Annotated in this window: 38 protein-coding genes, 2 tRNA genes, 7 rRNA genes and 1 pseudogene (2 of these 48 cut by a window edge); 10 read left to right on the top strand and 38 right to left on the bottom strand. The window is 61.1% G+C overall.

All coding sequences use genetic code 11. The features are described 5' to 3' along the window. Together rho and trxA are read right to left on the bottom strand one after the other, a co-directional pair. Positions 1-943: the 5' portion of a transcription termination factor Rho gene (rho, locus tag ACOKS3_RS01035; RefSeq protein WP_003253661.1), read on the bottom strand. Its footprint begins 317 nt before the window's first position; the window shows 943 of its 1,260 coding nt (coding positions 1-943); its start codon is at positions 941-943; its stop codon lies off the left edge, out of view. A 231-nt stretch (positions 944-1,174) separates the two neighbouring features. Then, on the bottom strand, positions 1,175-1,504 hold the full coding sequence (gene trxA / locus ACOKS3_RS01030) for a thioredoxin TrxA (RefSeq protein WP_016392405.1): 330 nt from the start codon (positions 1,502-1,504) through the stop codon (positions 1,175-1,177). A gap of 241 nt (positions 1,505-1,745) precedes the next feature. Here trxA and ppx point away from each other — a divergent pair, with 241 nt between their 5' ends. After that, positions 1,746-3,248 (top strand): exopolyphosphatase, encoded by a 1,503-nt coding sequence (gene ppx, locus ACOKS3_RS01025; RefSeq protein ID WP_103446193.1) that lies wholly within the window; start codon positions 1,746-1,748, stop codon positions 3,246-3,248. Here the strand turns inward: ppx and ppk1 are convergent. Continuing rightward, positions 3,235-5,466 carry a polyphosphate kinase 1 gene (ppk1, locus tag ACOKS3_RS01020; protein ID WP_103446194.1) on the bottom strand — a complete coding sequence of 744 codons (2,232 nt, stop codon included), beginning with the start codon at positions 5,464-5,466 and terminating at the stop codon, positions 3,235-3,237. The genes ppx and ppk1 overlap by 14 nt on opposite strands. A 213-nt stretch (positions 5,467-5,679) precedes the next feature. On the opposite strand from ppk1, the gene ACOKS3_RS01015 reads away from it, so the two are divergent. Beyond that, on the top strand, positions 5,680-6,324 hold the full coding sequence (locus ACOKS3_RS01015; RefSeq protein ID WP_181004444.1) for a DedA family protein: 645 nt from the start codon (positions 5,680-5,682) through the stop codon (positions 6,322-6,324). 501 nt (positions 6,325-6,825) lie between these two features. On the opposite strand, the pseudogene ACOKS3_RS01010 reads toward ACOKS3_RS01015, so the two are convergent. After that, a pseudogene (locus tag ACOKS3_RS01010) lies at positions 6,826-7,452 on the bottom strand (sterol desaturase family protein); the annotation flags it as partial. 113 nt (positions 7,453-7,565) lie between these two features. Between ACOKS3_RS01010 and elbB the strand changes: the two are divergent. Continuing rightward, positions 7,566-8,231 (top strand): isoprenoid biosynthesis glyoxalase ElbB, encoded by a 666-nt coding sequence (gene elbB / locus ACOKS3_RS01005; RefSeq protein ID WP_103446196.1) that lies wholly within the window; start codon positions 7,566-7,568, stop codon positions 8,229-8,231. On the opposite strand, the gene ACOKS3_RS01000 is transcribed toward elbB, so the two are convergent. The 8 genes from ACOKS3_RS01000 to ACOKS3_RS00965 all read right to left on the bottom strand — a co-directional run bounded on the left by ACOKS3_RS01000 (position 8,232) and on the right by ACOKS3_RS00965 (position 16,836). Then, entirely contained in the window at positions 8,232-8,684 is a 453-nt protein-coding gene (locus ACOKS3_RS01000) for a YaiI/YqxD family protein (RefSeq protein ID WP_103446197.1), read from the bottom strand. Positions 8,685-8,756: 72 nt separating this feature from the next. Beyond that, the gene (locus ACOKS3_RS00995; protein ID WP_103446198.1) at positions 8,757-10,697 is read right to left on the bottom strand and encodes a cytochrome c/FTR1 family iron permease; all 1,941 of its coding nucleotides are present in this window, start codon (positions 10,695-10,697) and stop codon (positions 8,757-8,759) included. Between the two features lie 205 nt (positions 10,698-10,902). Continuing rightward, complete coding sequence (locus ACOKS3_RS00990) at positions 10,903-12,321, bottom strand: efflux transporter outer membrane subunit (RefSeq protein WP_103446199.1); 1,419 nt, start codon at positions 12,319-12,321, stop codon at positions 10,903-10,905. After that, positions 12,318-13,193, bottom strand: a complete 876-nt coding sequence (locus ACOKS3_RS00985; RefSeq protein ID WP_103446200.1) for an efflux RND transporter periplasmic adaptor subunit — start codon at positions 13,191-13,193, stop codon at positions 12,318-12,320. The genes ACOKS3_RS00990 and ACOKS3_RS00985 overlap by 4 nt, the downstream gene beginning before the upstream one ends. Beyond that, positions 13,190-13,402, bottom strand: coding sequence for a DUF1656 domain-containing protein (locus ACOKS3_RS00980; RefSeq protein ID WP_422763378.1), 213 nt, complete (start codon positions 13,400-13,402; stop codon positions 13,190-13,192). Before ACOKS3_RS00980 ends, ACOKS3_RS00985 begins: the two co-directional genes overlap by 4 nt. After that, positions 13,399-15,486: an FUSC family protein gene (locus ACOKS3_RS00975; protein ID WP_422763377.1), complete on the bottom strand. Its 2,088-nt coding sequence runs from the start codon at positions 15,484-15,486 to the stop codon at positions 13,399-13,401. The genes ACOKS3_RS00980 and ACOKS3_RS00975 overlap by 4 nt, the downstream gene beginning before the upstream one ends. Next, positions 15,483-15,935, bottom strand: coding sequence for a MarR family winged helix-turn-helix transcriptional regulator (locus ACOKS3_RS00970; RefSeq protein WP_103446202.1), 453 nt, complete (start codon positions 15,933-15,935; stop codon positions 15,483-15,485). Before ACOKS3_RS00970 ends, ACOKS3_RS00975 begins: the two co-directional genes overlap by 4 nt. A gap of 106 nt (positions 15,936-16,041) precedes the next feature. Then, positions 16,042-16,836 (bottom strand): tetratricopeptide repeat protein, encoded by a 795-nt coding sequence (locus ACOKS3_RS00965; RefSeq protein WP_103446203.1) that lies wholly within the window; start codon positions 16,834-16,836, stop codon positions 16,042-16,044. A gap of 206 nt (positions 16,837-17,042) precedes the next feature. Between ACOKS3_RS00965 and ACOKS3_RS00960 the strand changes: the two genes are divergently transcribed. Further along, positions 17,043-17,600 carry a WYL domain-containing protein gene (locus ACOKS3_RS00960; protein ID WP_103446204.1) on the top strand — a complete coding sequence of 186 codons (558 nt, stop codon included), beginning with the start codon at positions 17,043-17,045 and terminating at the stop codon, positions 17,598-17,600. Between the two features lie 44 nt (positions 17,601-17,644). On the opposite strand, the gene ACOKS3_RS00955 is transcribed toward ACOKS3_RS00960, so the two are convergent. From ACOKS3_RS00955 to bcsE, 13 genes are all read right to left on the bottom strand, one after another. Continuing rightward, positions 17,645-18,508 (bottom strand): ABC transporter permease, encoded by an 864-nt coding sequence (locus tag ACOKS3_RS00955; RefSeq protein WP_422763376.1) that lies wholly within the window; start codon positions 18,506-18,508, stop codon positions 17,645-17,647. Between the two features lie 14 nt (positions 18,509-18,522). Next, positions 18,523-19,386 (bottom strand): ABC transporter ATP-binding protein, encoded by an 864-nt coding sequence (locus tag ACOKS3_RS00950; RefSeq protein WP_422763375.1) that lies wholly within the window; start codon positions 19,384-19,386, stop codon positions 18,523-18,525. Positions 19,387-19,392: 6 nt separating this feature from the next. After that, a complete protein-coding gene (locus tag ACOKS3_RS00945) occupies positions 19,393-20,412 on the bottom strand; it encodes an ABC transporter substrate-binding protein (protein WP_103446206.1) in 1,020 nt (339 codons plus the stop codon). Positions 20,413-20,429: 17 nt separating this feature from the next. Then, positions 20,430-21,329, bottom strand: a complete 900-nt coding sequence (locus ACOKS3_RS00940; RefSeq protein WP_103446207.1) for a TauD/TfdA dioxygenase family protein — start codon at positions 21,327-21,329, stop codon at positions 20,430-20,432. Between the two features lie 213 nt (positions 21,330-21,542). Further along, positions 21,543-25,064 (bottom strand): cellulose synthase complex outer membrane protein BcsC, encoded by a 3,522-nt coding sequence (gene bcsC / locus ACOKS3_RS00935; RefSeq protein ID WP_422763374.1) that lies wholly within the window; start codon positions 25,062-25,064, stop codon positions 21,543-21,545. Further along, on the bottom strand, positions 25,052-26,164 hold the full coding sequence (gene bcsZ, locus ACOKS3_RS00930) for a cellulose synthase complex periplasmic endoglucanase BcsZ (protein ID WP_103446209.1): 1,113 nt from the start codon (positions 26,162-26,164) through the stop codon (positions 25,052-25,054). The genes bcsC and bcsZ overlap by 13 nt, the downstream gene beginning before the upstream one ends. Before the next feature lie 2 nt (positions 26,165-26,166). Beyond that, positions 26,167-28,446, bottom strand: a complete 2,280-nt coding sequence (gene bcsB, locus ACOKS3_RS00925; protein ID WP_374755340.1) for a cellulose biosynthesis cyclic di-GMP-binding regulatory protein BcsB — start codon at positions 28,444-28,446, stop codon at positions 26,167-26,169. Further along, positions 28,446-31,055 (bottom strand): UDP-forming cellulose synthase catalytic subunit, encoded by a 2,610-nt coding sequence (gene bcsA / locus ACOKS3_RS00920; RefSeq protein ID WP_103446211.1) that lies wholly within the window; start codon positions 31,053-31,055, stop codon positions 28,446-28,448. Before bcsA ends, bcsB begins: the two co-directional genes overlap by 1 nt. After that, positions 31,052-31,768 (bottom strand): cellulose biosynthesis protein BcsQ, encoded by a 717-nt coding sequence (gene bcsQ, locus ACOKS3_RS00915; RefSeq protein WP_103446212.1) that lies wholly within the window; start codon positions 31,766-31,768, stop codon positions 31,052-31,054. The genes bcsA and bcsQ overlap by 4 nt, the downstream gene beginning before the upstream one ends. Further along, positions 31,765-31,983, bottom strand: coding sequence for a cellulose biosynthesis protein BcsR (gene bcsR / locus ACOKS3_RS00910; protein WP_103446213.1), 219 nt, complete (start codon positions 31,981-31,983; stop codon positions 31,765-31,767). Before bcsR ends, bcsQ begins: the two co-directional genes overlap by 4 nt. Further along, positions 31,980-33,608: a cellulose biosynthesis protein BcsG gene (bcsG, locus tag ACOKS3_RS00905; RefSeq protein ID WP_422763373.1), complete on the bottom strand. Its 1,629-nt coding sequence runs from the start codon at positions 33,606-33,608 to the stop codon at positions 31,980-31,982. Before bcsG ends, bcsR begins: the two co-directional genes overlap by 4 nt. Next, on the bottom strand, positions 33,608-33,787 hold the full coding sequence (gene bcsF / locus ACOKS3_RS00900; protein ID WP_103446214.1) for a cellulose biosynthesis protein BcsF: 180 nt from the start codon (positions 33,785-33,787) through the stop codon (positions 33,608-33,610). The genes bcsG and bcsF overlap by 1 nt, the downstream gene beginning before the upstream one ends. Then, positions 33,784-35,274, bottom strand: a complete 1,491-nt coding sequence (bcsE, locus tag ACOKS3_RS00895) for a cellulose biosynthesis protein BcsE (RefSeq protein ID WP_422763428.1) — start codon at positions 35,272-35,274, stop codon at positions 33,784-33,786. The genes bcsF and bcsE overlap by 4 nt, the downstream gene beginning before the upstream one ends. 323 nt (positions 35,275-35,597) lie before the next feature. Here bcsE and ACOKS3_RS00890 point away from each other — a divergent pair, with 323 nt between their 5' ends. Further along, positions 35,598-35,939, top strand: a complete 342-nt coding sequence (locus ACOKS3_RS00890; protein ID WP_103446215.1) for a tryptophan synthase subunit beta — start codon at positions 35,598-35,600, stop codon at positions 35,937-35,939. A gap of 2 nt (positions 35,940-35,941) precedes the next feature. Here the strand turns inward: ACOKS3_RS00890 and lapD are convergent, their stop codons facing one another. Together lapD and lapG are read right to left on the bottom strand one after the other, a co-directional pair. Beyond that, on the bottom strand, positions 35,942-37,885 hold the full coding sequence (gene lapD, locus ACOKS3_RS00885; RefSeq protein WP_103446216.1) for a cyclic di-GMP receptor LapD: 1,944 nt from the start codon (positions 37,883-37,885) through the stop codon (positions 35,942-35,944). Between the two features lie 10 nt (positions 37,886-37,895). Beyond that, positions 37,896-38,624, bottom strand: coding sequence for a cysteine protease LapG (lapG, locus tag ACOKS3_RS00880; RefSeq protein WP_422763427.1), 729 nt, complete (start codon positions 38,622-38,624; stop codon positions 37,896-37,898). Positions 38,625-38,860: 236 nt separating this feature from the next. Here lapG and ACOKS3_RS00875 point away from each other — a divergent pair, with 236 nt between their 5' ends. After that, entirely contained in the window at positions 38,861-39,550 is a 690-nt protein-coding gene (locus tag ACOKS3_RS00875) for a GntR family transcriptional regulator (protein WP_103446218.1), read from the top strand. 77 nt (positions 39,551-39,627) lie between these two features. Here ACOKS3_RS00875 and rrf (ACOKS3_RS00870) read toward each other — a convergent pair. The 11 genes from rrf (ACOKS3_RS00870) to ACOKS3_RS00820 form a co-directional block, all read right to left on the bottom strand. After that, a 5S ribosomal RNA gene (rrf, locus tag ACOKS3_RS00870) occupies positions 39,628-39,743 on the bottom strand. 109 nt (positions 39,744-39,852) lie between these two features. After that, positions 39,853-39,968: ribosomal RNA gene (gene rrf, locus ACOKS3_RS00865) — 5S ribosomal RNA — on the bottom strand. A gap of 130 nt (positions 39,969-40,098) precedes the next feature. Then, positions 40,099-42,990, bottom strand: a 23S ribosomal RNA gene (locus ACOKS3_RS00860). 236 nt (positions 42,991-43,226) lie between these two features. Next, positions 43,227-43,302 (bottom strand) — tRNA-Ala (locus tag ACOKS3_RS00855). A gap of 21 nt (positions 43,303-43,323) precedes the next feature. Next, positions 43,324-43,400: transfer RNA gene (locus ACOKS3_RS00850), tRNA-Ile, on the bottom strand. Between the two features lie 85 nt (positions 43,401-43,485). Continuing rightward, positions 43,486-45,022, bottom strand: a 16S ribosomal RNA gene (locus ACOKS3_RS00845). Positions 45,023-45,469: 447 nt separating this feature from the next. Next, positions 45,470-45,585: ribosomal RNA gene (gene rrf / locus ACOKS3_RS00840) — 5S ribosomal RNA — on the bottom strand. 130 nt (positions 45,586-45,715) lie between these two features. Further along, positions 45,716-48,607, bottom strand: a 23S ribosomal RNA gene (locus tag ACOKS3_RS00835). Positions 48,608-48,887: 280 nt separating this feature from the next. Then, positions 48,888-50,424: ribosomal RNA gene (locus tag ACOKS3_RS00830) — 16S ribosomal RNA — on the bottom strand. Together the 16S, 23S and 5S rRNA genes with 2 tRNA genes alongside form the textbook arrangement of a ribosomal RNA operon. Before the next feature lie 568 nt (positions 50,425-50,992). Beyond that, positions 50,993-52,213 (bottom strand): CaiB/BaiF CoA transferase family protein, encoded by a 1,221-nt coding sequence (locus ACOKS3_RS00825; RefSeq protein ID WP_103448292.1) that lies wholly within the window; start codon positions 52,211-52,213, stop codon positions 50,993-50,995. Positions 52,214-52,227: 14 nt separating this feature from the next. Beyond that, positions 52,228-53,409, bottom strand: a complete 1,182-nt coding sequence (locus tag ACOKS3_RS00820; RefSeq protein ID WP_103448293.1) for an acyl-CoA dehydrogenase — start codon at positions 53,407-53,409, stop codon at positions 52,228-52,230. Positions 53,410-53,571: 162 nt separating this feature from the next. Between ACOKS3_RS00820 and ACOKS3_RS00815 the strand changes: the two genes are divergently transcribed. The 4 genes from ACOKS3_RS00815 to ACOKS3_RS00800 all read left to right on the top strand — a co-directional run. Next, positions 53,572-54,486 (top strand): LysR family transcriptional regulator, encoded by a 915-nt coding sequence (locus ACOKS3_RS00815; RefSeq protein ID WP_103448294.1) that lies wholly within the window; start codon positions 53,572-53,574, stop codon positions 54,484-54,486. A gap of 422 nt (positions 54,487-54,908) precedes the next feature. Then, positions 54,909-56,030: a Re/Si-specific NAD(P)(+) transhydrogenase subunit alpha gene (locus tag ACOKS3_RS00810; RefSeq protein WP_422764306.1), complete on the top strand. Its 1,122-nt coding sequence runs from the start codon at positions 54,909-54,911 to the stop codon at positions 56,028-56,030. Between the two features lie 11 nt (positions 56,031-56,041). Next, positions 56,042-56,356 (top strand): NAD(P) transhydrogenase subunit alpha part 2, encoded by a 315-nt coding sequence (locus tag ACOKS3_RS00805; protein ID WP_003256966.1) that lies wholly within the window; start codon positions 56,042-56,044, stop codon positions 56,354-56,356. A gap of 2 nt (positions 56,357-56,358) precedes the next feature. Then, positions 56,359-57,671, top strand: the 5' portion of a protein-coding gene (locus tag ACOKS3_RS00800; protein WP_422764307.1) for an NAD(P)(+) transhydrogenase (Re/Si-specific) subunit beta. Its footprint extends 124 nt past the window's final position; 1,313 of the gene's 1,437 nt are visible here — the first part of the coding sequence; its start codon is at positions 56,359-56,361; its stop codon lies off the right edge, out of view.

Genomic DNA, 57,671 nt, shown 5'->3' with positions numbered 1-57,671 from the left:
TGGTCAGCGAGCCGCCTTCCTCGATGTTACGCGCGGCACCGAAGAAGCGCTTCGGCTTCTCCAGGGCGTGGGCATCGACACCACCGGTCAGCACCTTGCCGGAGCTCGGGATCACGGTGTTGTAGGCACGCGCCAGACGGGTGATGGAGTCCAGCAGGATGACCACGTCCTTCTTGTGCTCGACCAGGCGCTTGGCCTTCTCGATGACCATTTCGGCAACCTGCACGTGGCGGGTTGGCGGCTCGTCGAAGGTCGAGGCGACCACTTCGCCGCGCACAGTGCGCTGCATTTCGGTCACTTCTTCCGGGCGCTCGTCGATCAGCAGGACGATCAGGTGGCACTCGGGGTTGTTACGAGTGATGTTCGCCGCGATGTTCTGCAGCATGATGGTCTTACCGGCTTTCGGCGGAGCGACGATCAGGCCACGCTGACCTTTGCCGATCGGGGCGCACAGGTCGATGACGCGACCGGTGAGGTCTTCGGTGGAGCCGTTACCGGCTTCCATCTTCAGGCGCTTGTTCGGGAACAGCGGCGTCAGGTTCTCGAACAGGATCTTGTTCTTCGCGTTTTCCGGACGGTCGAAGTTGATGGTGTCGACCTTCAGCAGGGCGAAGTAACGCTCCCCTTCCTTCGGTGGGCGGATCTTGCCGACGATGGTGTCGCCGGTACGCAGGTTGAAACGGCGGATCTGGCTTGGCGAGACGTAGATGTCGTCGGGGCCGGCCAAGTAGGACGCATCAGCCGAACGCAGGAAACCGAAACCATCCTGGAGAATCTCCAGCACGCCGTCACCCGAGATCTCTTCGCCGCTTTTCGCGTGCTTCTTCAGCAGGGCGAAAATCACGTCCTGTTTGCGCGAACGGGCCATGTTTTCGATGCCCATCTGTTCGGCCATTTCCAAAAGATCGGTAATCGGCTTTTGCTTGAGTTCAGTCAGGTTCATAAGGGGAGTGACGTAATCATGTAAGAAGGGAGAATTAAGCTTTGGCTTAATGAGGCCGCGCCGCTAGATGGCGACAGGATCGCGTACTGATTCGAATTAGGGATGCTTCGGCGACGGCGTGCAGAGGGCACTGGAGAAGCAGTGCGAGGCCGAATGTAACACTTGCTTTTTTCTGCGTCTAGTGCTCTGAAAAAGAAAAAACCCCGCATTTGCGGGGTTTTTTGCTTCACATCACAGGTGGGCGTCGAGGAACGCGGCCAGCTGCGATTTGGACAGGGCGCCGACCTTGGTGGCTTCGACGTTGCCGTTCTTGAACAGCATCAGGGTCGGGATGCCGCGCACGCCGTGCTTGGCCGGGGTTTCCTGGTTGTCGTCGATGTTCAGCTTGGCGACGGTCAGTTTGCCCTCGTAGGTAGCGGCGATGTCGTCCAGAACCGGAGCGATCATCTTGCATGGACCGCACCATTCAGCCCAGTAGTCGACCAGCACCGGGCCTTGAGCCTGCAGGACTTCGGCTTCGAAGGTGGCGTCGGTGACGTGTTTGATCAGATCGCTGCTCATGGATATCTCCAGGGTCGTAAGCAAAAAACGTGGCCCATGATAGCGGCACCCAGGCCCTACAGGAAGTCACGGACGATTGAGTGTAACTATAGTTGTGCAAGACGCCGCGAATCGAAACTGTCACACAAGTGTCATAGCATGGAATGGCACATTGCCTTGCATCAAGGCCCGGTGCGGTGCGCGTTGGCGTCAGCCAAGGATCGTGGCACGATTGCCGGGTTACCGACCGAGAACACACAGAATGCCGCATACCTCCGCGAAGAACCTGTCCCTGATCGCCGCCATCGACCTGGGCTCCAACAGCTTCCACATGGTCGTGGCCAAGGCGCACCACACCGAAATCCGCATTCTCGAGCGGCTCGGCGAGAAGGTTCAGTTGGCCGCCGGCATCGACGAAGAGCGGATGCTCAGCGAAGAAGCCATGGAGCGAGGCCTGGAATGCCTCAAGCGTTTTGCCCAACTGATCAACGGCATGCCCGCAGGCTCCGTGCGCATCGTCGGCACCAACGCCCTGCGCGAAGCGCGCAACCGCAACGAATTCATCCAGCGTGCCGAAGCCATCCTCGGCCACCCGGTGGAGGTCATCTCCGGCCGGGAAGAGGCGCGCCTGATCTACCTCGGTGTATCGCACACCCTGGCCGACACCCCCGGCAAACGCCTGGTCGCCGATATCGGCGGCGGCAGTACCGAGTTCATCATCGGCCAGCGCTTCGAACCGCTGCTGCGCGAAAGCCTGCAGATGGGCTGCGTGAGTTTCACCCAGCGCTATTTCCGCGATGGCAAGATCACCCCGGCGCGCTACGCCCAGGCCTACACGGCCGCACGCCTTGAGCTGATGAGCATCGAAAACGCCCTGCATCGCCTGACCTGGGACGAGGCCATCGGCTCGTCCGGCACCATCCGCGCCATCGGCGCCGCGATCAAGGCCGGGGGCCTGGGCAATGGCGAGGTCAATGCCGAGGGCCTGGCCTGGGTCAAGCGCAAGCTGTTCAAGCTGGGCGAGGTCGACAAGATCGACTTCGAAGGCATCAAGCCTGACCGGCGCGCCATCTTCCCCGCTGGCCTGGCGATTCTCGAGGCCATCTTCGATGCCCTTGAGCTGCAGCGCATGGACCACTGCGACGGCGCCCTGCGCGAAGGCGTGCTATTTGATCTGCTTGGCCGCCATCACCACGAGGATGTACGCGAGCGCACCCTGAACTCGCTGATGGAGCGTTATCACGTCGACCAGGGCCAGGCAGCACGCGTCGAGCGCAAGGCGCTGCACGCTTTCGACCAGGTGGCCAAGGCATGGAAGCTTGAAGATGGAAATTGGCGCGATCTGCTGGGTTGGGCGGCGAAAATCCACGAAATCGGGTTGGATATCGCCCACTACCACTACCACAAGCATGGCGCCTACCTGATCGAGCACTCCGACCTGGCCGGTTTTTCTCGCGACGAGCAGCAGATGATGGCCCTGCTGGTTCGTGGCCACCGTCGCAACATTCCCAAGGACAAGTTCTCGGAGTTCGGCGACGAGGCCGTGCAACTGATTCGCCTCTGCGTGCTGCTGCGCTTCGCCATCCTGTTCCACCACATCCGTGGCAACCAGCAGATGCCCAAGGTAGAGCTGCAGGCAGGCGAGGACAGTCTCGAAGTGGTGTTTCCGGCAGGCTGGCTGGAACAGAACCAGCTGACCCAGGCCGACTTCGCCAACGAGGCGGAGTGGCTGGCCCGGGTCGGCTTCGTCCTCAGCGTACGTTGAGGAGCGGGTTGCTCAGGCGCTCCAGCAGGGTCGCCTGGGCACTGCGCGGGTTCTGGTTGCCGGTCGGGCTGCTGCGTACGTAGCGCCCGTCAGGCTGCAAGGTCCAGGCGTGAGTGTTGTCGGTCAGGTAGCCTTCCAACTCCTTCTTCACCCGCAGCAGCAGCTTCTTGCCCTCTACCGGGAAGCAGGTCTCGACGCGCTTGTCGAGGTTGCGCTCCATCCAGTCGGCGCTGGACAGGTAGATCTGCTCTTCGCCGCCATTGAGGAAGTAGAACACGCGCGTGTGCTCAAGGAAGCGGCCGATGATCGAGCGCACCTGGATGTTGTGCGAAACCCCCGGAATGCCTGGGCGCAGGCAGCACATGCCGCGTACCACCAGGTCGATCTTCACGCCCGACTGGCTGGCCTTGTACAGCGCCTTGATGACCTTGGCGTCGGTCAGCGAGTTGAACTTGGCAATGATGTGCGCGGGCTTGCCCTCCAGGGCGAACTGGGTCTCCCGGGCGATCATGTCGAGCATGCCCTTCTTAAGGGTGAACGGCGCGTGGAGCAACTTCTTCATGCGCAGGGTCTTGCCCATGCCGATCAGCTGGCTGAACAGCTTGCCGACGTCCTCGGTGAGGGCGTCGTCAGAGGTCAGCAGGCTGTAGTCGGTGTACAGACGGGCGTTGCCGGCGTGGTAGTTACCGGTACCCAGGTGCGCATAGCGCACGATCTCACCCTGCTCGCGACGCAGGATCAGCATCATCTTGGCGTGGGTCTTGAAGCCGACCACGCCGTAGATCACCACCGCACCGGCTGCCTGCAGGCGGCTGGCCATCTGCAGGTTGGACTCTTCGTCGAAGCGCGCGCGCAGTTCGATCACCGCGGTGACCTCCTTGCCGTTACGCGCCGCATCCACCAAGGCGTCGACAATCTCCGAGTTGGCCCCGGAGCGGTACAGGGTCTGGCGCACGGCGAGCACGTGTGGGTCCTTGGCGGCCTGGCGCAGCAGGTCGATCACCGGGGTGAAGGACTCGAACGGGTGCATCAGCAGGATGTCTTGCTTGCCGATCACGCTGAAGATGTTGTCGGCGTTCTGCAGCAGCTTGGGGATGGCCGGAGTGAACGGCGTGTACTGCAGCTCCGGGTGGCTGTCGAGGCCGGTGATGCTGAACAGGCGGGTCAGGTTGACCGGGCCGTTGACCTGGTAGAGCTCGCTCTCGCTCAGGCTGAACTGCTTGAGCAGGTAGTCCGACAGGTGTTTCGGGCAGGTGTCGGCGACTTCCAGGCGCACGGCGTCGCCGTAGCGGCGCGAGAACAGCTCACCGCGCAGGGCGCGCGCCAGGTCGTCGACTTCTTCGGAATCCAGCGCCAGGTCGGCGTTACGGGTCAGGCGGAACTGGTAGCAACCTTTGACCTTCATGCCCTGGAACAGGTCATCGGCGTGGGCGTGGATCATCGATGACAGGAAGACGTAGTTGTCGCCTGGGCCACCGACGTCTTCCGGTACACGAATGACGCGCGGCAGCAGGCGTGGGGCCGGGATGATCGCCAGACCGGAATCGCGACCAAAGGCGTCGACACCTTCGAGCTCGACGATGAAGTTCAGGCTCTTGTTCACCAGCAGCGGGAACGGGTGAGTCGGGTCGAGGCCGATCGGGGTGATGATCGGCGCGATCTCGTCGCGGAAGAAGCGGCGCACCCAGGTCTTGAGCTTGGGCGTCCAGTAGCGGCGACGAATGAAGCGAATGGCGTGCTTTTCCAGCTCCGGCAGCAGCACGTCGTTGAGGATCGCGTACTGGCGCTCCACCTCGAAGTGCACCAGCTCGCTGATGCGTGCCAGCGCCTGATGCGGCTGCAGGCCGTCGGCGCCGGCCAGTTCGCGGGCGAAGTTGATCTGCTTCTTCAGGCCAGCGACGCGGATCTCGAAGAACTCGTCGAGGTTGCTGGAGAAGATCAGCAGGAATTTGAGGCGTTCGAGCAGCGGATACGATTCGTCCAGCGCCTGTTCCAGCACACGGATGTTGAATTGCAACTGCGAAAGTTCGCGATGAATGTACAGGCTGCTGTCGTCCAGGCTCGGGACGGTGATGGCCGGCGTCGGCGCAGGAGCCGGGGCGGCGACCTCGACCACCGGTCCCACGACCTCGGGCAGGTCTGGCGGGGTCTGTACCATCTCTTCGGGGACTGCCTGGGCATCCTTGATCGCGACAGGGGTTAGCACTTCATTATTCATCTGACGTTCCTGAGGACGTTAACGCCCTATGATCAATTGAGCGGCAAGATAAGCGCCCATTATGACGGCTGTGTTACAGCTTCGCGCAAGCCGCGACTTAAGGCTGCCGGTATTGTCTGCGTAGGAATAGTTCACGTCGAGACACATTTGGACACTTTCACGAATGCGCGCGAAGGGGTAGGCTGCGCGTTCATTTCGCCAGCACCTCAGAAAATGCTCCAACAATTCCTGCAGGATTTCGGCTACTTTGCCCTTTTTCTAGGCACCTTCTTCGAAGGCGAGACCATTCTGGTACTTGCGGGATTCCTTGCGTTCCGCGAATACATGGACATCAAGCTGGTGGTCCTGGTGGCCTTCTGCGGCAGCTACGCCGGCGACCAGCTGTGGTACTTCATGGGGCGGCGGCACGGGCGCAAGATCCTTGCACGCAAGCCACGCTGGCAGGCGATGGGTGACCGGGCGCTGGAGCACATCCGCCGCCACCCGGACATCTGGGTGCTGAGCTTCCGCTTCGTCTACGGCCTGCGCACGGTGATGCCGATCGCCATTGGCCTGTCCGGCTACTCACCACGCCGCTACTTGCTGCTGAACGGCATCGGCGCCGCCGTATGGGCCCTGGCACTGGGCCTGGCGGCCTACCACTTCGGCGCCATCCTCGAAGGCATGCTGGGCAGCATCAAGAAGTACGAGCTATGGGTGCTCGGCGGCCTGCTGCTGCTGGGTGGCCTGCTCTGGCTGCGCCGGCGTTTTCGCACCATCCGCGCCGAGCGCCGCGCGGCGGCAGAAGAGCAGCCCGCCGGCACTGAGCAGCAGGTAGCCGCCAAGAAGCAGCCAGAACACGGGCACGATCACCGCTAAGCCCAGCGTGCCGGCCAGATACAGCGCCGGCACCAGCGTCAACAGGCGCGCCAGCTCCAGGCGCATGGCCCATGGCCGGTTTTCCAGGGCCGCCCCCAGCACGAACAAACCGAACGCCATCAGTGACCAGCCCAGCACCAGGGCGGCGCTCGGCACACGCTCGGCCACGTCCATCAGATAACTGCCCAACGCGATGTAGACGGTGAACTGCACCGCCACGTACACCTGCCACGCCCGGCCCAGGGCAATCTCGAACTTGCGGAACAGCGCCAGGTTCTGTTTCGCCTGTGGATAAGTTGCCGCGACATCGGCCGGGCGCCAGCCGGTGGGCATGAACCAGATGCGCAGCTTGTCTTTCCAGCTGCGGGTGCGGCGGGCATCGCTGTAAAGCTGGGCGTAGAACTGCAGGTTGGCCCACAGCGGGTTCCAGCTGGCCAAGGGCGTGGTCACGCCGAACACCACCGGCTCGGCCGGGTCCTCCTCCTTGAACGTACCGAACAGACGGTCCCAGATAATGAACACACCGCCGTAGTTGCGATCCAAGTAGGCAGGATTCTGCGCATGGTGGACTCGATGGTTGGACGGTGTGATCAGCAGCCACTCAAGCCAGCCGAGCTTGGGGATGTGCCGGGTGTGTACCCAGAACTGGTACAGCAGGTTCAGCGAGGCCACGGTGATGAACACCACGGGCGGCACGCCGATCAGCGCCAGCGGCAAGTAGAAGATCCACGAGAAGATGAAACCGCTGCTGGTCTGGCGCAGCGCCGTAGTGAGGTTGTACTCCTCGCTCTGGTGATGCACCGAATGCGCCGCCCACAACACGTTGCGCTCATGGCCCAGGCGGTGCAGCCAGTAGTAGCACAGGTCGTACAGCACGAAGGCCAGCAGCCAGACCCACACGGCGTCCGGCGGCAGGCGCAGCAGCGCCAGGTGCTCCCAGGCCAGGGCATAGGTCAGCAGCCCTACCCCTTTGGTCAGCAGGCCGGTGCTGGTCGACAGCGCGCCGGTGCTGAGGCTGTTGATCGAATCGGCCAGGGTGAAGTTGCGCTGACCGCGCACGCGGTCGGCGACCAGCTCCAGGGCGATCAGCACGAAGAAGAACGGCACGGCCAGCAGAATCAGGTCCATGGGCAACGCTCGGCAGGGTTATCCACAGAGATTAGGATGCGCCCGCGGTAATCCCTATGGCTACATCTGCCAAACTAGAGGACATTTAGCGCCTCGAAAATGGAGTAATGAGCATGACCAAGAAAGTAGCGGTGATTCTTTCCGGCTGTGGCGTCTACGACGGCGCCGAAATCCACGAAAGCGTGATCACCCTGCTGCGCCTCGACCAGCGCGGCGCGCAGGTGCAGTGCTTTGCGCCGAACATCGCGCAGATGCACGTGATCGACCACCTGACTGGTCAGGAAATGCCGGAATCGCGCAATGTGCTGACCGAATCGGCGCGCATCGCCCGTGGCGAAGTGAAGGACATCCGCGAGGCCAAGGCCGAAGACTTCGATGCGTTGATCGTGCCAGGCGGTTTCGGCGCGGCGAAGAACCTGTCCAACTTTGCCGTGGAAGGCACTGAATGCACAGTGAACCCGGACGTGCTAAGCCTGACCGAAGCCTTTGCCGAGGCCTGCAAGCCGGTTGGCCTGATCTGCATCTCGCCGGCGCTGGCGGCGAAGATTTATGGCCCGGGCGTGATCTGCACCATTGGCAATGACGCGGGCACCGCGGCAGCTGTGGAAAAGATGGGCGGCAAGCATGAGGAGTGCGATGTGCATGACATCGTCGAGGACACCCAACGCAAGCTGGTGACTACCCCGGCCTACATGGTGGCCAAGTCGATCAGTGAAGCGGCCAGCGGCATCTACAAGCTGGTGGACCGGGTGCTGGAGCTGACCCACGAAGGGGCGTGATCAGCCCTTGCTGAGGCGTGTCAGGATCCGATCCAGAGCATTGGCGAAGGCCTGCTTCTCGCGTTCGCCATAGGGCGCCTGCCCTCCCCCGACCTGGCCCTGCTCACGCAGCTCGGTGAACAGGTTGCGCACCGCCAGGCGCTCGCCCATGTTGCGTTCGTCGAACTCGCGGCCACGTGGGTCCAAAGCCGCCACACCCTTCTTGATCAGGCGGTCGGCCAACGGTACGTCGCTGCAGATCACCAGCTCGCCGGGCACGGCGTGCTCGACCAGGTAATCGTCGGCCGCGTCCATGCCGCTGGGCACCACGATCAGGCGGACGATCGCGAAGGCTGGCTTGGCCACGGCCTGGCCGGCCACCATGACCACCTCAAGCTGGCGCTTGAGGGCGAATTTGACGATCAGGTCCTTGGCTGCCTTGGGGCAAGCGTCGGCGTCGATCCAGATGCGCATTTAGCTAAATCTCTATTTTCCTGCCCTGGCCTCTTCGCGGGCACGCCCGCGAAGAGGCCAGCAGCATCAACCTTAAACGGCAGCCCGACGCTTCTCGGCCAGGCGACTACGCCCATACAACACCAGAATCGCCAGCAGCGCCACCGCCTGCGCACTCAGCGAATACGCATCGGGGTGAATCCCCAGCCAGTCGAACTCGAAGAACGCCATCGGCCGCGTGCCCAGCACGCCCGCCTCCTGCAGCGCCTTCACGCCATGCCCGGCGAACACCACCGACAGGGCGCACAGCAATCCGGCGTTGATGCTGAAGAACAGCGACAGCGGCAGCTTCGCCGACCCGCGCAGGATCACCCACGCCAGGCCCACCAGCAGCACCAGCGCCGTGGCACCACCGGCCAGCACCGCCTGGTGGCCCGCTGGGCCGGCCTGCAGCCACAGGGTTTCGTAGAACAGGATTACTTCGAACAGCTCGCGGTACACCGAGAAGAACGCCAGCACGGCAAAGCCGAAGCGCCCGCCGCCACTGACCAGGCTGCTCTTGATGTAGTCCTGCCAGGCAGCAGCATGGCGGCGGTCGTGCATCCACACACCCAGCCACAGCACCATCACGCTGGCGAACAAGGCCGTGCTGCCTTCCAGAAGCTCACGCTGGGCACCGCCCACGTCGATCACGTAGGCCGCCACGGCCCAGGTGGCAAACCCGGCAACCAGCGCCAGGCCCCAGCCGATGTTGACACTGCGGATGGCCGACTGCTGGCCGGTGTTACGCAGGAACGCCAGCACCGCGGCCAGCACCAGGATCGCTTCCAGGCCTTCGCGCAGCAGAATCAGCAGGCCGGAAATGAAGCTCAGCGACCAGCTCAGGCCATCGCTGCCCAACAGCTTTGCGGCCTGGTCGAGTTTGGTTTTCGCTTCGCTCAGACGCTGTTCGGCCTGGGCGACCGGGAGGCCGTCCTGCAGCGACTGACGGTAGGCCATCAGGGCCTTTTCGGTGCTCTTGCGCGCTACGGTATCAATGTTGTCCAGCGAGCTTTCGACCAGTTCGAAGCCTTCCAGATAAGCCGCCACCGACAGGTCGTAGGCTTGGTCGTGATCGCCTGCACGGTAGGCCGCCAGGCTCTTGTCCAGCGTGCTTGCCGTATATTCGAGCAACTGCGACGGGCCACGCTTGACCTGTGGCGGCTGGGCACGCTGGGCGCGGAACGCCTCGACCGACGCGGCGCCTTCATTGGCGGCGACTTCGGCCGGGGTCTGGCGGGCCAAGTCGGCGATGTTCCAGGTCTTGTTGCCCTTGGCAGCCTCAGGATTGGCCGTGAAGCTGGCGATGTAGGCTGCCACGTCCCAACGCTGGCGCTCATCCAGTTGGTCGGCGAACGACGGCATCTCGGTGCCGTCGATACCCAGCGCCAGTGTGTTGTACAGGTCGAACAGGCTCAACTGGTCAAGACGTGCGGTGTCGCGCAGGTTGGCCGGTGCTGGCTCCAGGCCCACACCTGCCGGGCCATCGCCCGTGCCGGTATCACCGTGGCAGATCGAGCAGTTCTGCGCATACAGCGAGGCGCCACGGGCCGGGTCCGGGGTGATCACCGGGGCCTGGCTGACCTCGTAGGCCACCGCCAGGCGGGCGCCCAGTTGGCGCGCCTGCTTGGCTACCGCTGCGCCGTCCTGGCGCTGGTCGATGGCCTGGCGCAGCGCGTGTACCCCTTGCTGCAGGCCAGCTTGCTCGGTGTTGGCTGGCAGGCTGTCGATCAGCTCGGCCAGCACGGTGCTGAATTCTTGCTGCTCACGGTATTCGCCATCGTCGATGACCTTGCCGTTTGCCACGGTCGGCGGGTAGTCGGCACCAATGTAGTCCAGCAAATGCAGGGCTTTGGCGGCATCGGCGGGCGCTTCGGCCTGCGCCAAGGTGCTGCACAGCGCCAGCAACGGGCCGAGCATTACAGCTGGCAACCAGGCGAGCAGACGGGAACGGGTTTTCATGGCCACTCTCGGAGGGAATGCGAAAGAGAACATTGTTCACTTCCACTTTGCTTCTCTCAAGGGCTGAGGCTGGATTTCATGAAAAATCTTGAGACAAATCTGATGAAGTGGATTGCCACAGCGATGCGCCATGTACCCAACGGGTGTCTCACGCCCGATCGCCTTGCGAGGCATGCCGACAGATTTCATGGGCGCTGAAAATGCCAAGGCAGGCACCTGTCAGACCTGCCCCGTGCCCTCACTGCTTCCCAGTGTCCTTCCACCCACCTCCCAACGCCAGGAAAACGCCAATCTGCCCCACCGCCACCTGACTATTGGCCGCCGCCAACTGCGCCCGCACATCGGTATAGGTTCGCGTCGCCTGCAAATCCGCCAGGAACGACTCACGCCCTGCCTGGTAATACCGGTGCGTCTGGTCCGCCGCTTCCTTCGCCGACTTCTCCGCCTCGGCCAACGCATCCCGCCGGTCCAGCAAAGCACTGTACTGCGCCAGACGGGTCTGGGTTTCGCGAATGGCGTTCAGCACCACGCCGTCGAAATGCGCCAGGGCCGCCTGGGTCGAGGCTTCAGCCATGCGAATTCGCGCACGGGTGCCGTTGGTCGGGATGCTCCAGCTGATCTGCGGACCAAAGCCCCAACGGTTGGTCGACGGATCGCCGAGGTCTTCAAGAATACCGATGGTGCCGACCTGGGCACCGATGCTGATGTCCGGATACAGCGCACCCGTAGCCACGCCGATTTCGGCGGTGGCCGCCGCCAGCTGGCGTTCGGCCTGGCGCACATCCGGGCGGCGCTTGAGCAGGGCCGCGCCGTCACCCACCGGCACCAACTGATTGAGCTGTGGCAGCTCGGCGCAATCCGCGGTACCGGCGGGCAACTTATCCACAGGCTTGGCCAGCAGCGCCGCCAGGGTATACATGCCCGTTTCGCGCTCGGCCTTGAAGCGCGGCAGTTCGGCGCGCAACGACTTGAACTGGGTCTGCGAGCGGGTCACCTGGGTTTCGTCGCCACGGCCGGCGTCGCGCAGGCGCTGGTTGAGCTTCACGCTCTGTTCCTGCAGGTCGAGCGACTCGCGGGCGATGTGGTACTCCTCGTTGGCCGAGCACACCTGGGTGTAGGCCTTGACCACATCGGCCACCAGGGTGATTCGGGCGGTGTCGGCGGCGGCCTGCACTGCGTCGGCGTTGGCCTTGGCGGCCTCGGTGCCGCGCTTGAAGGTGCCCCACAGGTCGAACTGGTACGAGGCACTGATGATCGCCTCGCCAATGTTGGCCACCGGCACCTTCTCCGGCAGCAGGAAGGCCTGGCCAGACTCCTGCAAGCGCTGGGCGCCGGCCTTGATGCCGCCATTGAAGCCGCCCTGGGACTCGGCCACTTCGACCTGGGCGCGAGCCTTGGCGATGTTGGCCGCAGCCACGCGCAATTCGGTGTTGGCACTCAGCGCCTGGCGCACCAACTCGTTGAGGCGTTGATCCTGATACAGCTGCCACCAGTCCTCGGGCACCGGCGCCGACACCACGCTGTCGGCATCCTGGCGCAGCGGGCCGTTGAGATCGCTGCGTTGCACCGCCGCATCCTTCGGCACTTGGTAATCGGGGCCGACCATCATGCAGGCCCCCAGGGACAGGCAGAACCCCGCCAGGATCAGCTGTTTCATGGGCGCTGGCCCTCGAGGATCGACACAGTGGCCGTGCGCCCGGCGATCATGCGGAAGTCTTCCGGCACTTCGTCGAAGGCGATGCGCACCGGAATGCGCTGGGCCAGGCGCACCCAGCTGAACGCCGGGTTGACGTTGGGCAGCAGATTGGCGCCGCTGACGCGGTCACGGTCTTCGATGCCGGCGGCGAAGCTCTGCACGTGGCCGCGCAGGCGGGTGTTGTCGCCCATCACGCGGATGTCCACGGCGTCGCCGATGTGAATGCCACCGAGCTTGGTTTCCTCGAAGTAGCCATCGACGTGGTACGAGGCGCTGTCGACCACCGACAGCACCGCGCGGCCAGCGCTGACGAATTCATGGTCACGCGGGGCGCGATCGTTGAGGTAGCCATCTACCGGGCTGCGCACCACCGAGCGGTCGAGGTTGAGCTGGGCAGTGTCGACCGCCACCTGGGCCTCGCTGACCGCCGAACGGGCGCGAGCCTCGCGGGACTGGCTCTCTTCCAGCTGCTCGGCCGCCACCAGGTTGCCGAGCTTGCGGTTACGCTGCGCTTCGCGCGACGCCTGGGCCAGGGTTTCCTGGCGCTCGCCGAGGGTCGCCTTGGCTTGGCGCAGGGCCAGAGTGAAGCGGTCCTGGTCGATGGTGAACAGCACGTCGCCGCGTTTGACGGTCTGGTTGTCGCGCACCTCGACCTTCTGGATCAGGCCGGACACGTCCGGGGCGATCTGGATCACGTCGGCACGGATGTGGCCGTCGCGGGTCCAGGGGGCGAACATGTAGTACACCACCATCTGCCACACGAGCACGGCGGCGAAGGTCACTACCAGCAAGGTCAGGACCACACGGCCCAGGGTCAGCAAAGGTTTTTTCATGGCAGCATCAGGCTTCGGCAAAAGTGGTCGACCGCACCCAGCAGCACGGCATACAGGGCAACGTTGAACAGCGCCCGGTGCCAGACCAGGCGGTAGAAATGCAGGCGCACCAGCACCGTGTGCACCCCCAGGAACAGCAGGTAGGTGCCAAACATCATCACCAGCAGCGTGGGCAGGAACACCCCGCTGATATCCAGTTCACCGATCACAGGGGCGCTCCGTCGAGGCCGGGGGGCAGTTGCGGTTGTTCTGCAGGCTCGAGCATCACCTCGACACCCGGCAGCAAGGCCAGGCGCAGGCCTGCCAGGGCATGCAGCAGATGAGTGCGGGCATCGCCGCGCTCGTACAGTTCATCCAGGTTCAGCGCCAGGCGCGCACGCTCCATGTTGCGCAGCAGCGCGGCCGGGGCATGCAGGCGCTCGCCCGCACGCAGGCAGGCGGCGTAATGCGCGCCGACTTCCTCGATCACCGTGCCCAGGCGCTCGCGGGCCTGCTGGCCGGCGCGCGGCATATAGGCCAGCAGGTCGAGCAGGTTCAACCCCACGCGCAGATCACGCAGCGCCACGCCACTGTCCTGGCCGGTCTGCGACAGGCGCGGCAGGTGCTGCATGAGGCGATCGAGCATTTGCACGCCGACCTGGCGATGCTCGGCCAGGGTCGCCGGCTCGGTCATCTCGACAATGTCGCGCCAGACGAAGCGGGTCATGCGCTTGGCCGCCAGTTCCACGCCGAACGGGCGCATTACCAGGGTCCAGATGAAGGCGAACAGCAGGCCCACGGGGCCGGCCAGGTTGGAATTGAGGAAGGTGAAGAAGTCAGCGTCGTAGGCGCCCTGGATGCTGATGAACGTCGAGGTGTTGACGATGGTCAGCAGGGTGCCGAGGTAGAAGCGCGGCTGCACGGTCAGGGTACCGACACAGATGAACGGGATCGCGAAGGCCAGCACCAGCATCGGGAAGTCGTGCAGGTTGGGCAGCACCAGGAACAGGTACAGGCTGGAGAAGATCACCGACATCAGGGTCCAGAAGAAGAACCGGTAGATCTGCGGCGCCGGGTCGTCCATGGCGGCGAAGAAGCTGCACGACACAGCGGCAAGGATCACCGCACTGGCGCCGTCGTTCCAGCCCAGGCCAATCCACAGGCCGCAGGCGACGATGATCGCCAGCACCGTGGAAACCACCGAGTAGAGCATCAGGCCACGGTCGAAGAACGCGGTCAGGCGGCCCAGGCGCCAGTGGCGGTAGACCGCGCGCCAGGGCTTGGGGTCGTCGGTGCGCAGGGCGTGCTGCAAGGAGCAGCAGTCCTGCCACAGGTCGGCCCACTCGGTCAGGCGGTACAGGGCGTTGGACAGCAGCAACTCGGCACGCTGATCGAGGGCGGCAGCACCGGGCTGCAGGCGGTCGATCTGCTCGTGCAGGGCGGTCCAGCGGGCTATGGAGGCGCTGTCGGCGGTGCCTTTGAGCCATTCACGGGCAGCGTCCAGCACCGGCTGGATCTGCCCGTAATGGGCCGGCGCGCGGCCTTCGAGGGCGACCAAGGCATCGTCGAGAGCGTCGATCACCGGTAGCAGGTGAATCATCCGCCCGCGCAGCTCGCGGGCGTTCTTCAGGGTATGCGGGCCGGCACCTTCGTGGCCGAGCTGGCCGATCATCAACTCCAGCGAGTTGAAGGTGGTGACCATTGCGCCGCGCATGCCACCGACCTTGTCGGCGCTGGCTTCACGGGCGAGGTAGGTGTCGCTGTAGCGGATCGCCTCGGTGAACCAGTTGCCAGTGGCGCCCACCACCACCGGGGCCAGGCGGCGCGGCCAGAAGATCGCACCGACCACTGCCGCGCAGACGATCCCCAGGCAGATTTCCTGGGCCCGGGAGGACGCCACGTCGAACACCACCAGCGGGTTGTCGACCACTGCCAGGGCAATCATCGGCAAGGTGTAGCCGGCCAGCATCAGCACATAGTTGTTGGCCGTGCGCAGGTTCAGCGAGAGGAACAGCAAGGTGCCGGTCCACAGGGCGATGGCGATGCTCAGCAGTAACGGCGACTGCACCAACGGTGGCACGAAGAAGATCGCCCCGGCAGCACCGAGCAGCGTTCCCACGGCGCGATACACCGCCTTGGAGCTGGTCGGGCCGACGAACGGGCTGGAGACGATGTAAACGGTGGCCATCGCCCAATACGGGCGCGGCAACTGCAACAGCAGGGCGATGTACAGGGCAATCATCGACGCGGCGAAGGTGCGCACGCCATAGAACCAGTCGCGTGCCGGCGGCACCGAGCTGAAGAAACCGTTCATGCCACCCCGCCTGCAGTACCCAAACCAGCGGCTTCGAAGGCACGTAACACGCGCAGCGCAGCCTGCAGCTCGGCCTCGTCGATGCCTTGCAGCACGTCATGGCGTACGCGCACCAGCTCGGCTTCGATGGCTTCGGCCAAGCGACGGCCTTCGGCGGTCAGGCTCAGGGCCTTGGCACGGCGGTCCAGCGGGTCTTCGCTGCGGCAGACCAGGCCAGCCTTGCACAGCTGGTCGAGCAGGCGCACCAGCGACGGGCTTTCCAGGCCAGCAGCCTGGGCTACGGCCACCTGGTGCACGCCATCGCCCAGGCGCACGATCATCAGCAACGGTGCGGCGCAGGCCTCGGAGATACCGTAGCCGATCAGGGCGTTGTGGCAGATGCGCCGCCAGTGGCGAGCGGCAACCACCATGCCGCTACTGACTTGCAGGCGCAGGGAGTCAATGGACATGAGAAGAACCAAGGATATTCATAGTTTGCTAACTATCAATATACGCCTGTGCCTCCCCCTGTCGTCAACAGCGGGCGACGGGGGGCCTTGATGAATTCTTGTTCATTCAGGGCTGAACCTGGTCTTCCAGTTTCATGGTCAGGGCCAAGGTGCTGCCCATCTGCACCGCCCGGTCACGCCAGTTCTGGTAACGGGCGTCATCCCGGCTGCTGAAATGCACCGCCAACTCCTCGGCCGCCTGCATCACGCCGGTTGCCGCTGCCAACTCCAGCCAATACAGCGCGGCCTTGATGTCCGCCTCCACGTATAAGCCATGCAATAAGCGGTAGCCCACTTCGAACCGGCAACGCGCCTCGCCCCGCTCGGCGCCACGCAAGAACCATTGGTAGGCCTGGCCCGGGTCCACCTGCCAGCCCAGCGCGGCATCGCAGACTTCTTCTTCGTACAGGTCTCCCAGCGCGGCAGCGGCATGCAGCATGCCGCGCTCGAAGGCCTGGCGATAACATTCCTCGGCCTGGGCATAGGAAGTCTCGACACCCTTGCCGAAGTAGTGCTGCTGCCCCAGGTTGAACCACGCCGCCGCATTGCCCTGCAGCGCCGCCATGCGCAGCAGGTGCCCGGCCAGGGTAGTGTCGGCACGCCAGTACTTGCCATTGAGCCAGATCCAGCCGAGGTCGTTGAGTGCTGCCACGTTTCCGGCCAGAGCCTGTTGGCGCAGATCGGTGTACACCGCCTGCAGGTCGTGGGCCTCGTCCAGACGGTTGACCAGCAGCGCGCGCTGGCTGGGCTGCCCAACCCCGGCAAACAGTCGCTGTCGCCTGCCGACATATGTCGGTGGGCAAATGACCTGCTCAGGCAGAAGACGGGCGAGCAGCGAATGGATATTGCTGACAGCTGACATGTTCATCCTCATTGAACGACCCACAGGCCCGACCGCGGCTGTGATGAGGCGTGATTCTGCGCGACGTCACGTCAAAACCTGTCGCGAACGATTCGAGGCAAGGCAACCAATTGCGCATTCGTGGATCTGAACGAGTTATGGCTAATTGCCATGACCCGCTCGCGCCGCCATCCTGTTGCGGCAAGCCTAGACAAGGACGTTACCTTTTGCCGTTCGCCACCACCCGCGCCACCCTCAGCCGTCAGTGGGCGCTGCTGCGCCAGTTACCGAGCCGCTCCCCGGGCATTACCAGTGCCGAACTGGTGTGGCGCCTGCGAGATGTCGGCTTCAACATCAGCAAACGCACGGTGGAGCGGGACCTTAACGAGCTGTCGCTGATCTTTCCGCTGGATCGCAATGACAAGAGCATTCCGTTTGGCTGGCACTGGTCGGCGAACGTTGCTGGCGAGTTGCGGGGGAATTTCGACCTGCAGGGATATTTGCGGGGTGATTCGCTTCAGCCGGCGCAGGGTGAAGGGATCGAGATGCAGGCCTGGATCAGCGACCCATTGGCCCGGCAGTTGCGCGAGGCGCCGTTGAGCCTGGACATGCAGTTGACTGCACTCGAGCAGGGGCATCGACTGCGGGCCACGGTGGAAGATGGCGGGCCGTTGCGCTGGTGGGTACTTAGCCAAGGGGAAGGCTTGGTGGTCGAAGAGCCGCAAACTTTACGCGAGGAGATCGCCAGGACCTTGAGTAATGCGGCAGCACAGTACATGAATTAGGCCTCTTCGCGGGGCAAGCCCGCGTAGAGGTCGGCACAGATGTATTACCGCTGCATGCCCCATCGCCGAACGGTCAACCGCTCAAGGGTATTGAACACCAACCCCTCGACCAGCAAACCGATCAGGATCACTACCGCCAATCCGGCAAACACCTTGTCGGTATACAGCTCGTTGCGGTTCTGGAAGATGCACCAGCCCAGCCCGCCCTTGCCGCTGCTGGCGCCGAACACCAGTTCGGCGGCGATCAGGGTGCGCCAGGCGAACGCCCAGCCGATCTTCAGCCCCGAGAGGATCGACGGCAGCGCCGCCGGTACCAGGATGTGCAGGACCAGACGCAGCCCTTTCAGGCCATAATTGCGCCCTGCCATGCGCAAGGTTTCCGACACCCCGAGAAAGCCCGCATAGGTATTCAGCGCCAGCGCCCACAGCACCGAATGCACCAGCACGAAGATCAGGCTGTTGTCGCCCAGCCCGAACCAAAGCAACGCCAACGGCAGCAGGGCAATCGCCGGCAAGGGGTTGAACATCGAGGTCAGGGTGCCCAGCAGGTCGCGACCGAGCTGGGTCGACACCGCCAAGCTGGTCAGGCCGAAGGCCAGGACGATGCCCAGCAGGTAACCCTTGAGCAAAATCACCAGCGACACGCCGACCTTGGCAGGCAGCTCGCCACTAAGCAGGCCGTCCCACAATGCGGCGGCGGTCTGCAGAAAGGTTGGCAGCAGCAGGTCGTTGCCCTGGTAGCGCGCGATCGCTTCCCACAAGGCGGCGATCACCACCAGAATCACGGCCTTGCGCAGCCAGCCGTGCTGCCACAGGCGCTGGGCCAACGGTAGATTGCGCTCCACAGGCACACTGAGCAAAGGCTCCAGCTGCACCTCGTATTCCTGGCGCACAGGTGTAGGGGTCATGGCTGAAGCTCCTGTCAGTAGGCAATGCGAATGTCGTTGAAGCCCAGGTCATCGGCCTGCTCGGGGGCTTCGGCCTCGTCGAACAGCAAGCGATGGATGCGTCGCGCACTGGCCTGGAAGTCCGCAGCGCCGAGGCTGCCAAGGTCGTACTGGTGGCTGTGCACCTCGGCCCGTACCCGGCCCGGGTGGGGCGACAACAGCAGGATGCGGTTGCCGACCACCAACGCTTCCTCGATGGAGTGGGTGACGAACAGCAAGGTGAAACGCACTTCCTCCCACAGCAGCAGCAGTTCTTCTTGCATCTTGCGTCGGGTCAGCGCATCGAGCGCAGCGAACGGCTCGTCCATCAGCAGTATTTTCGGCTGTGTGGCCAACGCCCGGGCGATCGCCACGCGTGCCTTCATTCCGCCCGACAACATGTGCGGGTAGACATCGGCAAAGGCGGCCAGGCCGACCTTTTCCAGGTAATGCAGGGCCCGCTCCTCGGCCTCGGCGCGCTTGAGCTGGCCAGACACCAGCAGCGGGAACATGACGTTCTCTTTCACCGTTTTCCACGGCGGCAGCTGGTCGAACTCCTGAAACACCACGATGCGGTCAGGGCCGGGGCCATTGACCGGTTGGCCCTGCAGCAGGATCTGCCCTTCCCGGGGGTTGATGAAGCCGGCCACGGCCTTGAGCAGGGTGGACTTGCCGCAGCCCGACGGGCCAAGCAGGACGAAACGGTCGGCGCGGTCAACTTCGAAGCTGACCTGATGGGTGGCCCGCACCACGCGCTGCGCGGTGCGGTATTCGAGGCTCAGGTTGTCCACCTTGAGCAACGGCGGTGTAGCGACACGGCTCAGGTTGCTGGCCGTGTGGCCTGGCAATGGGGCGGTCATGGTCGGTCAGCTCCCTTGCAGCGGCCGTTCATCCTGGAAGAAGTAGTCCTTCCACGACGCTGGCTTGTGCTTGATGGCGCCTACCCGATACAGGAACTCGGCCAGCTTGTAGGTGTTTTTCGGGGTGACGGTGAACTCGTACTGCGGGTTGTCGATCAGCTTGATCAGCGCGTCGCGGTCGATCTTGGCCTTGGTCACGCGGATGTAGGTATCCGCTGCAGCGGCCTTGTCGTTCTGGGCGAAGTCCGCCGCCTCGGCCAGGGCGTCGACGAAGGCCTTGTAGGTCTTGGGGTTGTCGTTACGGAATTTCTCGGTAGCGAACAGCAGGGTCGGCGAGTTTGGGCCGAGCAAGTCGTAGCTGTTGAGCACCACGTGCACGTTCTTGTTGGCCAGCACCTGGTCCTGGAACGGCGGGTTGGAGAAGTGCCCGTTCAGTTCGGTGCCACCGGCCAGCAGCGCGGCGGTGGCATCCGGGTGCGGTACGGCCAGGGTGTACTTGTCGAGGCGGTTGTATTCCTTGTCGCCCCACTGCTGGGCGGCGGCGTACTGCAGGAAGCGCGATTGCACCGAAACACCCACAGCAGGTACCGCAATGCGGTCCTTGTCCGTAATGTCGGCGATGGTCTTCACGTTTGGGTTGCTGCTGACCAGGTAGTACGGGAAGTTGCCCAGTGAGGCCACGGCCTTGACGTTCTGCCGGTCCTTGGTGCGGTCCCACACGGTCAGCAGCGGGCCAACCCCGGCACCGGCGATGTCCACCGAGCCGGACAGCAGTGCGTCGTTGATCGCCGAGCCGCCGGACAGCTGCGCCCAGTCAACCTCGATGTCGATGCCCTGCTGCTTGCCGTGCTTCTCGATCAGGTGCTGGTCACGCACCACGTTGAGCAGCAGGTAGACAATGCCGAACTGCTCGGCGATGCGGATCTTGCCTTCGGCTTGCGCCACGGCGGGGGCCGCCAGGCTGCCAACGACCAGGCTGGCGCCCAGGCCAATGCTTGCCGCCAGGCGGCTGATGGATTTGCGCATGATGAATTCCTCAGTCGTCAGAACGGGGCATCGCCCTGGATGGTGGTGCGGAACAGTTTGCGGCGCAGGTGCGCGGGGCAGCCGGTGGCCAGGTGGATCAGCGAACGGTTGTCCCAGAACACCAGGTCGTGGGGCTGCCACTGGTGGCGGTAGATGTTCTGCTCAAGCACGCTCAGCGCGTACAGCTGCTGCAGCACGTCGCGGCTTTCATCGTCAGGCAGGCCGACGATGCGGGTAGTGAAGCCTTCGCTGACGAACAGCGCCCTACGGCCGTTTTCCGGGTGGGTACGCACCACCGGGTGGATGACCTCTTTCACCTGCGCGAGCTGCTCGGCGGTCAAGGTCGGGCGCCAGTTGCCTTCAAATTTGGTTTCGGCGTAACGGGCGGTGTAGGAGTGCGCGGCACTGCGGCCCTCGACCACTTTGCGCAGGGCCTGGGGTACAGCGTCCCAGGCTTTGTGCATGTCGGCGAACAGGGTGTCGCCACCTTCGCTGGGCAGCTCCTGTGCGTGCAGCATGGAGCCAAGGCTTGGCAGCTCCTTGTACGACAGGTCCGAGTGCCAGAACTTGCCGGCATCGCCAAGGCCGATATTCTGGCCGTTCTCGATGATGTTGGAGACGATCAGGATTTCTGGGTAGCCAGTGAGCAGGAACTGCTTGAGCACATGGATCTGCAACTCGCCAAAGCGGCGGCTGAAGGCAATCTGTTGTTGCGGGCTGATGCGCTGGTCACGGAACACCAGCACATGGTGGTCGAGGTGGGCGCGATGAATTCGGGTGAAATCCTCGGCGGTGACCGGCTTGGCCAGGTCCAGGCCAATGATCTCGGCGCCGACGGCACCCGAGAACGGGCGGATTTCAAAGGTTTGCGGCTGGGCGCTGTCGATGGACGACAAGGCGTTCGAGGCGGCTGGCATGTGTCACTCCCACGCAGTGCGCGACTTCAATGGCGCGCAACGATCAGAAACGCACGGGGATTACCCGTGTGGGTTCAAGTCGTGCGGCGCATCGATTGGTCGACGGGTACGCAGTGGGAATGACTATAAAGGCATAAGAAAAATATTTTAAATACCGTTAGCGCATAACCATATGAAACGGTTCGCGCACTGAAAAGGGGCGCCAGGCGCCCCTCAACGCCATTCGCTGTAAGGCTCCAGCGAGGTGACCGGCAAGGCCAGGTTGCCGCGCCACGGCTCGAACAGGTAGCGCACGTAGAGCATGGCGTGGCTGGGCGCATAATCCTTGCTGTGCTGCCAGTCGAAACCTCCGCCCAGCGCCCAGCGATCGTTCAGGCGCCGCTCGAAGGCACCATGCAGGCGATAGCCCACGCCTGTGCTGCTGCTGGCATCGGTGGTCGCATCGATGTTCGATTCGATGATGTCGTAACGCGCCAGCAACTTGCGGTTGAGGCTATCGTCCGGGTAGAGCCGGCTGCTGTCGCTGCTGGCATGTGACCAGCTGGCCGAGCCTTCCAGCAGGAACGACCAGTCATAGTTGCGCCAGGCATAGCTGACCGGCACACCGATCGACTCGTAGCGTTGCGGGCTGTAGTAGCCACCCTGACCGAGGCTGTAGCCGCCCAGGTCCTTGTCATAGCGCCAGTTCATCACGGTGAGGCCCACGCGCATGCGCTCGTCAGCCTTCTCCACGGCGCGGTAGTAATACCCTGCCATGGCGCGGGTGCGCTGGTTGTCGGCAACGTTCTCGCCGACCAGCCAATGGTGGCCAAGGCTTGCCCAGACACCGTGATCCCCCCCCTGGTCCCAGCTCAGCCCCAGCGTCGCGCCGTTGGCCGTGACGCCACCCCAGCGCACGTTGGTAGCCGGGTCGCGCGCGCCGGCGAACGACAGCAGCGAGTTGCTCATCGGCCGGCGCGAGGCCGCCAGCGACCAACCCACCTGCCCCAAGTCGCCATTGACGATTGCGCCGCCTAGCCAGTTATTGACCTCATAACCCTGGGTCGTGCCCAGGTCGAAGCCCCAGCGGCTGTTCTGCCATCCCATCGCCAGCACACCGCCATTGGCCGTCTGCGAGCCCGGCTGGCAGGTCGGCAGAGGTGCGCCGCTGCGGGTGACGCCGACAAACGGGCAGGTACCGAAGTCAGCGGTGTTGTTGCCGTTTTCGTCGAGGTCAAACGAGCCGGCATCCATACCAATGCGCTCGACCCGCGCAAACGCCCTGCCGTCTTCCCAAGGCGTATCGACATGCAGCAAGGTCGATTGGGTGCTCAGGCGGGAGATACCGGGCGTGCCGTCGTTCTTGCGCCAACCGTAGTCATGCATGAGGGTGACATTGGTATTGCGCTGCTGGTACAGCTCATCGACGTCGCTGCGCAGGCTGCGCGCCAGCCAGTCATCGCTGTCCTTCGCCCGGCTGGCGAAGGTCATGGCCCGGTCGTCACGCGGCGAGGCCTGCGAGCGGCTGATCATCTGCGCATCGGCCATTGCTGCGGCATACAGATCCAGCGCTCGCTGTGGGTCGTTGGCCGCCACCAGCCTGGCTGCGTCGCGGCGCAGCAACGGGTCGGGCTGCGACTGTTTGGCGGCGACATGCTCCAGCAGCTGGGCCGCTTTTTCCTTCTCGCCCAGGGCGGCCAGCACTTCAGCATAGCGGCGCTGTGCATCGCCTTGCTCGTCGGTCAGCTGCAGCGGCTGCACCTCCAGTGCCTGGCGTACGCGGGCCAGGTCGCCTTCGGCAATCCAGCTCTCCATCACGCCTAGGCGCGCCTGCGCACGCTGCGGCTGAACCTGCAGCACGCGCTGGTAGTAACCCAGTGCCTTACGATGATCGCCCCGCTGTGCCGCCCAGTCCGCCATCAACAGCAGGTCGTCCGGATCACCCTCGCCATGGGCCAGGCCAGCTTCCAGCACGGCGCTGGCCTCGTCGGTGCGACCCAGATCCTGCAGGCGCTGAGCCTGAGCCAGGGTCATGCGCCGGCGCACGCGCTTGTCGAGGACGCGCATGTCGTCGGTCCAGGCACCTTGTGGCACGGCGCGCAGGGTGTCCTGAACCTGTGCATCGCGATCACTGGATTCCAGGTACAAGCCATGGGCGTAACGCGTGGCAGGATCGGTGGGCTGGAGCTGCAATACGCGATTGAATGCGGCGTCGGCCTCAGCGTTACGGCCTTGTTGGTGCAGGCTGTTGGCCAGTTGGTAGGCCAGCCAGGGCTCATCGGGCGCCAGCTCGGCAGCTTGCGTCAGTAGCCGGCTAGCGCTAGCCCAATCCTGCCTCTGCACGGCGGCATCTGCCTGCTCGCGCAGGCGGCCAAGCTCCAGGCTACGGCGCAGGCTGGCGAACTGGACCTGTTGGGCCGCAGGCAGGCTGCTCAGATACGCTTCGGCCTTGTCTGTCGACTGCGCCTGATAGATGCGCATCAGGCCGCGCACCGCGCTTTCATTGCCCGGTACCTTGCGCTGCACCTGCAGGTATTGCCGTTCGGCACTGGCCAGGTCACCTTCAGCGAACGACACATCGGCCAGACCCAGCATGGCGAACTCATCGTCAGGACGCTGCTGGCGCGCCTGCTGGTAGAGCGAACGGGCAGTGCGCAAGTCCTGTTTCTCCAGCGCGCTGTCAGCCCGCTGCAGCATCCCCCAGTACTGGCTGGAGGCTTCGAGGTCTTTCCATTTACTCATCAGGCGGGTGTTCTGCTCGATGGTAACCGCTTGGTGGAATGCCGCGTTGGCTTCCCCGTAACGGCGTTGACGCATCAGCGCAACGCCGAGCGCGCCGTGCAGGCTGGCATCATCGGCATAACGGCGCAGGGCCAGGCGCAGCTGTGCTTCTGCCTGGACGTTGCGGTCCTGATCGAGCAACGCCTTGCCACGTTGCCCAGCCTGCCAGGCCGGGTCACCCACCAGGGTGCGTTGCTGCTTGAGGTTGTCATTGGCCAGCGGCAACAGCGGCGATGCCGGATAGCGCTGGACGAATGCCTGCCAGGCAGCGACGCTGTTGGCACTCACCGGTTGCTCGGACAGGTAGTCGAACTCGCGCTGGGCGGCGGCATCGCGTGCCGTCGGGTCACGCGACAACTGGTCGAGGATGGCCAGGGCTTCACTGTCACGGTCCTCGCTGAACAGCCAGGCGGCCAAGGTCTGGCGCAAGCCGACGTTGCCTGGGTACTGGCGATCAAGCTCCTGCAGCTGGCGGATCGCTTCCGGCCGCTGACCGGCCAGGTTGCCACGCACGCGCCAGTAGTCCAAGGCCAGGTCCAGGCTGGGCGGTTCACCGCCGAACAACTGGTCATAGGCGACCAGAGCCTCGTCATAGCGCCCCGTCACTGCCATGAGCCGCGCTTGCTGCAAACGCTGCGCCTGCTCGGGCTGCTGCAGCGCCATCAGACGTCGGGCTTGCCGATCCTGGAGGCTGCCCGGTGCCACTGCAGCGATGCTTGCACGCAGTTGCTCGGCTTCTTCAGGTTTCTGCTCACGCAGCGCCAGGCTCAGCGAGGCCAGCAAGGCATCAGGGTTGCGCGGCTCCAACAAACGCAGCCTGGCCAGGGCGTCGTGAATCAGGTCGTCGCGGTGCAGCGCCTCGCCAATACGTACCTGCTCCAGCAGCCATTGGCGTTGCTCATCGCGGTCTTTCGGCTGCGCGGCCACGGCACAGGACAAAGCGGTCAGCGTCAGCACGCCGATCATTCGGAACATGGAGCACTCCAGGCGGGCAGCAGACGACCTTGATTGTCAAAGCGATAGCGGGCTTGGTCCCAGCCTTGGCCGAACAAGGCAAGGACTTGGTTGTAATATGCCTGTGGCTCGGCAGGCTGCTCGCGCAACCTTTTGCGCTGGGCTTCAAGCGTAGCGTGGCCATCTGCGGCGCTGGCCAGCAATGGCAACAACGCTGCGGAAAAGCCCACCGGGCCATGCCCGCTCTGTTTGCCAGTGCGGGCATCGACGCTCTCCGGCGGCTGGCCACCCTGGGTAGTGGCGGTGACCATCGGTGCGAAGTGACGCAGCAGCTCGTCACGCTGCGCTGCACCGTTAGCCAGCATGCCCAGCCACAGGTACACGCGGATGGCGTCATAGTCCCCGGCACTACCGTGCTCAGGGTCGGGCTCGATGGCTGCCGCTGGCGTCCACAGCAACCAGTCCGGGGCAAAGCCGTTGGGCGATGACTGCAACCAGAGGCGACGTACGTTGCTGGCCATCTCGCCCCACAGTGGGTCCACCAGGGCAAAGCGGTCGAACAATTGCGGCGGCAGGTAGCTGGGGTTCAGGCGCCAGCCTCGGTTGTCGTCAAAGCCGTAATCCGCCGGTAGCAGCATCACACCCAGGCCCGGCAACTTGCGCACGGTCTGTGCGGCGATGCGCCAGAGCATCTGTGTGCCCAGCCGGGCATACGCCGGCTCGTTCCACAGCCGCCCCGCTTCGAGCAGGCTGTAAGCGATCCACAGGTCAGCATCGCTGGCATTGTTGCTGTCCAGCACCTGCCATTGCTTCTGCTTGCCGTGGCCCCAGAGCCAGGCCGGCAAATGCCGGGAAAGGTCGCCTTCGGCCAGGTTGTTGCCGGTCCAGCGCAGCAGGTTGTCGAACGCCTGGCGGTCGTTGCCGACCAGGGCGAAGAACAGCGCATAGCTCTGCCCTTCGGAGGTGGTGACCAGGCGCTCATCACTACGGTCGAGCACCCGGCCATCCGCACTCATCAGGTGGGTCTTGAAGCGCTCCCAGTCCGGCCACGGGCAATCCGCCGCCGCGCGGGCGACGCCGGGCATGCACAACACCAGCACCAAGGCCAACAGCTGGCGCATGGTCAATCAGCCCCGCTCAGGCGACGACGCCCGGCCCAACGCAGCGCACGCCACAACAGGAAGGCGAACAGCAGCACGCTGATGACGGCGATCACCGCGATCAGTGTCGGGTAATCGGAGAGGTGGAACCACAGCAGCAGCCACCATGGCAGCTGGCCTACATAGTAGTGCTCACCCACGAACTGGCTGCTGACACCACTGCTGCGCACCAAGGCGACGGAGCCTGCCACGGCGTCGAGCTTGCCGGAGTCGGCCAGCACTTCACGCAGCAAGGCGTACGCGTCATCAGAGCTACCCAGCAAGGCAACAACGCTGCGCTGCTCGTGGAACGGCGACTTCAGCCCGGTGATCGCGGCAATCGGTGCCTGCGCACTGACTTCGATGCGGTTGTTGGACATCACGGGGGCCGTGTCGAAGCGGCGGATGCCGGGTTGCTCCACCGCACGCCCCTGCACCATCCAATCGCGCTGAGCGTTCAGCAACAAGCCCAGGTTCGGCTGCTCGCGCAGGTCTTCGGGCAGGCTGCCAATCAGCAGCAGGTCGGCATCGGCGTCTGCAGCCTGCTTCCAGTTGTCGCTCAACCGCACATTCAGGGCTGGGTAGCCCACCTGCCCGCCGATGCTGCTGATGACGTCAAGCAACGTGCCGACCTGCATCGCCGTGGGCTTGGCCGGTACCACCACCAGGGTCTCGGACAGATCGGCCATGCGGCTGTAAGGGAAGCCACTGCGAACGAAGGCGCGCAGGTCAGGCATGGCCATGTAGTGGTAGTAGCCGGAGAGGTCGATGGTCGAGTTTTCGTCGATCGCCGCACGCACGTCTACCGGCAGCGAGGTCTGGCAATGGTCGCGCTGGGCGCTGCCCAGGGTGCTGGCGAAGCTGAAGTCGAAACGCAGGCGGTTGCGCGCGCCGATCTTCAGGGCCGGAACCAACGATTGCTCAGTCAGGACGGTGCTGTCGGTGGACAGTACGTTCAGGCGCATCTCTTCCAGGGTGCTGCTGCGGCGGTCATTGCCCACCAGCGGCATGCTGGTGATGTACTGGTCGTTGACGCTGATGCTCAGGCGCGACTCATCGGTAACCGCTGGCGGGGTGTAGCGATACAGGGTCTGTAGCGGAATACCTTGGTTGCGCCAGACGAACAGGTCGGGGGGCAGGTTCACGTCGAGGGTGATAGGGCGTGGCTGCAAGCCGCTGACCTGCAACTGCTCGGGGTAATCGAGCAGCTCGGAGAACCGCACCGGGCGGTCGGTCCGCGTCCAGTTCGGCGCGTCGTAGGGCTTGCGCGGCTGCAACGCGGTCATCTGCTCGACCTTGACCCGCGAACCGCGGAACAGGTCGCTGCCGACGGCCAGCGCCGAGGCGGCCTTGACCAGGTCTTCGTCATTGCGGCCCAGGACCAGCAACAGCTTGCTCCAGCGGTTGCCCGGGTGATCGATCAGCTGCACCACCGGGCCATCGACCGCCGGGAATTTTTCCAGGTCGGCGAGGAACGCCGGGCGCCGATCATTGGTGGCGAAGACAATGGCTGGCTGCGGTTTTTCGCCGCTGGCAGGCAGGCTGTTGAACGACACCGGGAAGGTCGCCTTACGCCAGCCGGCCTTGCTGCCGAAGTACGACGCCAGGATGGCAGCGGCACGCTGCTCGCCCAGGGTCGGGGTGTCGGCAAAAACCACCGGCAACTCGACCTTGCTCGTGTCGCGTACATCGAATAACGGCAAAGGGAAGTAGGCCAGGTCATTTTCCAGCGCCAGCGCCTGCTCGCGCAGTTGCACCTGGCTCTTGCGGTTGACGTTCAGCCACAGGCCGCTGTGCGCCGGGTCTTCACAGATATCGGTGTAGTGCCCGACGAACTCCAGGCGCACCCGGTTGAAATCGCTGATCAGTTTCGGGTCCAGCTGCAGCTGACGACGCACGCGCTGGCCGAGCTGGTCCTTCTCGATCGGCACCACCCCCATCAACTCGTCGTTGAGGTACACGCGCAGATGCGACAGGTTCGGCAGCAGGGCTGGCGACGGGGTGTAGTCCAGCTGCAGCACCGCGTCGGTGGCCAGGCGATCCCGGCGCAGACCAAACTCGATGTTTTCGCTGTTGCGAACGCCCAGCATCAGGCTGTCGGCCGATCGGCCAAGCTGCTCGAAAGTCTGGGTGACGGGCCAGTTGGGCACCAATGGCTCGGCCGGCATGGCAAGGGGGGCTACAGCGGCGACTGCAGCGTTCTGGAACAGCGAGGCAAGCAGCACCATCGCCAGGCCCCAGGTGCGTGCGGGATAACGAGTCATCATGCGTCTCGGTCAGCAAGGTTCGTGGAAGGAAGAGGTCGGGGTGTATGCGGCAGGTAGCTGGCCAGCCAGCGCAGCAGTTCGTACAGGGGCAGCAGCCACCCGCGCAGCCAGATGGGGGTGTGTTCGATCATGCGCAGGTAGCCAACGCCGCCCAACTTGAGCACGTCCATCAGGCTGCGCAGCGGGCGGTCGACTTCGTGTTTGTCCTGATAACCCAGCCAGGCATCGGCGCGGGCGAAGGTGCAATGCACCAGGTCGATGCGCTGTTGCTGGTTGAGGCCCTCGAAGGTCAGGCCCACATGCCGGCCGACAATGCGGGTGACCCGTGCATTGAAGGCAAATTCTCGCTGCCCGCGGCTCAGCAGCAGGCGCACGCGCGCCCCTGATGCAGGCTTCACACCGTCACCCAGTTGCAGGCCGATACCACCATCGGAATAGTCGACCAGGGTGCAGGGGAAACCATGACCACTCTCCAGCTGCAGTGCGGCCGGCAGGTGCATTTGCACGCGGTGCGCACGGCGCACCTGGCGCACTTCGGCGGCCACTGCGCAGGCGGCGCCGAGGATCAGCAGGTTGTAGGTCACCCACAACGAACTGACGATCACCGTACCGATTTCCGCAGCCGGGCCGGTGAACAGGCGCCAGACGGCAAAGCCCAGGCCGGCCACGTTGAGGCCCGCGAGGAATAGGTACGGCTGGGCGATGCGCCAGTCGAACTGGCCCTCCTCCATCAGACCGCCCTTGGCGGTGACGTTGAACTTGCCCTTCTTCGGCGCGAACAAAGCGACCGTGGTCGGTCGGGCGATGTACCAGGCCAGCACGGTCTCGTAGACCTCGCCCCAGAAGGTCTGCCGGTACTTGCCCTGCATGCGCGAATTGGTAAGGCTGGCGTGAATCATGTGCGGCAGCACGTACAGCAGGATCATCACGGCAGGCGCGTAGATGATGTAGGCGTGCAGCAGCAGGAACGCCAGCGGCGCGGTGAGGAAGACCAGGCGCGGCAGGCCGGCGAGGAAGTGCAGCATGGCGTTGGCGTAGCAGATCCGCTGGAACAGGCTCAGGCCGCGGCCGAACAGGGGGTTGTCGGTACGGAAGATCTGCACCATGCCGCGCGCCCAGCGGATGCGCTGGCCAATGTGCGCCGACAGGCTCTCGGTGGCCAGGCCCGCAGCCTGGGGAATGCCCAGGTAGGCCGAGGTCCAACCCTTGCGGTGCAGGCGCAACGCGGTATGGGCATCTTCGGTGACAGTTTCGACGGCAAAGCCCCCGATGTCTGCCAGCGCGGTGCGCCGCAGCACGGCACAGGAGCCGCAGAAGAAAGCAGCGTTCCACATGTCGTTGCCGTCCTGGATCAGCCCGTAGAACAACTCGCCTTCGTTGGGGCGGCGGCGGAACGAACCCAGATTGCGCTCGAACGGGTCGGGCGAGAAGAAGTGGTGAGGCGTCTGCACCAGCGCCAGCTTCGGGTCCTTGAGGAACCAGCCGACGGTCATCTGCAGGAAGGAGCGCACCGGTACATGGTCGCAGTCGAAGATGGCAATGAGCTCACCGTCGGTGATCCCCAACGCATGGTTGAGGTTACCGGCCTTGGCGTGGTGGTTGTTCGGCCGCACGATGTAGCCCACGCCAACCTCGTCGGCGAAGGCGCGGAATTCCTCACGCTTGCCATCGTCGAGGATGTAGATGCGCAGGCACTCGCGCGGCCAGTCCAGGCCTAGGGCAGCGAGCACCGTGGTACGCACCACCGAAAGGTCTTCGTTGTAGGTGGGGATCAACAGATCGACCTTGGGCCAACTTGCCGGGTCTTCCGGGAGGTTCGCCGGTTTACGCTCCAATGGCCAGCAGGTCTGGATGTAACCGAGGATCAACACGAACCAGGAGTAGGTCTCTGCCGCGAGCAGAATCACCCCGCAGACAAGATCGAGCGTGTCGTTCCAGTTCAAGGTCGAGGTGTAGCGCCACCACAGGTAGCGGCAGGAAATTATCGTCGACAGCACGATCAGCATCAGGGTCGGGAAGCGGCCCGGCATGTAGCGCACCAGCATGGCGATACCCCACAGCAGGAAGATGAACACCAGCTGCGCCAAGTAACCGAACGGCTCGGTCACGCAGAGCACGGCCAGCAGCACGGCGAACGAGGTGAGCACGGTATAGAACAGGCGCCGGCCGAACACGCCCAGCCTTTTCAGGCGCTGGGCGGCACCTTGCTGCAGGTCGCTGTCGCGAAAACGCGCCGGCACCTGGCCCATGGCTTCGGCCACCCGCGCACGGCAGTTGCGCAGCACCGTCAAGGCGCCGCGCAGATAGCCGCTCGCGAACGACAAGACACGCAGCGGCCGACCGGGTTTGCGCGGCTGTGGCACCCGCCGCAGCAGCAGCCAGGCGCACTGGATCAACAGCCGCAGCGGGTCGCCCAGCGTCGGGCGCTTGCCGACGAACTGCGGGAACAAGCGCTGACGTTCAGCCAGCAGTGCCTGCCAGGCCGGTGATTCCAGCCGCAGCAACAGGAACGCCAGCCACACACCCAGGGTGAACAGCAGGGCGACCCCACGTTGTGCACCGCGCGCGGTGAAGTGGGCGTAGGCCGAGAGCGGGGTCACGTTCACGCTTCGCGCCTCGCCAGGCAACGTACCGCCAGGCTTTGCACATCCCGGGATGCCAGGCATTGCGGCGCGTAATGGCCAACCGGCGCCTTGCAGGCGAAGGCCTCGACGAACGCTTCGTCACGGTGCACCAGTTGCATAGGCAGGCGCTTGCGGAACAGGTCACGCCACACCATCAGCACATCGCTCTGCAGGCTGCTGGCCGGGTCGAAACGGTTGACCAGCAGCATGTCGTAACGCTCGACCTGCTGACGCCCCAGCAGGATGTGGCTGGTCATCTCAGCCTCGGCCACCAGAACCCGCATGTCAGTGACGAAACCACGTGCGGCCTTGGTCGCTACCGGGTGAGGCAAGTCGAACAGCAGCCAGTCGAAATGCTTGGCCAGTGCGGCTTGGCGAGTACGCCACACTTCGGGCTGCTGATAGCCGTGCAGCTCGCCGAGCCGGTGCGGATCCACTTCACCGAAGGGCATCACGCACAGGCCATCGAGTACCTCATAAAGGGGCTCGTCGTAGGGCCGCCCCTGCAGCTCGGCACAGGCCCAGCCGTCGCGCTGTTCGAGTGGCAGGTTGAAGTGCAGGCCCAGCAGGTTGTCCGGGCTCATGTCGACCAGCAGCACGCGCTCACCCAGCTCACGCAAGGCATAACCCAGCGCCGCCAGCAGCGCAGTACGGCCCAACCCACCACGCAGTCCATGCAAGGCCAGGCTGATCATGACTGCACGGCCTTCGACTGCTCGGTCCGCGCCAAGGCAGCTTCTTCCAGGCGGGCCATGCAGCTTTCGCCCAGCAGCGGCCAGCGCTGCAACGCCTGCTGCACACCGACCATCATGGAAATGTCCTGATAGCTCAAAGCAGGCATGGCCAAGTACTGGCGCAACTGGGCGATATCATCACTGCGGTCGGATGGGTCTGCTTTGCCAGTCTTCATGGGCTCTCCTTCGGAACAGGCTGCCAATCCGGCTGGCCTTGCAGGCGCATATAGGTTTGGCCCTGGTAGTCCAGCACCTGGGCACCGGAGGTTTCCGACACGCGCTCGGTGGTCGGCAGGTCGGTCAGCAGGCTTGGCAGGTCGAGGGTCTGCCCCGCCCCGAGGCCCGCATACACACGGGAAACCAGCTCGGACAGCGCCAGGAAGCTGGTAGGCGCGGTGACCCGCAGAGGCTCGCCACGCGCCGGTTGGCCCATGCCAATGAACTTGAGGCCGACCGGCACATGGGTGATCGACGGTGTCGGGATCTCACGCATGCCCGACAGTTGCATGCGGTCACCGTGCAAGGACGCGCCGTGCTCGGGAACGATGGCAACCACCACGCGACGGCCGCTGCCTTCGAGCTCGTCGAGGAACTTGCCGAGGTCACCGAACAGGCGGTTGGCCCGCGTGGCGTAATCGGCCGGGCGCGTGCCGCCGTCGGCGGTCACCATGCGGTTGCCGTCATGCAGGCTGATGGTGTTGTAGAACAACGAAACATGGTCGGCGCCGGAACTCTTGCGCTTGCCCCACCAGCCGTGCAGTACGTCCAGGTCGCCAGCGATCGGCGAGCCGTCGAAGCTGACCAGCGCCCGCGGGAAGTCGCTGACGCTGAAGCCTGGCTGCGGCATGTGCTGGGTGGTGATGTCGCCGATAAAGTTGTCGAAACGCCCACTGTGGTTGAGCAGCGTCTGGCTCTGGAACCCAAGCTTGGCCAGGTTCTGGAACAGCAGGCACTGTTCGGGCGCCTGCTGGTACAGCCCCGCATGGGACGACTGGCCGCAACTGGCGCGCAGCATGCGAATCGCTGCCGGCCCGCTGTAGGAGGTCGCCGAGTTGAACTGATCGAACACCACGTCCAGGCGCGAGAACAAGGCGTTGTCGTGCATGCCGACAGCCGAGAGGTCGTCCCAGGCCAGGGAGCACACGTTGATTACCAGCAGGTCGAAGTTCTGCTCGTCCGCTTTCACGGCAGGGAATGTGGTCACCCGTTGCCGCTCGCTGGCGAAGAAGCGCTCCAGCCAGGCATTCAGGGTCGCCGTGTCGGCCACGGCCGCAGCCGGTGCAACAGCGGCCGTGGTGGCCGGGTTGGCAGCACCGGCGACGGCTGGCTGGCCACCTCCGATGCTCAGCGCCGGCAGCCCGCCGACCGCCAGCCATGCCAGGCCGGCCAAGCTCAGCGTGCTCAGGCGCAGCCAATGACGCAGGTAAAGGTAGCCCACCAGCAGCAGCAACAGGGCGCCGATCAGGTTCCAGTTGATGAACCTGGCCAGCAGTTCCAACAGGTAATCCCACGAGAAATCGAGCACCCCAGGCTGCGCCAGCAAGCGCCGGAACGGTGGCAGCCAGGTGTCGTGATAGAACAGCGCGATGCCCACGGGTACGGCCACGACCTGGCGCCCGACACGCAGCCAGCGCCTCGGCAGCGGGATCAGCAGAAATGCCGCGAACAGCAGATTGGGCAATGCCTGGAAGTCCAGCATGCCAACCGCGACCAACAGGAACTTGGCCAGGAAATAGAGGTTCCAGGCACCCAGACCGTGCCAACGGGCCGGCACCCGGGCGGAAATTGTCGAACTGGTCATTATTCAGTGTCCTGACGCACCACACGGCGGCGTACACCCACCGGCTTCAGGTAACGAGGTCGCAAAAGGCGGTTCAGCCAGCCCTTCACGGTGGCACGCACGCTCACCACGAACAGGACCAGGATCAAGGTAACCAGCGCACTGATGCCAATTACCTGAAGCAGTTGCACGAAGTTCATGCTGCCCCTCCAGGGTCCAGGGCGATCCGCCGAGGCACCAGGGTGGGCCGTTTCAGCGCCGCTGGCAGCACCACCGACTCGGCCAGTGGCGGCTGCGGTACGGTTTCGTCGAGAAATGCCGGAGCGTCCAGGCTGTCGAGGCTGACCAACAGATCCTGGTTGATGAACAGCTCCTTCCAGGACAACTGGAAGATGTGGTCAAGCGCCTGCTCGACGCCCTCCGAACGGCAGGCGAAGAGAAACAGGAACAACACCTCGCCGACCACGCAGGCGATGTCGCCATCGCGGCGGAACACCGTGCGCGAGCAGGACTGCAGCGGGCTCAGGCCCGGTGCCGGGCGCAACACCAAGAGCTGGTGGACGATTTCGCCGTTACGATGGCCGTGCCACATCTGCCGCACCGCTTCGGCAAACACCCGAGGTGCCACCAGGCCGCAGACCGGCATTGGCCGCAGGCGAGCGAGCAAGGCATCGAAGTCGGCCGGCAGGTGGCGGCGCCAGACATAACCCTGGATGCTGTCGACCATGGTCAGGAAACGCGACAGGCTGGCGCCGAACGGCACGATCAGGCTTGCACCACAGGCCAGCAACAGCTGCTCGTCCTGGTAGCGCAGGGTTGGCGCCATTTCCCGCACTACTAATTTCAGGGCATTGCCACGCAGCTGCCGCAAAGTGTGCAACTGACGAGCGAGGACATCCAGACGCTGGCCCCCATCCATGGCGAAAATCACGGTTGCCGACACAGCACGACTGGCCTTGGCGCCAACCTCGCTAATGCTGTCGAACACTTGCCAGTGCTCCGACAAGGCAGGCGCACCTTCGAGGACCTGGCTCTGGGCCAGGCAGAGCAGCTCATCGCCGCCGGCATCGGTCAACGGCAACGGCCGCCCAGCAACGGCAAAACCACCGGCATGCCGTGCGAGTTCCAAATCCTGGGTGCCGGCAACGCCGAGCCTGTTGCTCCAGAAGTGCTGCAGGTAACGCGTGCCACCCTGGCCGCGATACAGCTGGGCGAGCCCGTCGAGCGACTGGTTGAATGCGCGCAGGCGCTCGACCAGCGAGGCACTCTGCCCTTCACTGATCACCAGAACCAGCGCACCGGCAGCAAGCGCCGCCTGGCGCAGCGCCTGGCACCAGTGCTCGGCAGAGCCGCCGTCCCAGGCAGCCGATGGCACGATGACCAGCAGCACTCGGCCAGGCAAGTCGATACGCGGCAGGTCGTTTTTCAGGTGCAGAATGGCCCGCGTGTCAGCCTCGAACAACGTCAGCTCGGCAGGACCGCAAGCGGGGTCCAGGCCTGCGAGGGCCTCTTGTATCATCCGCGCACCACCCAGCAACGCCGCCCGGCCTTGTTCAGGCATGGCTTCGATCACTTGGCGGCAGAGCGTAGCGGCGTTTTCTGTGGTGTCACAGGCCAACCAATACAGGCCTTGCTCATGGAACTGACTATGCTCGGCACCTAGTCCGGGAATAGCCAACAACGGAATACTTTTCGTCAAAACGATGACTCTGAATTCGAAATCGGAGCTGATTCAAAGACGTAGGCCGCACGTGCGCATTAGAGGCTTTTTGACGAACAAGAACGTCAAAAATTCGACGCAACCAGATTAGGCTTAAGTTTAGTCCGTCAATTCTACAGCACTAGGTGAAAATAGTGTCAAGATGATATTTGTGAGTTGCCGCACACGTTTGCCAGTTGCGATGTGCCGTTCCAAGCCAATGCTCGGCCGACTGGCAGGCGCAGCAGGGCAAAGTTGCCTATGCTGCGCCAGAGCCGATCCACGGATTCAACGTGATGAGGATGGACGCCATGTTCTACGTGCAACGCGACGGCGAGGGGCAGTTGGCGCGGGTGGAAGCCGCACCCTATGCCGAGTACACGGAAATCCTGCCCGCCGACCATGCGGAAATCCAGGAATGGTTCGCCGACGATGTTGTCGAGAACAGCCTCAAGCAACTCAAGCAGAGCGACCTGGACATGATCCGCGTGCTCGAAGACCTGATCGAGGTGCTGACCACCAAGGGTGTGATCAGCATCACCGACCTGCCTGCCGGGGCTCAGGCCAAGCTGCTCAGCCGCTCGACGGCGCGCAAGGCGCTGGGCGGCCTGACCAACCTGATCGAAGAAGACGAGGAAACCGGGTTGATCTGAGATCAGCGCCAGGGCGCAGGCTCCCCAGATAGCAGGCCCTGGAACCCTTCGATGCCCAGGCCCTGCAGTACCTGCCGTTCGCCTTCGGTCTCGACCCGCTCGGCGATCAATGGCAGGTCGATACTGTGCGCCGCACGCTGGATCGCCTCGATGAACAGCCGCTTGTGTTGCTCCTGGTCGATGTTGCGAATGTAGCTGCCATCGATCTTCAGGTAGGCCAGGCCCAGATGCGCCAGGTTGCCGATCATGCTGAAGCGACCACCAAAGCGCTGCAGAGCCAGGCCGAAACCAAGCTCGCGCAGGCGCCGGGTCAACTGTTCCAGCGCGGCCTGCTTCGGCAGTTGCTCCTCGCCGATCTCCAGGATCAACCGCGCACCCAGCGCCGTGTTCTGGCTCAGCAGCTCATAGACCCTCTCCAGAGCCTTTGGCTCGGCCAAGGTTGTAGCAGACAGGTTCAGGGCCAGCACCGGGCCGTAACTGCGCAGGTGCGCGAGCGCTTTTTCCAGTACCAGCAGGTCCAGCCGCGCCATCCAGCCAAAACGCTCCAGCCAGGGCAGGAAGCGGCCAGCGGGCAAGGCCTCGCCCTGCTCGTCGAGCAGCCGCGAGATCACTTTGTAGTGAAGCACCCGCTGAGGGGCCTGGGTCTGGACCACCGGCTGGAAGAACAGCTCGAAGCGGCCTTTGACAAAGGCCTCGTCCAGGCGCTTATGCCACTCGTGCTGGCTGTCGCCAGCAACGGCAGCGGCACCCTGCTCCAGACATACCCAACCCGACATCGGCTGATTCTCGGCACGCGCCAAAGCCTCGTCAGCCAGCCTGAGCAGCACTTGCGGCGCATCGCCCGGGCTGAACGGCGCCAGGCCAATGCAGGCGACCGGCGAAATGTCGCTGGCACCCGTTTCGTACAGGCTCTGCAATGCCGCCTCAAGATCCTGGGCAAGCTGCACAGCGTCTTCGTGGACCATTCCGGGCGCCAAGACGGCGAATTCACCACCACGGCTGCGGGATATCAGGTCGTTGGTCTCCGGGAAGGTGGCGCAGGTACGCCTCAGCTGCTCACCTACCGCTTGCAGCAGCTGGTCCGTACGCTGGCCACCGAGACGGGCGTTGAGCCCTGCCAGCCCCTGTACACGCAGCAACAGCAGGTAGCCGGCACGGGCCTCCTCCATGTTGCTGACGCGGGCGTTGAGCTGCATTTCGAAGTAGCGCCGGTTCGACAACCCGGTCAGGCTGTCCTGATAAGACTCGGCACGCAGCCGCTCACTGCGCTCAGCCTGCTCGCTGAACAGCGCCTTGAGCTTTTCAACCATCTGATTCATTGCCTGCACCACCCGGCGCAGCTCTGGCGTACGCGGCTCCGGCAGGCTGTGGAACTCACGCCGGGCAATGGCGTGTGATTGCTCAACCATCGCATCTAACGGGCGCAGTTGGCGACGCAGCAGCAAGGCGCCCAGCGCCGCACTCCCAGCACCGCACAGCAGCAGCCAGCCCAAGCTGCCCAACGCGCTCTGCCAGAGTTTACCGAGGGCAAACATCGGGTGGCTGATCACCTCGACCCGCGCAGCCTGCTGCCAGCCACGGCTGACGATGGCATCGCCGCCAGCTGCTTCCAGGCCGATCAGGTGGATGAACCAGGCAGGCACGCCTCCTGGGTCTGGCTCGGCGTGGCGCTCCACCAGCACGGCGTTGGAGCCCATGTCGATGACCTTGATGCTGGCATAGTAGCCACTGTCAAAGATCGAGCTGACCATCAGCTCGACCATCGCCGGGTCATCAATATTTGGCGTGAGCGACAGTGCCAGCGCAGTGGCTGCATCCTGGGCGTGGGAACGCAACTGATTGACATACTGGCTGCGCGAGCTTTCCAGGCTGACCATGAAGCTGCCGCTGAACGCGATGACCAGGAACAGGCAAATGGCCAACAGCAATTGTTTGAACAGTGACATTTGTGCTCCTTCAGTAAACCGGTTCGGCCGGGAACCCTTCGGCCTGCATTTTCTTCAACAAGTCCTGCCAACGGGACAGGCGCTTGGTATCACCGACTTTCTTGTTGCCCGCAGCGCCGGTCAGCCACAGACCTTCGCCATTGAAGGCATACACCGGCAGCAGGTCAGTACGCTGGCTGGCCGGCTTTATTGCGTCCATCAGGCTGTCGAGCACCAACGGCTGCGCCTGCGGGCTTGAATAATAGGTCAGCACCATGTGCGCACGGTTCTGGCGAAGGGCTTTGACGTAGGTGATGCGCAGCTTGTCGCTGGGGATCCCCATGCGCCGCAGGCTGAAGTACTTGGCGATGGCGTAGTCCTCGCAGTCGCCGGCGCCTTTTATAAGCGCCTGGATGGGCGTGGCCCAGTAGTCGACTGCGTGCCACAGGTCGATATCCTCGACGTAGCGCAGTTGCTGGTTGAAGAACTGGTTGACCACCTGCAGGCGCTGCATCTCGCTGCCCTGGCTCTGGGTCGCCATCAACCGCTGCCAGGCATCGATGCGGCCCTTCCCTGCACCCAAGGGGCCGTACAGGGCTTCGGACTTGCGGCTGATCTCGGCAAAGTCCCAATCCGCATGCAACCCGCCCAGCAGCAAGCCACCCAGCAACAGGGCAAAGCCAAAACGTCGCAAGGAGGTTTTGAGCAGCCAGGTAGTCGCCACTGCGAGGCCCTGTTCAGGTCGTTGCAAAGCAGCGATGGTGCGGCCTGGTCACATAAAAGACAATGGCACTGCGCAATCATGTAGCCGATGGTCGGCTGGCTATAACTTTATTGTTAGCGCTTAGTGTGTGTCGCTTCCTTTGCCGGGAAAACTCATCCACCATAAATGTCAGCTTGGGCCGCTCGCGCCGTTGCGGGCGCAGGTTTGACAAGCCCCCTTGCCTGTCACTAGTGTCATTGGATCCAACCTTCTGTCGTCGAGGCACACTTCGCTTGGCCGAGAAAATCAAACTCAGTAACGTGCTGGCCAGCGAACAGCTGCCGGCGCACCAGGCCCGTGGCGTCATAGAAGAACGCTTGCGCAGCGCCATTCTCGATGGCCGCCTGCCACCTGGCACCGCCGTACGCCAACAGGAAATCGCCGACTTGTACGGCGTCAGCCGTATGCCGGTGCGCGAGGCTCTGCGCCAGCTGGAGGCGCAATCGCTGCTGAAGGTGGAAATGCACAAGGGTGCAGTGGTCGCACCGTTGATTGGCGAGGACGCCGTCGACACCTATGCATTGCGCGTGCTCCTGGAGAGCGAAGCGCTGCGCCAGTCGATCCCGCTGCTCGATGCCGATGACATAGCCAGTGCCCGTGGTTACATCCAGCAACTGGAAAACGAAATCAGCCATGCGGAAATCGGCCGTCTCAATCGGCTGTTCCACATGGCGCTCTATGGCAAGGCATCCAACCAGAAACTGCTGCGCCTGATCGAGAATGAGTTGAACGAGGAAGAACGCTTCCTGCGCTTCCATTTGTCGTCCATGGGGCTGGGCAAGCTCACCCAGGACGACCATAACGCCCTGGTCGATGCTGCCGCTGACAAACGTGTCGACGAGGCGGTAAGGGTGCTGGAGCAGCATCTGAATAATGGATCGCGGGTGATCAGAAGCTACCTGGACAAACAGCTCAGCCGCTAGCGCTTAACACCAGGGTGTTTTAACCCGGAAAAGAAAAAGCCCCTGTCTGCAACGCAGACAGGGGCTTTTTGTTTGAATCTTGACGATGACCTACTCTCACATGGGGAAACCCCACACTACCATCGGCGATGCATCGTTTCACTGCTGAGTTCGGGATGGGATCAGGTGGTTCCAATGCTCTATGGTCGTCAAGAAATTCTGTGTGCTGGCCCGTCGCTTTGACGTGCCTGCGAATCTCTGTAGTTCCTACTTAAAGACAAAACCCCTACCTGCATGCGCAGATAGGGGTTTTGCGAAATGAATCTTGACGATGACCTACTCTCACATGGGGAAACCCCACACTACCATCGGCGATGCATCGTTTCACTACTGAGTTCGGGATGGGATCAGGTGGTTCCAATGCTCTATGGTCGTCAAGAAATTCTGTAGCCAGAATGTCTGTTGAACACTCTTGGCGAATTCGGATATGTGAATTTGTGATGTTGCGAACTTTCGGTTCTTTCGTCTTCACCACCGCAATCTGCGTTAGCAAATTGCTTGGGTGTTATATGGTCAAGCCTCACGGGCAATTAGTATTGGTTAGCTCAACGCCTCACAGCGCTTACACACCCAACCTATCAACGTCGTAGTCTTCGACGGCCCTTTAGGGGATTCAAGATCCCAGTGAGATCTCATCTTGAGGCAAGTTTCCCGCTTAGATGCTTTCAGCGGTTATCTCTTCCGAACATAGCTACCCGGCAATGCCACTGGCGTGACAACCGGAACACCAGAGGTTCGTCCACTCCGGTCCTCTCGTACTAGGAGCAGCCCCTCTCAAATCTCAAACGTCCACGGCAGATAGGGACCGAACTGTCTCACGACGTTCTAAACCCAGCTCGCGTACCACTTTAAATGGCGAACAGCCATACCCTTGGGACCGGCTTCAGCCCCAGGATGTGATGAGCCGACATCGAGGTGCCAAACACCGCCGTCGATATGAACTCTTGGGCGGTATCAGCCTGTTATCCCCGGAGTACCTTTTATCCGTTGAGCGATGGCCCTTCCATACAGAACCACCGGATCACTAAGACCTACTTTCGTACCTGCTCGACGTGTTTGTCTCGCAGTCAAGCGCGCTTTTGCCTTTATACTCTACGACCGATTTCCGACCGGTCTGAGCGCACCTTCGTACTCCTCCGTTACTCTTTGGGAGGAGACCGCCCCAGTCAAACTACCCACCATACACTGTCCTCGATCCGGATAACGGACCTGAGTTAGAACCTCAAAGTTGCCAGGGTGGTATTTCAAGGATGGCTCCATGAGAACTGGCGTCCCCACTTCAAAGCCTCCCACCTATCCTACACAAGCAAATTCAAAGTCCAGTGCAAAGCTATAGTAAAGGTTCACGGGGTCTTTCCGTCTAGCCGCGGATACACTGCATCTTCACAGCGATTTCAATTTCACTGAGTCTCGGGTGGAGACAGCGCCGCCATCGTTACGCCATTCGTGCAGGTCGGAACTTACCCGACAAGGAATTTCGCTACCTTAGGACCGTTATAGTTACGGCCGCCGTTTACCGGGGCTTCGATCAAGAGCTTCGCTTGCGCTAACCCCATCAATTAACCTTCCGGCACCGGGCAGGCGTCACACCCTATACGTCCACTTTCGTGTTTGCAGAGTGCTGTGTTTTTAATAAACAGTCGCAGCGGCCTGGTATCTTCGACCGGCATGGGCTTACGGAGCAAGTCCTTCACCCTCGCCGGCGCACCTTCTCCCGAAGTTACGGTGCCATTTTGCCTAGTTCCTTCACCCGAGTTCTCTCAAGCGCCTTGGTATTCTCTACCTAACCACCTGTGTCGGTTTGGGGTACGGTTCCCAGTTATCTGAAGCTTAGGAGCTTTTCTTGGAAGCATGGCATCAACCACTTCGCGCTCTAATGAGCACTCGTCATCAGCTCTCGGCCTTGAGATCCCGGATTTGCCTAAGATCTCAGCCTACCACCTTAAACTTGGACAACCAACGCCAAGCTGGCCTAGCCTTCTCCGTCCCTCCATCGCAATAACTGGAAGTACAGGAATATTAACCTGTTTTCCATCGACTACGCTTTTCAGCCTCGCCTTAGGGACCGACTAACCCTGCGTCGATTAACGTTGCGCAGGAAACCTTGGTCTTTCGGCGTGCGAGTTTTTCACTCGCATTGTCGTTACTCATGTCAGCATTCGCACTTCTGATACCTCCAGCAAGCTTCTCAACTCACCTTCACAGGCTTACAGAACGCTCCTCTACCGCGTCATCAAAGATGACACCCGTAGCTTCGGTGCATGGTTTGAGCCCCGTTACATCTTCCGCGCAGGCCGACTCGACTAGTGAGCTATTACGCTTTCTTTAAAGGGTGGCTGCTTCTAAGCCAACCTCCTAGCTGTCTAAGCCTTCCCACATCGTTTCCCACTTAACCATGACTTTGGGACCTTAGCTGACGGTCTGGGTTGTTTCCCTTTTCACGACGGACGTTAGCACCCGCCGTGTGTCTCCCATGCTCGGCACTTGTAGGTATTCGGAGTTTGCATCGGTTTGGTAAGTCGGGATGACCCCCTAGCCGAAACAGTGCTCTACCCCCTACAGTGATACATGAGGCGCTACCTAAATAGCTTTCGAGGAGAACCAGCTATCTCCGAGCTTGATTAGCCTTTCACTCCGATCCACAGGTCATCCGCTAACTTTTCAACGGTAGTCGGTTCGGTCCTCCAGTCAGTGTTACCTAACCTTCAACCTGCCCATGGATAGATCGCCCGGTTTCGGGTCTATACCCAGCGACTAAACGCCCTATTAAGACTCGCTTTCGCTACGCCTCCCCTATTCGGTTAAGCTCGCCACTGAATATAAGTCGCTGACCCATTATACAAAAGGTACGCAGTCACCTAACAAAGTAGGCTCCCACTGCTTGTACGCATACGGTTTCAGGTTCTATTTCACTCCCCTCTCCGGGGTTCTTTTCGCCTTTCCCTCACGGTACTGGTTCACTATCGGTCAGTCAGTAGTATTTAGCCTTGGAGGATGGTCCCCCCATGTTCAGACAAAGTTTCTCGTGCTCCGTCCTACTCGATTTCATTGATAAGAGATTTTCGTGTACGGGGCTATCACCCACTATGGCCGCACTTTCCAGAGCGTTCCACTAATCTCAAACCAACTTAAGGGCTGGTCCCCGTTCGCTCGCCACTACTAAGGGAATCTCGGTTGATTTCTTTTCCTCAGGGTACTTAGATGTTTCAGTTCCCCTGGTTCGCCTCTTGCACCTATGTATTCAGTACAAGATACTCAGCTTATGCTGAGTGGGTTCCCCCATTCAGAGATCTCTGGATCACAGTCTGTTTGCCGACTCCCCAAAGCTTATCGCAGGCTACCACGTCTTTCATCGCCTCTGACTGCCAAGGCATCCACCGTATGCGCTTCTTCACTTGACCATATAACCCCAAGCAATCTGGTTATACTGTGAAGACGACATTCGCCGAAAATTCGCATTTCGCTCAATTAAGAGCAGAACTCACAAATTTTACCTTAGCCTGATCCACCAGCAGTGAAACTGGTGTTCAGTCTATATCTATCACATATCCGAATTTTTAAAGAACGATCTGACAAAAGTCAGAAATCAACATTCAAACCGAATGCTCATTTCTAAGTTCTGAACAGTGATGCAAAGTGGTGGAGCCAAGCGGGATCGAACCGCTGACCTCCTGCGTGCAAGGCAGGCGCTCTCCCAGCTGAGCTATGGCCCCGTATACGGCTGAACCAAGTAATGGTAGGTCTGGGCAGATTTGAACTGCCGACCTCACCCTTATCAGGGGTGCGCTCTAACCAACTGAGCTACAGACCTATAACAGGGTCGCGTTACAGCATCGTCTTTTACAATGAATCAAGCAATTCGTGTGGGAGCTCATCAGTAGGCTGATGTCGTCGATTAAGGAGGTGATCCAGCCGCAGGTTCCCCTACGGCTACCTTGTTACGACTTCACCCCAGTCATGAATCACACCGTGGTAACCGTCCTCCCGAAGGTTAGACTAGCTACTTCTGGTGCAACCCACTCCCATGGTGTGACGGGCGGTGTGTACAAGGCCCGGGAACGTATTCACCGCGACATTCTGATTCGCGATTACTAGCGATTCCGACTTCACGCAGTCGAGTTGCAGACTGCGATCCGGACTACGATCGGTTTTGTGAGATTAGCTCCACCTCGCGGCTTGGCAACCCTCTGTACCGACCATTGTAGCACGTGTGTAGCCCAGGCCGTAAGGGCCATGATGACTTGACGTCATCCCCACCTTCCTCCGGTTTGTCACCGGCAGTCTCCTTAGAGTGCCCACCATAACGTGCTGGTAACTAAGGACAAGGGTTGCGCTCGTTACGGGACTTAACCCAACATCTCACGACACGAGCTGACGACAGCCATGCAGCACCTGTGTCAGAGTTCCCGAAGGCACCAATCCATCTCTGGAAAGTTCTCTGCATGTCAAGGCCTGGTAAGGTTCTTCGCGTTGCTTCGAATTAAACCACATGCTCCACCGCTTGTGCGGGCCCCCGTCAATTCATTTGAGTTTTAACCTTGCGGCCGTACTCCCCAGGCGGTCAACTTAATGCGTTAGCTGCGCCACTAAAATCTCAAGGATTCCAACGGCTAGTTGACATCGTTTACGGCGTGGACTACCAGGGTATCTAATCCTGTTTGCTCCCCACGCTTTCGCACCTCAGTGTCAGTATCAGTCCAGGTGGTCGCCTTCGCCACTGGTGTTCCTTCCTATATCTACGCATTTCACCGCTACACAGGAAATTCCACCACCCTCTACCGTACTCTAGCTTGCCAGTTTTGGATGCAGTTCCCAGGTTGAGCCCGGGGCTTTCACATCCAACTTAACAAACCACCTACGCGCGCTTTACGCCCAGTAATTCCGATTAACGCTTGCACCCTCTGTATTACCGCGGCTGCTGGCACAGAGTTAGCCGGTGCTTATTCTGTCGGTAACGTCAAAACAGCAAGGTATTAACTTACTGCCCTTCCTCCCAACTTAAAGTGCTTTACAATCCGAAGACCTTCTTCACACACGCGGCATGGCTGGATCAGGCTTTCGCCCATTGTCCAATATTCCCCACTGCTGCCTCCCGTAGGAGTCTGGACCGTGTCTCAGTTCCAGTGTGACTGATCATCCTCTCAGACCAGTTACGGATCGTCGCCTTGGTGAGCCATTACCCCACCAACTAGCTAATCCGACCTAGGCTCATCTGATAGCGCAAGGCCCGAAGGTCCCCTGCTTTCTCCCGTAGGACGTATGCGGTATTAGCGTTCCTTTCGAAACGTTGTCCCCCACTACCAGGCAGATTCCTAGGCATTACTCACCCGTCCGCCGCTGAATCAAGGAGCAAGCTCCCGTCATCCGCTCGACTTGCATGTGTTAGGCCTGCCGCCAGCGTTCAATCTGAGCCATGATCAAACTCTTCAGTTCAATACTGCTTGGGTTTTTAAGAAACCCTAAACTTGGCTCAGCAATCTCAAATGACTATGTGATTTCTCGCATGGCCACTTGTGATGCTGATAATCTTTGTGACTATCAGTCCGTACTCACAAGCACCCACACGAATTGCTTGATTCGATTTGTTAAAGAGCGTTTGGTTAAGAGCTTTTCGTCTCAACCGAGGCGCGCATTCTACGCTTTCCTCAGAGCCTGTCAAGCGTTTATTTTGAAGTTTTTGCGAGAAACTCGTTTAACTTCAGACACTTAACTCGCTTCGATCTCTCGTCGCGGGAGGTGAATAATACAGCATTCAGAAATGCTGTCAACCACCTTTTTACCACCACCGATTGGCCATTCAGCCTACCAGGAAAAGCCATAGCTTCTACTTAAAGACAAAACCCCTACCTGCATGCGCAGATAGGGGTTTTGCGAAATGAATCTTGACGATGACCTACTCTCACATGGGGAAACCCCACACTACCATCGGCGATGCATCGTTTCACTACTGAGTTCGGGATGGGATCAGGTGGTTCCAATGCTCTATGGTCGTCAAGAAATTCTGTAGCCAGAATGTCTGTTGAACACTCTTGGCGAATTCGGATATGTGAATTTGTGATGTTGCGAACTTTCGGTTCTTTCGTCTTCACCACCGCAATCTGCGTTAGCAAATTGCTTGGGTGTTATATGGTCAAGCCTCACGGGCAATTAGTATTGGTTAGCTCAACGCCTCACAGCGCTTACACACCCAACCTATCAACGTCGTAGTCTTCGACGGCCCTTTAGGGGATTCAAGATCCCAGTGAGATCTCATCTTGAGGCAAGTTTCCCGCTTAGATGCTTTCAGCGGTTATCTCTTCCGAACATAGCTACCCGGCAATGCCACTGGCGTGACAACCGGAACACCAGAGGTTCGTCCACTCCGGTCCTCTCGTACTAGGAGCAGCCCCTCTCAAATCTCAAACGTCCACGGCAGATAGGGACCGAACTGTCTCACGACGTTCTAAACCCAGCTCGCGTACCACTTTAAATGGCGAACAGCCATACCCTTGGGACCGGCTTCAGCCCCAGGATGTGATGAGCCGACATCGAGGTGCCAAACACCGCCGTCGATATGAACTCTTGGGCGGTATCAGCCTGTTATCCCCGGAGTACCTTTTATCCGTTGAGCGATGGCCCTTCCATACAGAACCACCGGATCACTAAGACCTACTTTCGTACCTGCTCGACGTGTTTGTCTCGCAGTCAAGCGCGCTTTTGCCTTTATACTCTACGACCGATTTCCGACCGGTCTGAGCGCACCTTCGTACTCCTCCGTTACTCTTTGGGAGGAGACCGCCCCAGTCAAACTACCCACCATACACTGTCCTCGATCCGGATAACGGACCTGAGTTAGAACCTCAAAGTTGCCAGGGTGGTATTTCAAGGATGGCTCCATGAGAACTGGCGTCCCCACTTCAAAGCCTCCCACCTATCCTACACAAGCAAATTCAAAGTCCAGTGCAAAGCTATAGTAAAGGTTCACGGGGTCTTTCCGTCTAGCCGCGGATACACTGCATCTTCACAGCGATTTCAATTTCACTGAGTCTCGGGTGGAGACAGCGCCGCCATCGTTACGCCATTCGTGCAGGTCGGAACTTACCCGACAAGGAATTTCGCTACCTTAGGACCGTTATAGTTACGGCCGCCGTTTACCGGGGCTTCGATCAAGAGCTTCGCTTGCGCTAACCCCATCAATTAACCTTCCGGCACCGGGCAGGCGTCACACCCTATACGTCCACTTTCGTGTTTGCAGAGTGCTGTGTTTTTAATAAACAGTCGCAGCGGCCTGGTATCTTCGACCGGCATGGGCTTACGGAGCAAGTCCTTCACCCTCGCCGGCGCACCTTCTCCCGAAGTTACGGTGCCATTTTGCCTAGTTCCTTCACCCGAGTTCTCTCAAGCGCCTTGGTATTCTCTACCTAACCACCTGTGTCGGTTTGGGGTACGGTTCCCAGTTATCTGAAGCTTAGGAGCTTTTCTTGGAAGCATGGCATCAACCACTTCGCGCTCTAATGAGCACTCGTCATCAGCTCTCGGCCTTGAGATCCCGGATTTGCCTAAGATCTCAGCCTACCACCTTAAACTTGGACAACCAACGCCAAGCTGGCCTAGCCTTCTCCGTCCCTCCATCGCAATAACTGGAAGTACAGGAATATTAACCTGTTTTCCATCGACTACGCTTTTCAGCCTCGCCTTAGGGACCGACTAACCCTGCGTCGATTAACGTTGCGCAGGAAACCTTGGTCTTTCGGCGTGCGAGTTTTTCACTCGCATTGTCGTTACTCATGTCAGCATTCGCACTTCTGATACCTCCAGCAAGCTTCTCAACTCACCTTCACAGGCTTACAGAACGCTCCTCTACCGCGTCATCAAAGATGACACCCGTAGCTTCGGTGCATGGTTTGAGCCCCGTTACATCTTCCGCGCAGGCCGACTCGACTAGTGAGCTATTACGCTTTCTTTAAAGGGTGGCTGCTTCTAAGCCAACCTCCTAGCTGTCTAAGCCTTCCCACATCGTTTCCCACTTAACCATGACTTTGGGACCTTAGCTGACGGTCTGGGTTGTTTCCCTTTTCACGACGGACGTTAGCACCCGCCGTGTGTCTCCCATGCTCGGCACTTGTAGGTATTCGGAGTTTGCATCGGTTTGGTAAGTCGGGATGACCCCCTAGCCGAAACAGTGCTCTACCCCCTACAGTGATACATGAGGCGCTACCTAAATAGCTTTCGAGGAGAACCAGCTATCTCCGAGCTTGATTAGCCTTTCACTCCGATCCACAGGTCATCCGCTAACTTTTCAACGGTAGTCGGTTCGGTCCTCCAGTCAGTGTTACCTAACCTTCAACCTGCCCATGGATAGATCGCCCGGTTTCGGGTCTATACCCAGCGACTAAACGCCCTATTAAGACTCGCTTTCGCTACGCCTCCCCTATTCGGTTAAGCTCGCCACTGAATATAAGTCGCTGACCCATTATACAAAAGGTACGCAGTCACCTAACAAAGTAGGCTCCCACTGCTTGTACGCATACGGTTTCAGGTTCTATTTCACTCCCCTCTCCGGGGTTCTTTTCGCCTTTCCCTCACGGTACTGGTTCACTATCGGTCAGTCAGTAGTATTTAGCCTTGGAGGATGGTCCCCCCATGTTCAGACAAAGTTTCTCGTGCTCCGTCCTACTCGATTTCATTGATAAGAGATTTTCGTGTACGGGGCTATCACCCACTATGGCCGCACTTTCCAGAGCGTTCCACTAATCTCAAACCAACTTAAGGGCTGGTCCCCGTTCGCTCGCCACTACTAAGGGAATCTCGGTTGATTTCTTTTCCTCAGGGTACTTAGATGTTTCAGTTCCCCTGGTTCGCCTCTTGCACCTATGTATTCAGTACAAGATACTCAGCTTATGCTGAGTGGGTTCCCCCATTCAGAGATCTCTGGATCACAGTCTGTTTGCCGACTCCCCAAAGCTTATCGCAGGCTACCACGTCTTTCATCGCCTCTGACTGCCAAGGCATCCACCGTATGCGCTTCTTCACTTGACCATATAACCCCAAGCAATCTGGTTATACTGTGAAGACGACATTCGCCGAAAATTCGCATTTCGCTCAATTAAGAGCAGAACTCACAAATTTTACCTTAGCCTGATCCACCAGCAGTGAAACTGGTGTTCAGTCTATATCTATCACATATCCGAATTTTTAAAGAACGGTCTGACAAAAGTCAGAAATCAACATTCACAGGGAATGCTCATTACTGAGTTCTGATCAGCAAATGAATCAAGCAATTCGTGTGGGAGCTCATCAGCAGGCTGATGTCGTCGATTAAGGAGGTGATCCAGCCGCAGGTTCCCCTACGGCTACCTTGTTACGACTTCACCCCAGTCATGAATCACACCGTGGTAACCGTCCTCCCGAAGGTTAGACTAGCTACTTCTGGTGCAACCCACTCCCATGGTGTGACGGGCGGTGTGTACAAGGCCCGGGAACGTATTCACCGCGACATTCTGATTCGCGATTACTAGCGATTCCGACTTCACGCAGTCGAGTTGCAGACTGCGATCCGGACTACGATCGGTTTTGTGAGATTAGCTCCACCTCGCGGCTTGGCAACCCTCTGTACCGACCATTGTAGCACGTGTGTAGCCCAGGCCGTAAGGGCCATGATGACTTGACGTCATCCCCACCTTCCTCCGGTTTGTCACCGGCAGTCTCCTTAGAGTGCCCACCATAACGTGCTGGTAACTAAGGACAAGGGTTGCGCTCGTTACGGGACTTAACCCAACATCTCACGACACGAGCTGACGACAGCCATGCAGCACCTGTGTCAGAGTTCCCGAAGGCACCAATCCATCTCTGGAAAGTTCTCTGCATGTCAAGGCCTGGTAAGGTTCTTCGCGTTGCTTCGAATTAAACCACATGCTCCACCGCTTGTGCGGGCCCCCGTCAATTCATTTGAGTTTTAACCTTGCGGCCGTACTCCCCAGGCGGTCAACTTAATGCGTTAGCTGCGCCACTAAAATCTCAAGGATTCCAACGGCTAGTTGACATCGTTTACGGCGTGGACTACCAGGGTATCTAATCCTGTTTGCTCCCCACGCTTTCGCACCTCAGTGTCAGTATCAGTCCAGGTGGTCGCCTTCGCCACTGGTGTTCCTTCCTATATCTACGCATTTCACCGCTACACAGGAAATTCCACCACCCTCTACCGTACTCTAGCTTGCCAGTTTTGGATGCAGTTCCCAGGTTGAGCCCGGGGCTTTCACATCCAACTTAACAAACCACCTACGCGCGCTTTACGCCCAGTAATTCCGATTAACGCTTGCACCCTCTGTATTACCGCGGCTGCTGGCACAGAGTTAGCCGGTGCTTATTCTGTCGGTAACGTCAAAACAGCAAGGTATTAACTTACTGCCCTTCCTCCCAACTTAAAGTGCTTTACAATCCGAAGACCTTCTTCACACACGCGGCATGGCTGGATCAGGCTTTCGCCCATTGTCCAATATTCCCCACTGCTGCCTCCCGTAGGAGTCTGGACCGTGTCTCAGTTCCAGTGTGACTGATCATCCTCTCAGACCAGTTACGGATCGTCGCCTTGGTGAGCCATTACCCCACCAACTAGCTAATCCGACCTAGGCTCATCTGATAGCGCAAGGCCCGAAGGTCCCCTGCTTTCTCCCGTAGGACGTATGCGGTATTAGCGTTCCTTTCGAAACGTTGTCCCCCACTACCAGGCAGATTCCTAGGCATTACTCACCCGTCCGCCGCTGAATCAAGGAGCAAGCTCCCGTCATCCGCTCGACTTGCATGTGTTAGGCCTGCCGCCAGCGTTCAATCTGAGCCATGATCAAACTCTTCAGTTCAATACTGCTTGGGTTTTTAAGAAACCCTAAACTTGGCTCAGCAATCTCAAATGACTATGTGATTTCTCGCATGGCCACTTGTGATGCTGATAATCTTTGTGACTATCAGTCCGTACTCACAAGCACCCACACGAATTGCTTGATTCGATTTGTTAAAGAGCGTTTGGTTAAGAGCTTTTCGTCTCAACCGAGGCGCGCATTCTACGCTTTCCTCAGAGTCTGTCAAGCGTTTATTTTGAAGTTTTTTCCGAGAAACTCGTTTAGCTTCAAACACTTGACTCGCTGCGATCGCTCGCTAGCGGGAGGCGAATAATACAGCGTTTAAAACCGCTGTCAACCTTCATCTCAACCGCTATCGATCTTTCGATCGAAGCCCCTCCAACACCACCTCAACTACTTAACTCATTGAATTTCAAGGAGTTTGTCGTTCCGATGTCGCTGGAAGTGGGGCGCATTATAAGGGGATTCGAAAGCGCGTCAACCTTTAATTTCAAGAAACTTCAATATCGCTGAAAAGCAAAGCGGGGAGGCCTGTCGGCCTCCCCGCTTTCAACTGCTCTATATAGCATCAAAGAACGCCAGCGCTGCGCAACCGCACTATAGCATCGGCATCCAGCCCCAGCACATCGCCCAGCACCGCCTCGGTATGCTCACCTAACAGTGGCGGCGCCCGCCGATACTCCACAGGCGTTTCCGACAACCGGATCGGGCTGGCCACCTGCGGCACGCTCCCCGCCAGCCCATGGGGCATGGTTACCGCCAACCCCCGGGCCAGTACCTGTGGATCCTGGAACATCTGCGCCAGATCGTTGATCGGCCCACATGGCACCCCCGCAGCCTCCAGTTGGCTCACCCATTCGGCAGTAGTCTTGAATACCGTTGCCTGGCGAATCAATGGAATCAACTCGGCCCGGTTCGCCACCCGCTGCTTGTTAGTAGCGAAGCGTGGGTCATCCGCCCACTGCGGCTGCCCAGCCACCTCGGCAAACTTGCGGAACTGGCCATCGTTACCCACGGTAAGGATGAAATCGCCATCCGCCGTCGGAAAGTCCTGGTAAGGCACGATATTGGGGTGAGCATTACCCAGCCGCCGCGGTGGATTGCCGGTAGTCAGGTAGTTCATCGCCTGGTTGGCCAGGCAAGCCACCTGCACATCGAGCAGTGCCATATCGATGTGCTGACCAACGCCATGCTGATCGCGGTAGGCGAGGGCAGCCAGAATCGCCACGGTCGAGTACAACCCGGTAAGAATGTCGGTCAGGGCAACACCGACCTTTACCGGCCCGGCACCTTCCTCCCCATCCGGGCGGCCGGTCAGGCTCATCAGCCCACCCAACCCCTGGATCATGAAGTCATACCCCGCACGCTTGGCGTACGGCCCCGTTTGGCCGAAGCCGGTGATCGAGCAATAGATAAGCTTGGGGTTGATTGCCTTCAGGCTCGGGTAATCCAGCCCGTAAGCAGCCAGCCCACCTACCTTGAAGTTCTCAATGACGATATCCGACTTGGCCGCCAGCTCGCGCACCAGGCGCTGGCCTTCCGGCTGGGTGAAGTCGATGGTCACCGAGCGCTTGTTGCGGTTTGCCGACAGGTAATAAGCCGCTTCGCTGGTGTTCTCACCTACGGCATCCTTGAGGAAGGGCGGCCCCCAGGAGCGGGTGTCGTCGCCGCTGCCAGGGCGTTCGACCTTGATCACGTCAGCACCCAGGTCCGCCAGGATCTGGCCAGACCAAGGCCCCGCCAGCACGCGGGAGAGGTCCAGCACCCGCAGATGAGATAGCGCGCCCATGGACTGGCTCCTTATCAGTAGAAGGCCTGGATGCCGGTCTGCGCACGCCCGAGGATCAGCGCATGCACGTCATGGGTACCCTCATAGGTGTTGACCACCTCAAGGTTGACCAAGTGGCGCGCCACGCCGAACTCGTCGGAGATGCCGTTGCCGCCAAGCATGTCGCGAGCCATGCGGGCGATGTCCAGGGCCTTGCCGCAGGAGTTGCGCTTCATGATCGAGGTGATTTCTACCGCCGCAGTACCTTCGTCCTTCATGCGTCCCAAGCGCAGGCAGCCTTGCAGGGCCAGGGTGATTTCAGTCTGCATGTCGGCCAGTTTCTTCTGGATCAGCTGGTTGGCAGCCAGTGGGCGACCGAACTGCTGACGATCCAGAGTGTACTGGCGAGCTGTGTGCCAGCAGGCTTCGGCCGCACCCAGCGCGCCCCACGAAATGCCATAACGCGCTGAGTTCAGGCAGGTGAACGGCCCCTTCAGGCCACGCACATCCGGGAAGATGTTCTCTTCCGGGACGAACACGTTGTCCATGACGATTTCACCGGTGATGGATGCCCGCAGGCCAACCTTGCCGTGGATCGCCGGGGCGCTAAGGCCTTGCCAGCCTTTTTCCAGGACAAAGCCGCGGATATCGCCGGCATCGTCCTTGGCCCAGACCACGAACACATCGGCGATCGGGCTGTTGGTGATCCACATCTTGCTACCGCTCAGGCGATAGCCGCCATCGACCTTCCTGGCACGGGTGATCATCGACCCAGGGTCGGAGCCATGGTTAGGCTCGGTCAGACCAAAGCAGCCAATCCACTCACCAGAGGCCAGCTTGGGCAGATATTTCTGCTTCTGCGCTTCGCTACCGAATTCGTTGATCGGCACCATCACCAGCGAAGACTGCACGCTCATCATCGAACGGTAGCCGGAGTCGATACGCTCCACTTCACGGGCAATCAGGCCGTAGCACACATAGTTCAGGCCGCTGCCGCCGTATTGCTCGGGAATGGTTGCACCGAGCAGGCCGACTTCACCCATCTCGCGGAAGATCGCCGGGTCGGTCTGTTCGTGACGGAAGGCTTCCAGCACGCGCGGGGCCAGCTTGTCCTGGGCGAACTGATAAGCGCTGTCACGCACCATGCGCTCTTCTTCAGTGAGCTGCTGATCCAGCAGCAGCGGGTCGATCCAGTTGAAGCTTGCTTTACCGGCCATGAGCGAAATCCTCGAAATAGGGGAGCGGTTTCTTGTGCCATTGATCCTAGGCCTGATCAGGCACCACGACAAACGAGGATTGCGCACGCATCAGTGATATTTTGTCACTTCGAGATACTCGAAAACGCCATATTCAAGTCTCCATGAGTGAGGTTGACGTACATGCGCCGCAAGATCCCCAGCACCACCGCACTGGTCTGCTTCGAAGCGGCCGCACGCCACGAGAGCTTTACCAAGGCGGCCCAGGAACTGGCCCTGACCCAGGGCGCCGTCTGTCGACAGATCGGCGGATTGGAGGAGTTCCTCAATGTCGAGCTGTTCAGGCGCTCACGCCGGGGCGTGAAACTCACCGAAGCCGGGCTTTCCTATAGCCGGCAGGTTGCCGCACAGCTGGATGCGGTTGAGCGCGACACGCTGTCGGTGATGCGCCAGCAGGGCGCCAACGTGATCGAACTGGCCGTAGTGCCCACCTTCGGCACCCAATGGCTGCTGCCACGGCTCAAGGACTTCCAGCAACGTCACCCCGAGGTCACCGTCAACCTGACCAACCGTACCCGCCCATTCCTGTTCGCCGACACCCCGTTCGATGCCGCCATCTACTTTGGCGATGCCGACTGGTCCGGCACCCAGTCCCATCGCTTGATGGGCGAGAACCCCGTGCCGGTGTGCAGTCCGGCCATGCTGGACGGGCAGGGCATGCTCGACCCCCAGCACATCGCCAGCCTGCCATTGCTGCAGCAGACCACCCGGCCTTATGCCTGGCGCCAGTGGTTCAATGGCCTGGGCCTGAATATCGCGGGTGACATGACAGGCCCGCGCTATGAACTATTCTCCATGCTGGCCCAGGCGGCCATGCACGAGATGGGCATCGCACTGATCCCGCCGTTCCTGATCCAGCGCGAGCTGGAGGAGGGCAGGCTGGTAGTCGCTAACAGGTACGCGCTGTCCAGCGACAAGGCCTACTATCTGATGATTCCCGAACGCAAGGTGGAGTCGGCATCGCTCCGGGCCTTCCGTGACTGGCTGGTGGGACAGGCACAGCTCTATACCGCCTCGCACAAAGATGAAAGCGCCTGACCTACCTTTGTAGTCAATTATTTTAAACACCTACAGATATACGTTTTTGTCGCATCAGCGAAAACTGTTCAGGTGAATCGAAAAACCCCATCTAGGCCTCTAAACACGCGGCTTTCAGAGGGTTTTACGACATCCATGAGCCCATCCGCGAAATCATCGCAAAAAATTTCGATTTTTCCCCTAATCTGCCAATACCCCATGGTTGACGGGCTGTAGCCTATCACTTGCGACATACGGTCACAGGGTGACTTGTAGTTTTGACTTCGTTTCGCTCCAGAACCGGTTGATGGCCTCTGGGTTCGTCTGCAAAATGCTTCGCCCGCCCTGGATTCGGCGGGTCCGGCGCTCAACAGCCGCCCCAGCGCGCCATACGCAGTGTGCTGGCTTTTACAAAGACAAAGGTCACCGCAGGAGAAATAGTCGTGCACATTGGTGTTCCTCTCGAGACGCAGACCGGTGAGACAAGGGTCGCTGCGACCCCCGAAACCATCAAGAAACTGATTGGCCAAGGCCATCAGGTCACCGTCCAACGGGGGGCAGGGCTCAACGCCAGCATTCCGGACAGTGCCTATGAGGCCGTGGGAGCTTCCCTGGGAAGCGCAGCCGATGCCTACGGCGCCCAATTGGTGCTCAAGGTGGTCGCTCCCAACGACCAGGAGCTGGCCCTGATCAACAGCGGCAGCCTCCTGGTAGGCATGCTCAACCCCTTCAACAGCGAGCTGATCGGCAAGATGGCCGAACGCGGTGTCACCGCTTTCGCCCTGGAAGCCGCGCCACGCACCTCGCGGGCCCAGAGCCTGGATGTGCTGTCATCGCAGGCCAACATCGCCGGTTACAAGGCCGTGCTGCTGGCGGCTCACCATTACCCTCGTTTCATGCCCATGCTGATGACCGCCGCCGGTACTGTTAAGGCCGCCCGCGTGCTGATCCTGGGGGCAGGCGTTGCCGGCCTGCAGGCCATTGCCACGGCCAAACGCCTGGGTGCGGTGATCGAGGCATCCGACGTACGGCCGGCGGTGAAGGAGCAGATCGAGTCGCTGGGCGCCAAGTTCATCGACGTGCCCTACGAGACTGACGAAGAGCGTGAATGCGCCGAAGGTGTTGGCGGCTATGCCCGGCCAATGCCGGCCAGCTGGATGCAACGCCAGGCCCAGGCCGTACACGAACGCGCCAAGCAGGCCGATATCGTCATCACCACCGCACTGATCCCCGGCCGCAAGGCACCGACGCTGCTCAGCGCCGAAACCGTCGCGCAAATGAAGCCCGGCTCGGTGGTGATCGACCTGGCAGCAGCTCAGGGCGGCAACTGCCCACTGACCGTTGCTGACCAGGTGGTGCAGGAAAACGGCGTGATCATCGTCGGCCCGACCAACCTGCCGGCCCAGGTGGGCGCCGATGCCTCGGCGCTTTATGCACGCAACCTGCTGGACTTCATGAAGCTGCTGTTCGACAAGGACGGCGCGCTGGTCATCAACCTCGAAGACGACATCGTCGCGGCCTGCCTGATGTGCCGCGATGGCCAGGTCGTCCGCAAGAACGGCTAAGGAGCACGACAATGGAAGACATGCTGATTTCCCATGGCATCTACAACCTGATCATCTTCGTGCTAGCCATCTATGTGGGCTACCACGTGGTGTGGAACGTCACCCCGGCGCTGCACACGCCGCTGATGGCGGTTACCAACGCCATTTCGGCGATCGTCATCGTTGGCGCCATGCTGGCGGCGGCCCTGACCGTGACACCGGCCGGCAAACTGATGGGCACCCTGGCGGTAGCCCTGGCTGCAGTCAACGTGTTCGGTGGCTTCCTGGTCACCCGCCGCATGCTTGAGATGTTCAAGAAGAAAACCAAGAACGAGGCGCAGAAGTAAGCATGAGCATGAATCTGGTAACGCTCCTCTACCTCGTCGCCTCGGTGTGCTTCATCCAGGCGCTCAAGGGCCTGTCGCACCCGACCACTTCGCGGCGCGGCAACCTGTTCGGCATGATCGGCATGGGGATCGCCATCCTCACCACGGTTGGCCTCATCTATAAACTCGGGGCCGAGCTTGCGACCGCCGGTATCGGCTACGTCATCGTCGGCCTGCTGGTCGGCGGTACCGCCGGTTCGATCATGGCCAAGCGCGTCGAGATGACCAAGATGCCCGAGCTGGTCGCCTTCATGCACAGCATGATCGGCCTGGCTGCGGTATTCATCGCCATTGCGGCCGTGCTTGAGCCGCAGTCGATGGGCATCGTCGCCGCCATCAGCGACCCGATCCCCACCGGCAACCGCCTGGAACTGTTCCTGGGTGCAGCCATCGGCGCCATCACCTTCTCCGGTTCGGTGATCGCCTTCGGCAAGCTGTCGGGCAAGTACAAGTTTCGCCTGTTCCAGGGCGCACCGGTACAGTTTACCGGCCAGCACAAGCTGAACCTGATCCTCGGCCTGACCACCATCGCCCTGGGCCTGCTGTTTACCTTCACTGGACACTACAGTGCCTTCACCCTGATGCTGGTCCTGGCCTTCATCATGGGCGTGCTGATCATTATTCCGATCGGGGGTGCCGACATGCCGGTAGTGGTGTCGATGCTCAACAGCTACTCGGGTTGGGCCGCGGCCGGTATCGGCTTCTCGCTGAACAACTCGATGCTGATCATCGCGGGCTCCCTGGTCGGTTCGTCCGGTGCCATCCTCTCGTACATCATGTGCAAGGCGATGAACCGTTCATTCTTCAACGTCATCCTCGGCGGCTTTGGTGGCGATACCGATGCCGGCGCGGCGCAAGGTTCGAAGGAACAGCGCCCGGTGAAGTCCGGCTCTGCCGACGATGCCACCTTCCTGCTGAGCAACGCTGACAGCGTAATCATCGTCCCGGGTTACGGCCTGGCGGTGGCCCGTGCCCAGCACGCACTGAAGGAACTGACCGAGAAGCTGAGCCATAACGGCGTGACCGTGAAGTACGCGATCCACCCGGTGGCAGGGCGCATGCCTGGGCACATGAACGTACTGCTGGCCGAAGCCGAAGTGCCATACGACCAGGTGTTCGAGATGGAAGACATCAACGCCGAGTTCGGCCAGGCCGACGTGGTGCTGGTGCTGGGTGCCAACGACGTGGTCAACCCGGCGGCGAAGAACGATCCGAAGTCGCCCATCGCCGGCATGCCGATCCTCGAGGCCTTCAAGGCCAAGACCATCATCGTCAA

Source organism: Pseudomonas sp. HS6-2 (genome assembly GCF_049325675.2).
In the GTDB taxonomy this organism is placed as follows: Bacteria; Pseudomonadota; Gammaproteobacteria; order Pseudomonadales; family Pseudomonadaceae; genus Aquipseudomonas; species Aquipseudomonas putida_N.
The sequence above is the reverse complement of the archived record's forward strand: the minus strand, read 5'-3'. Positions and strand labels throughout refer to the sequence as shown.

Excerpts from the sequence above, each read along its gene's own strand:
- ACOKS3_RS00940 (WP_103446207.1), bottom strand. The coding sequence starts at position 21,329 with ATGCCAGCCGCCTCGAACGCCTTGTCGTCCATCGACAGCGCCCAGCCG.
- ACOKS3_RS00955 (WP_422763376.1), bottom strand. The coding sequence starts at position 18,508 with ATGACCCCTACACCTGTGCGCCAGGAATACGAGGTGCAGCTGGAGCCT.
- ACOKS3_RS01015 (WP_181004444.1), top strand. The coding sequence starts at position 5,680 with ATGCTCCAACAATTCCTGCAGGATTTCGGCTACTTTGCCCTTTTTCTA.
- ACOKS3_RS00975 (WP_422763377.1), bottom strand. The coding sequence starts at position 15,486 with ATGAACGGTTTCTTCAGCTCGGTGCCGCCGGCACGCGACTGGTTCTAT.
- trxA (WP_016392405.1), bottom strand. The coding sequence starts at position 1,504 with ATGAGCAGCGATCTGATCAAACACGTCACCGACGCCACCTTCGAAGCC.
- ACOKS3_RS00950 (WP_422763375.1), bottom strand. The coding sequence starts at position 19,386 with ATGACCGCCCCATTGCCAGGCCACACGGCCAGCAACCTGAGCCGTGTC.
- ACOKS3_RS00990 (WP_103446199.1), bottom strand. The coding sequence starts at position 12,321 with ATGAAACAGCTGATCCTGGCGGGGTTCTGCCTGTCCCTGGGGGCCTGC.
- ACOKS3_RS00815 (WP_103448294.1), top strand. The coding sequence starts at position 53,572 with ATGCGCCGCAAGATCCCCAGCACCACCGCACTGGTCTGCTTCGAAGCG.
- ppx (WP_103446193.1), top strand. The coding sequence starts at position 1,746 with ATGCCGCATACCTCCGCGAAGAACCTGTCCCTGATCGCCGCCATCGAC.
- bcsR (WP_103446213.1), bottom strand. The coding sequence starts at position 31,983 with ATGAAGACTGGCAAAGCAGACCCATCCGACCGCAGTGATGATATCGCC.
- bcsB (WP_374755340.1), bottom strand. The coding sequence starts at position 28,446 with ATGACTCGTTATCCCGCACGCACCTGGGGCCTGGCGATGGTGCTGCTT.
- ACOKS3_RS00890 (WP_103446215.1), top strand. The coding sequence starts at position 35,598 with ATGTTCTACGTGCAACGCGACGGCGAGGGGCAGTTGGCGCGGGTGGAA.
- ACOKS3_RS01000 (WP_103446197.1), bottom strand. The coding sequence starts at position 8,684 with ATGCGCATCTGGATCGACGCCGACGCTTGCCCCAAGGCAGCCAAGGAC.
- lapD (WP_103446216.1), bottom strand. The coding sequence starts at position 37,885 with ATGTCACTGTTCAAACAATTGCTGTTGGCCATTTGCCTGTTCCTGGTC.
- bcsZ (WP_103446209.1), bottom strand. The coding sequence starts at position 26,164 with ATGCGCCAGCTGTTGGCCTTGGTGCTGGTGTTGTGCATGCCCGGCGTC.
- elbB (WP_103446196.1), top strand. The coding sequence starts at position 7,566 with ATGACCAAGAAAGTAGCGGTGATTCTTTCCGGCTGTGGCGTCTACGAC.
- ppk1 (WP_103446194.1), bottom strand. The coding sequence starts at position 5,466 with ATGAATAATGAAGTGCTAACCCCTGTCGCGATCAAGGATGCCCAGGCA.
- ACOKS3_RS00995 (WP_103446198.1), bottom strand. The coding sequence starts at position 10,697 with ATGTTCTCTTTCGCATTCCCTCCGAGAGTGGCCATGAAAACCCGTTCC.
- ACOKS3_RS00985 (WP_103446200.1), bottom strand. The coding sequence starts at position 13,193 with ATGAAAAAACCTTTGCTGACCCTGGGCCGTGTGGTCCTGACCTTGCTG.
- ACOKS3_RS00825 (WP_103448292.1), bottom strand. The coding sequence starts at position 52,213 with ATGGGCGCGCTATCTCATCTGCGGGTGCTGGACCTCTCCCGCGTGCTG.
- bcsF (WP_103446214.1), bottom strand. The coding sequence starts at position 33,787 with ATGAACTTCGTGCAACTGCTTCAGGTAATTGGCATCAGTGCGCTGGTT.
- bcsC (WP_422763374.1), bottom strand. The coding sequence starts at position 25,064 with ATGTTCCGAATGATCGGCGTGCTGACGCTGACCGCTTTGTCCTGTGCC.
- ACOKS3_RS00945 (WP_103446206.1), bottom strand. The coding sequence starts at position 20,412 with ATGCGCAAATCCATCAGCCGCCTGGCGGCAAGCATTGGCCTGGGCGCC.
- ACOKS3_RS00965 (WP_103446203.1), bottom strand. The coding sequence starts at position 16,836 with ATGTCAGCTGTCAGCAATATCCATTCGCTGCTCGCCCGTCTTCTGCCT.
- ACOKS3_RS00970 (WP_103446202.1), bottom strand. The coding sequence starts at position 15,935 with ATGTCCATTGACTCCCTGCGCCTGCAAGTCAGTAGCGGCATGGTGGTT.
- ACOKS3_RS00805 (WP_003256966.1), top strand. The coding sequence starts at position 56,042 with ATGGAAGACATGCTGATTTCCCATGGCATCTACAACCTGATCATCTTC.
- ACOKS3_RS00820 (WP_103448293.1), bottom strand. The coding sequence starts at position 53,409 with ATGGCCGGTAAAGCAAGCTTCAACTGGATCGACCCGCTGCTGCTGGAT.
- bcsG (WP_422763373.1), bottom strand. The coding sequence starts at position 33,608 with ATGACCAGTTCGACAATTTCCGCCCGGGTGCCGGCCCGTTGGCACGGT.
- bcsQ (WP_103446212.1), bottom strand. The coding sequence starts at position 31,768 with ATGATCAGCCTGGCCTTGCATGGACTGCGTGGTGGGTTGGGCCGTACT.